This is a genomic window from Parabacteroides hominis (genome assembly GCF_014287585.1).
GTDB classification, from domain to species: domain Bacteria; phylum Bacteroidota; class Bacteroidia; order Bacteroidales; family Tannerellaceae; genus Parabacteroides; species Parabacteroides hominis.
In genome coordinates, this window is the sequence record NZ_JACOOJ010000039.1 from 1 (window position 1) to 49,278 (window position 49,278).

At 46.5% G+C, this 49,278-nt stretch carries 39 protein-coding genes and 1 tRNA gene; 25 read left to right on the plus strand and 15 right to left on the minus strand.

Translation table 11 applies throughout. From position 1 onward, the window contains the following. Positions 1–164: 164 nt before the first annotated feature. Positions 165–2,375 (plus strand): VapE domain-containing protein, encoded by a 2,211-nt coding sequence (locus tag H8S65_RS17150; RefSeq protein WP_186931085.1) that lies wholly within the window; start codon positions 165–167, stop codon positions 2,373–2,375. A gap of 211 nt (positions 2,376–2,586) precedes the next feature. Here the strand turns inward: H8S65_RS17150 and H8S65_RS17155 are convergent, their stop codons facing one another. The 3 genes from H8S65_RS17155 to H8S65_RS17165 form a co-directional block, all read right to left on the minus strand. Continuing rightward, positions 2,587–2,982, minus strand: a complete 396-nt coding sequence (locus H8S65_RS17155; protein WP_186931086.1) for a HEPN domain-containing protein — start codon at positions 2,980–2,982, stop codon at positions 2,587–2,589. Next, positions 2,979–3,296, minus strand: a complete 318-nt coding sequence (locus tag H8S65_RS17160; RefSeq protein WP_374046286.1) for a nucleotidyltransferase domain-containing protein — start codon at positions 3,294–3,296, stop codon at positions 2,979–2,981. The genes H8S65_RS17155 and H8S65_RS17160 overlap by 4 nt, the downstream gene beginning before the upstream one ends. A gap of 71 nt (positions 3,297–3,367) precedes the next feature. Next, complete coding sequence (locus H8S65_RS17165; protein ID WP_186931088.1) at positions 3,368–3,592, minus strand: DUF4248 domain-containing protein; 225 nt, start codon at positions 3,590–3,592, stop codon at positions 3,368–3,370. 253 nt (positions 3,593–3,845) lie between these two features. Here H8S65_RS17165 and H8S65_RS17170 point away from each other — a divergent pair, with 253 nt between their 5' ends. After that, positions 3,846–4,295, plus strand: a complete 450-nt coding sequence (locus H8S65_RS17170) for an HU family DNA-binding protein (RefSeq protein ID WP_186931089.1) — start codon at positions 3,846–3,848, stop codon at positions 4,293–4,295. A gap of 93 nt (positions 4,296–4,388) precedes the next feature. Further along, entirely contained in the window at positions 4,389–4,841 is a 453-nt protein-coding gene (locus H8S65_RS17175; protein WP_186931090.1) for a glucosaminidase domain-containing protein, read from the plus strand. A gap of 180 nt (positions 4,842–5,021) precedes the next feature. Here the strand turns inward: H8S65_RS17175 and H8S65_RS17180 are convergent, their stop codons facing one another. Next, positions 5,022–6,101 (minus strand): mannose-1-phosphate guanylyltransferase, encoded by a 1,080-nt coding sequence (locus H8S65_RS17180; protein WP_186931091.1) that lies wholly within the window; start codon positions 6,099–6,101, stop codon positions 5,022–5,024. Between the two features lie 163 nt (positions 6,102–6,264). On the opposite strand from H8S65_RS17180, the gene H8S65_RS17185 reads away from it, so the two are divergent. From H8S65_RS17185 to H8S65_RS17200, 4 genes are all read left to right on the plus strand, one after another. Beyond that, a tRNA-Leu gene (locus H8S65_RS17185) sits at positions 6,265–6,348 on the plus strand. A 224-nt stretch (positions 6,349–6,572) separates the two neighbouring features. Continuing rightward, positions 6,573–7,733: an acyltransferase gene (locus H8S65_RS17190; protein ID WP_186931092.1), complete on the plus strand. Its 1,161-nt coding sequence runs from the start codon at positions 6,573–6,575 to the stop codon at positions 7,731–7,733. 151 nt (positions 7,734–7,884) lie between these two features. Beyond that, positions 7,885–10,914, plus strand: coding sequence for a sensor histidine kinase (locus H8S65_RS17195; protein ID WP_186931093.1), 3,030 nt, complete (start codon positions 7,885–7,887; stop codon positions 10,912–10,914). A 27-nt stretch (positions 10,915–10,941) separates the two neighbouring features. Next, on the plus strand, positions 10,942–12,153 hold the full coding sequence (locus H8S65_RS17200) for a sugar MFS transporter (protein ID WP_186931094.1): 1,212 nt from the start codon (positions 10,942–10,944) through the stop codon (positions 12,151–12,153). Here the strand turns inward: H8S65_RS17200 and H8S65_RS17205 are convergent. Then, positions 12,137–13,015 (minus strand): PfkB family carbohydrate kinase, encoded by an 879-nt coding sequence (locus H8S65_RS17205; protein ID WP_186931095.1) that lies wholly within the window; start codon positions 13,013–13,015, stop codon positions 12,137–12,139. The two genes, H8S65_RS17200 and H8S65_RS17205, sit on opposite strands and share 17 nt — an antisense overlap. 182 nt (positions 13,016–13,197) lie before the next feature. Here H8S65_RS17205 and H8S65_RS17210 point away from each other — a divergent pair, with 182 nt between their 5' ends. Genes H8S65_RS17210 through dcm form a run of 3 tightly spaced genes read left to right on the plus strand, consistent with a single transcriptional unit; the run spans position 13,198 to position 18,097 of the window. After that, positions 13,198–16,119 carry an alpha-L-arabinofuranosidase family protein gene (locus H8S65_RS17210; protein WP_186931096.1) on the plus strand — a complete coding sequence of 974 codons (2,922 nt, stop codon included), beginning with the start codon at positions 13,198–13,200 and terminating at the stop codon, positions 16,117–16,119. An 18-nt stretch (positions 16,120–16,137) separates the two neighbouring features. Continuing rightward, a complete protein-coding gene (locus H8S65_RS17215; protein WP_186931097.1) occupies positions 16,138–16,863 on the plus strand; it encodes an Eco47II family restriction endonuclease in 726 nt (241 codons plus the stop codon). Between the two features lie 4 nt (positions 16,864–16,867). Then, entirely contained in the window at positions 16,868–18,097 is a 1,230-nt protein-coding gene (dcm, locus tag H8S65_RS17220) for a DNA (cytosine-5-)-methyltransferase (protein WP_186931098.1), read from the plus strand. Positions 18,098–18,103: 6 nt separating this feature from the next. On the opposite strand, the gene H8S65_RS17225 is transcribed toward dcm, so the two are convergent. Then, a complete protein-coding gene (locus H8S65_RS17225) occupies positions 18,104–18,625 on the minus strand; it encodes a very short patch repair endonuclease (protein ID WP_222616312.1) in 522 nt (173 codons plus the stop codon). 118 nt (positions 18,626–18,743) lie between these two features. Here H8S65_RS17225 and H8S65_RS17230 point away from each other — a divergent pair, with 118 nt between their 5' ends. The 8 genes from H8S65_RS17230 to H8S65_RS17265 all read left to right on the plus strand — a co-directional run bounded on the left by H8S65_RS17230 (position 18,744) and on the right by H8S65_RS17265 (position 31,831). Beyond that, complete coding sequence (locus H8S65_RS17230) at positions 18,744–21,032, plus strand: DUF2339 domain-containing protein (protein WP_186931099.1); 2,289 nt, start codon at positions 18,744–18,746, stop codon at positions 21,030–21,032. A 1,023-nt stretch (positions 21,033–22,055) separates the two neighbouring features. Continuing rightward, on the plus strand, positions 22,056–22,625 hold the full coding sequence (locus H8S65_RS17235; RefSeq protein ID WP_186931100.1) for an RNA polymerase sigma-70 factor: 570 nt from the start codon (positions 22,056–22,058) through the stop codon (positions 22,623–22,625). A 68-nt stretch (positions 22,626–22,693) separates the two neighbouring features. Next, positions 22,694–23,677, plus strand: a complete 984-nt coding sequence (locus H8S65_RS17240; protein ID WP_186931101.1) for a FecR domain-containing protein — start codon at positions 22,694–22,696, stop codon at positions 23,675–23,677. A gap of 220 nt (positions 23,678–23,897) precedes the next feature. Continuing rightward, positions 23,898–27,299 (plus strand): TonB-dependent receptor, encoded by a 3,402-nt coding sequence (locus tag H8S65_RS17245; RefSeq protein ID WP_255489301.1) that lies wholly within the window; start codon positions 23,898–23,900, stop codon positions 27,297–27,299. A 23-nt stretch (positions 27,300–27,322) separates the two neighbouring features. Then, positions 27,323–28,891 carry a RagB/SusD family nutrient uptake outer membrane protein gene (locus tag H8S65_RS17250; RefSeq protein ID WP_186931103.1) on the plus strand — a complete coding sequence of 523 codons (1,569 nt, stop codon included), beginning with the start codon at positions 27,323–27,325 and terminating at the stop codon, positions 28,889–28,891. 57 nt (positions 28,892–28,948) lie between these two features. Beyond that, positions 28,949–29,737 (plus strand): cupin domain-containing protein, encoded by a 789-nt coding sequence (locus H8S65_RS17255; RefSeq protein WP_186931104.1) that lies wholly within the window; start codon positions 28,949–28,951, stop codon positions 29,735–29,737. Positions 29,738–29,748: 11 nt separating this feature from the next. Beyond that, the gene (locus tag H8S65_RS17260; RefSeq protein WP_186931105.1) at positions 29,749–30,465 is read left to right on the plus strand and encodes a 3-keto-disaccharide hydrolase; all 717 of its coding nucleotides are present in this window, start codon (positions 29,749–29,751) and stop codon (positions 30,463–30,465) included. A 19-nt stretch (positions 30,466–30,484) separates the two neighbouring features. Further along, complete coding sequence (locus H8S65_RS17265; protein WP_186931106.1) at positions 30,485–31,831, plus strand: Gfo/Idh/MocA family protein; 1,347 nt, start codon at positions 30,485–30,487, stop codon at positions 31,829–31,831. A gap of 653 nt (positions 31,832–32,484) precedes the next feature. Here the strand turns inward: H8S65_RS17265 and H8S65_RS17270 are convergent. Then, positions 32,485–33,771 (minus strand): UDP-N-acetylmuramoyl-tripeptide--D-alanyl-D-alanine ligase, encoded by a 1,287-nt coding sequence (locus tag H8S65_RS17270; protein WP_186931107.1) that lies wholly within the window; start codon positions 33,769–33,771, stop codon positions 32,485–32,487. A gap of 96 nt (positions 33,772–33,867) precedes the next feature. Between H8S65_RS17270 and folP the strand changes: the two genes are divergently transcribed. From folP to H8S65_RS17295, 5 genes are all read left to right on the plus strand, one after another. Then, entirely contained in the window at positions 33,868–34,728 is an 861-nt protein-coding gene (gene folP / locus H8S65_RS17275) for a dihydropteroate synthase (RefSeq protein ID WP_186931108.1), read from the plus strand. Positions 34,729–34,732: 4 nt separating this feature from the next. After that, the gene (gene cdaA, locus H8S65_RS17280; RefSeq protein ID WP_005644656.1) at positions 34,733–35,518 is read left to right on the plus strand and encodes a diadenylate cyclase CdaA; all 786 of its coding nucleotides are present in this window, start codon (positions 34,733–34,735) and stop codon (positions 35,516–35,518) included. Between the two features lie 132 nt (positions 35,519–35,650). After that, positions 35,651–36,667, plus strand: coding sequence for a phosphate acetyltransferase (pta, locus tag H8S65_RS17285; protein ID WP_186931109.1), 1,017 nt, complete (start codon positions 35,651–35,653; stop codon positions 36,665–36,667). A 24-nt stretch (positions 36,668–36,691) separates the two neighbouring features. Then, a complete protein-coding gene (locus tag H8S65_RS17290) occupies positions 36,692–37,891 on the plus strand; it encodes an acetate/propionate family kinase (RefSeq protein ID WP_186931110.1) in 1,200 nt (399 codons plus the stop codon). Positions 37,892–38,064: 173 nt separating this feature from the next. Next, positions 38,065–40,083: a hypothetical protein gene (locus H8S65_RS17295; RefSeq protein ID WP_186931111.1), complete on the plus strand. Its 2,019-nt coding sequence runs from the start codon at positions 38,065–38,067 to the stop codon at positions 40,081–40,083. Positions 40,084–40,191: 108 nt separating this feature from the next. Here the strand turns inward: H8S65_RS17295 and H8S65_RS17300 are convergent, their stop codons facing one another. The 8 genes from H8S65_RS17300 to rsmA form a co-directional block, all read right to left on the minus strand. After that, on the minus strand, positions 40,192–40,968 hold the full coding sequence (locus H8S65_RS17300; protein ID WP_186931112.1) for a UDP-2,3-diacylglucosamine diphosphatase: 777 nt from the start codon (positions 40,966–40,968) through the stop codon (positions 40,192–40,194). Between the two features lie 4 nt (positions 40,969–40,972). After that, entirely contained in the window at positions 40,973–41,290 is a 318-nt protein-coding gene (locus tag H8S65_RS17305) for an SUF system Fe-S cluster assembly protein (RefSeq protein WP_008146258.1), read from the minus strand. 119 nt (positions 41,291–41,409) lie between these two features. Further along, the gene (gene radC / locus H8S65_RS17310; RefSeq protein ID WP_186931113.1) at positions 41,410–42,090 is read right to left on the minus strand and encodes a RadC family protein; all 681 of its coding nucleotides are present in this window, start codon (positions 42,088–42,090) and stop codon (positions 41,410–41,412) included. Between the two features lie 81 nt (positions 42,091–42,171). Further along, positions 42,172–42,735: an elongation factor P gene (gene efp, locus H8S65_RS17315; RefSeq protein WP_186931114.1), complete on the minus strand. Its 564-nt coding sequence runs from the start codon at positions 42,733–42,735 to the stop codon at positions 42,172–42,174. Positions 42,736–42,852: 117 nt separating this feature from the next. Beyond that, positions 42,853–43,551 (minus strand): LrgB family protein, encoded by a 699-nt coding sequence (locus H8S65_RS17320; RefSeq protein WP_186931115.1) that lies wholly within the window; start codon positions 43,549–43,551, stop codon positions 42,853–42,855. Further along, positions 43,544–43,894: a CidA/LrgA family protein gene (locus tag H8S65_RS17325; RefSeq protein WP_186931116.1), complete on the minus strand. Its 351-nt coding sequence runs from the start codon at positions 43,892–43,894 to the stop codon at positions 43,544–43,546. Before H8S65_RS17325 ends, H8S65_RS17320 begins: the two co-directional genes overlap by 8 nt. A 78-nt stretch (positions 43,895–43,972) precedes the next feature. Then, complete coding sequence (mgtE, locus tag H8S65_RS17330) at positions 43,973–45,322, minus strand: magnesium transporter (protein ID WP_186931117.1); 1,350 nt, start codon at positions 45,320–45,322, stop codon at positions 43,973–43,975. Positions 45,323–45,649: 327 nt separating this feature from the next. Further along, a complete protein-coding gene (gene rsmA, locus H8S65_RS17335) occupies positions 45,650–46,441 on the minus strand; it encodes a 16S rRNA (adenine(1518)-N(6)/adenine(1519)-N(6))-dimethyltransferase RsmA (protein ID WP_186931118.1) in 792 nt (263 codons plus the stop codon). Positions 46,442–46,537: 96 nt separating this feature from the next. Here rsmA and H8S65_RS17340 point away from each other — a divergent pair, with 96 nt between their 5' ends. Continuing rightward, positions 46,538–47,545, plus strand: a complete 1,008-nt coding sequence (locus H8S65_RS17340) for a lysylphosphatidylglycerol synthase transmembrane domain-containing protein (protein WP_186931119.1) — start codon at positions 46,538–46,540, stop codon at positions 47,543–47,545. A gap of 46 nt (positions 47,546–47,591) precedes the next feature. Beyond that, complete coding sequence (locus H8S65_RS17345) at positions 47,592–49,046, plus strand: aminoacyl-histidine dipeptidase (protein ID WP_186931120.1); 1,455 nt, start codon at positions 47,592–47,594, stop codon at positions 49,044–49,046. Positions 49,047–49,278 lie beyond the last annotated feature (232 nt).

Sequence of the window (49,278 nt, forward strand, 5' to 3'; positions counted from 1 at the left end):
AGCCTTCCTCAGGGTGATCGACAGCGTGGTGAAAATACAGCCGGAAAAAGGAAGCGAGCCGATCAAATTCGTCAGCCTCCTGGATGCCGCCAAACGATTCCTTTCGGAAGAGTGATCGGCATCCCTTTTTTGCTAATAATGAGTAAAAAGGGTGAGGTAAAAAAATGAAAGTCCGTACTTTTGGACAGATGCCGGACGAACCGGCATTACACATACAAATACAATTTGTCATCATGGTACAAACAAGCATTTTCGTTTCGTTCAAGAACTACCTGGGAGACTCTTCTCTGGTAAAAGTGTTAACCGACATCCGCGAAGGCCGCTACGAGCCGCCTGTCTTGGAGCTGCGCAAAAAACTGTCTGACGGCGACAAGGATGGCGCCGAACAGATCAAGAAAGGGCTACCCGCCTTCACCGTCTCGGCTACCTATAAAGGCAGGCGTACGAAAGCTCACCTGACCGGCTATAACCCGTTGCTGATCCTCGATCTGGACGGGCTTCAACCCGGCCGCATCGATGGGCTGAAGCTGTTGATCGAGGGAGAACCTTACACGGTCGCCTGTTTCCGCAGTCCGAGTGGCAACGGCCTGAAAGCGATTGCCTGGAATGCGACCGGATTGCCCCTCGACCCCGCGAACCACCGGAAAGGATATGATTGTATCAAGGCCCACTACGAGAGAGTGCTGGGAGTCGAAATCGACGCTTCGGGCAGCGATGCGGGGCGCCTGTGCTTTGTTTCGTACGACAGCGCCCTGTATATCTCGCCCCGTTTCGAAGCGTGGCTGAACGGCTCCGGACAATTGCCGGGCGACATCCCCGTCCTGCCTCCCGTACCGTCTGGCAAGTCTTTGACGTCCGTCAGCAGTTTGTTTGCGCGGGCCAAGCGGCGTACGATATGCAAATACAAGTATGCCGACGGAAGCCGCAACAACTATGTCCATCTCTTCGCTTGGCATTGCAACCGCCTCGGAGTCCCGAAGGAAGAGACGGACGGTTATTGCCAGGTGAACTTCGGCGACCTGCCTGCGGAGGAGTTGCGGCAGGCTGTGGCAAGCGCCTATTCGCACGCCGAGGAGCAGGGGAAGGACAACGGCGGAGGGCGCCCTGGGAAGAAGGTGGAACGAGTACGCGAATACCTCTCCGAACATTTCTACTTGCGCAAGAACGTCGTGCGCGGCTTGGTGGAATACCGCCAGAAGAAGAAAAAGGGCTACGGCTACCTGCCGGTGACGGACTACTGGGAGAACTCCGTCTGGAGCAAACTCCAACTGGACGGATGCCGCATCAAGCAAAGCGAGGTGCATGCGGTCGTGCATTCCGATTTCAGCCGGGAGTATAACCCCTTTACAGCCTATTTCGAGAACCTTCCGCCGTGGGATGGCGTGACGGACCATATCGCCCGTTTGGCAGCCACAGTGCGGACGTGCAAGCCGGAATTTTGGACAGCCTGCCTCCGTAAATGGCTGGTGGCGGCTGTCGCCTGTGCCATCGACGACGGGCAGGAGAATCATTCCGTCCTGCTGCTCAGTGGCGAGCAGGGGATCGGCAAGACGACCTGGTTCCGCCGGTTGGTTCCTCCCGCACTGTCCGCATACGTCTTTTCGGGTAATGTGGACCCCTCGTCCAAAGACGCCTTGTTTCTGCTCTCGGACTGTTTCCTGATCCTCCTCGACGAGCTTTCGGGGCAGAGCCGTATGGAGTTGAACCGTCTGAAGGCGATGATCACGAAGGATGCGGTGCGCGAACGCCGGGCGTATGCCCGCAATGCGGAGGTTTACGTGCGCCGCGCCTCGTTTGTCGCGACGGTCAACGACAGCCAGGTGCTTACCGACCGTACCGGATCGCGCCGTTTCCTCTGCTTCGAGGCGCAAGCCATAGACTATAGTACCCCTGTCGATCATGCCGGTGTTTATGCGCAGGCGTTGGCGTTGTATCGTGGCGGTTTCAAATTCTGGTTTTCCGATACCGACATCACCGATCTGAACGTAAACAACGAAGCCTTCCAGCAGAGCAGCCCGGAAGAGGAACTTTTCTATACTTATTTCCGCCGTCCGGAACGTTTTGACGTTCCACTTTTTCTGTCAAGTAGCGAAATAATGGCCAAAATTAGCCTCTACGCACGGTTAGCGGTGACCGGAACGAACGTGAATAACATCGGAAAACTACTGACCAGAGACGATTTTGAATACAAAATACGGAAGGGAAGACGCCTTTTTGCCGTAGTTGAGCTAACTTTTGAACAGGTGAAGGCACGCCAAATGGGGATATCGGGCGATGATGCCGGGGAAGGATGTGAAACGGATAAAGATGCTTATTTGCCAGATAAACAAGATGATACGGATGTCGATGACCCGGATTTGTTTCATCAGCATTGAGAGCTGGGGTGGACGTGGTGGAGGTAAAAATGCACTTTTGTAAACTTATATACACTATGGTTATGGTTATACCCCCTCTTTTTACCATACCATAGTGTATAAAGTCTTGAAAACGCAAAATAACGTCCACCACGTCCACCCCTTCCGGGACCCCTGTCCGAAATGAAGCGGTTCTTGTCCGAAAAAATAGGGGACGGGAACCGAGAAATAATTATCCTTTAATGATTTTTTCTATTGCGTCGATAAAAGCTACCGCTTGCGGATATAATTCTTCTATATCTTCAGATGTATAATCGAAAAAATCGTCATAGTCGCTACTTTGCCGTTTACTGTATAAATTTGTATAGAATTTGCTCATGTCGCGTGATAAGATTCCGGTTTGGACAAAATCTTTACCCAACATCTGACGAACTCCCGTATGTGTCCGCGCTTCTATGCCGGCATTGATTAATAAGGCAGAAGCGGCATGAAAACAAGCATAGTACATTCGTGATATGGCTGCATTGAAATATTGGTCTCTGGATAATGAAAGAACTTCTCCTAATGAATTTCGTGCACTAAACAGTCTGTAGTTTACAATGTTAAAGCGAAGCTCATCGTCTATCATAGTACAATCCCTTCCTTCATTACGTTATAATAAAACAGCGAACGGGATTTGAGATCTTCCCACTTCTTTCGGCTGATGACGATCGGGTTTATCATGACTCCTGTATCGATCTCGACATCGTAAAGCGGATAAGTTATTTCTTGTTCTTCTTTCAAGGTCAGCTTTTCTTTATCGACAAGGATAAGCAGATCGATGTCGCTATCTGAATGAGCCTCACCTCGTGCCTCGCTTCCATACAAGATAGCGGTTGCATCAGGGGCAATACGCTGCAAGATATCGCTTAATGCCTTTACTATTTTAGGTCGTCTCATAATGGGCTCCTTTCTTCTTTTAGTTTTAAACTTGACTTTGGCAAAGATAAAAAATCTTTCTTACATTTTTTCCTTTACGGTTCCCCCAAATGCTCCACAATGCAACCCACCATCTTCGGGGTGAAGCAGCGCAGCCCCGGACGGTAGCCGAGGACTGTCAGTTTTTCTTTGAGTGCTCCCTGGTAGTTGATCCAGCGCCAGAGCTGCATGATGGCGGCGCGGTGAGTGAGGTGCGGGTTGTATAGGCCGGCCAGTTCACCTACCCCGTAGGCGCGAATGCGAAAGGTTGTCGTTTCCATGTCTTTTTTTGTTTGTATGATATCCTAAATGTACGAAATAAATAGCAATATATCAAGTAAATAAGGCGGAAAATACTTGTTTCATGGAGGCTCTTTTGGATACGGTTTACGAGTGGGGAATATTGATAATGATAGAAAGAGGCTGTGTCGTCACGTCACGTCTTCCCTGTCTTCGGGCGGGGGTGGGCGGTGATGTATCTTTACATTGTAATCAGTTACAAAACAGTTTATTAATCATCTAAAACGTAAAGTTATGGGAGTAAAGTATCATTTGGTTCTCCGTAAGAACATGAGTAAAGATGTAGAGCAGGGAAAGGAGAAGCTCTATTATGCGCAGACACGTGCGACCGGGGTTTGCACTTTCGAAGAACTGTGCGATTCGATCGCGGAAAGTTCGACCGCTTCGAGCGGTGATGTCAAATTGGTGATAGACCGTATGACCAAGTTTATGGCCAAGGCTTTGGAACGCGGCGAAGTAGTGCAGTTCGGCGAGTTGGGCAACTTTCAATTCCTGTTGGGCAGTTCCGGCAGTGTGACTGTGGAGGATTTCTCGGCCTCGCAGCTTCGTAAGCCCCGCCTTTGTTTCCGGCCGGGCAGCTTGTTGCGCAATCTGACGCAGACGGTGAAAGGCGAACGCTTGACGCTCGAACCTGCTGCTTCAGGCGGGTCCGGTGGCGAAGAGGAGAGACCGGGAGAGCTGTAGGAAATTAAGAATTGAGAATTAAAAATTATAAAATAAGAGTGGTAATCGTAGGGGGCGGGGTTTGCCCGCCCTTTTTTAGGGGAGGTGAAGGAAATGGAAAAGCGTTTATTTGTAAAGATGTATGGGGAGGCGGCGCGGACGGCGGGGGAGTTGTTCGGGATGAATCCGGTGGTGATATTGGCTCAGGGGGCGATCGAGTCGGGATGGGGCGAGAGCGTGCTGGCGGTGAAGTATCATAATTTTTTCGGGATCGCGGGCTACGGGGTGGCGAATGCTTACTGGCATGGGGGAAAGACGGACTTGGGAAACGGGGGATTGCTGTTCCGCCGGTATGACACGCCCGAACATAGTTTTATGGATTTTGCCCGTCTGGTCTCTTCCGCCTATCCCCAGGTTGCGGCAGTCAGTTTCTATCCGGAAGCGTATGCGCAAGAGATCGCCTACAGCCGGTATATCAGTGAAGCGAACGGGGACAACAGGGCTGCGTATTGCCGGACGCTGAGGAGGATCGCCGTCGACATCGGGCTAATAGCATCATTTAAATAATTGTTTAATCTGAAAAAAAAGGAGAATGCGTATGAGTAAAGTAAGGTCGATTTTAGAGTTTGTGAAGTCGCTGATCGAGTTTCTGTTGGGAATCAGGAAATAGTTGGAAGGTGAAAGTTCAAAGGTGAAAGTTAAATACCGCTTGTCGTAACTTTCACCTTTCAACTTTCACCTTTCAACTCAATTAAACTCTTTTCCATATTTCATCTGAGCATCGGCAACGAATTGTTTGATGCGTTGTTCGTCCTCTTTCTTGCAGATCAGGAGGACATTGCCGGATTCGGCCACGATGCAATCATTGATGCCCTGTATGACGGCGAGACGTTTCGGATTGTCGAGAGCAACGATATTGCCGCTGCTTTCGTACATCATCGCTTCGCTTTTCAGGAGCGCGTTGTTTTGTTCGTCTTTCTTCGCCAGGTCAAACAGCGATCCCCATGTTCCGAGGTCGGCCCAACCGAAGTCTACGCACAGCATATACACATTGTCCGCTTTTTCCATGATCCCGTAGTCGATGGAGATATTCAGGCAGTAAGGGAAGTTTTCGGTGATGAAATCTCGTTCTTCCGCCGTGTTGAACTTTTCTTTGCCCAAATCGAAACGGAGGGAGATGTCCGGAAGGAATTTGGAGAATGCTTCCAGGATGGCGTTGACGTTCCAGACGAAAAGGCCGGAGTTCCAGAAAAACTCGCCGCTCTCCATGAACACTTTAGCCAGTTCCAAATCCGGCTTTTCAGTAAAAGTCTTCACTTTCGTAAATTCGCCCAGCATGATATCGCTGCTTTGGATGTATCCGTAGCCAGTTTCGGGACGGCTCGGTTTGATGCCTAACGTAACCAGCGCATTGTTGTCTTTTACGAAGTCGAGACTCTTCTGCACATCTTTCAGAAAGACGTCCTCTTTCAGGATCAGGTGGTCGGAAGGAGCTACGACAATATTTGCATTCGGATTGCAAGCCTTGATATGATATGCCGCATAAGCGATACAAGGAGCTGTGTTACGACGCGCCGGTTCCAATAAGATCTGCGATTCTCCCAACTCCGGCAGTTGCTCTTTTACAAGTGAAGCGTATTGTTCATTTGTTACGATATAGATGTTTTCGGTCGGAATAATCTTGGAGAAACGATCGAATGTCATCTGCAGCAGAGACCGGCCTGTACCGAAAAAGTCAAGAAACTGTTTAGGGTAACTTTCTCTGCTGAAAGGCCAGAAACGGCTTCCGATCCCGCCGCCCATGATAACGCAATAATTATCTTTCATGATGATCCAGGTTGTTTTTAGTTATACTCTTACAAAGTTAACGAAATATTCCGGGATTTCGTCTATCCGCAAATCCTAAGAAGATATAAAATGAAAAAAAACAGCAAAACGCTTGCAGGTTTAAAAATAATGCCTACCTTTGCAACGCATTTCAGAAATAAATGCCCAGATGGCGGAATTGGTAGACGCGCTGGTCTCAAACACCAGTGGATTCACTTCCATGCCGGTTCGATCCCGGCTCTGGGTACTAAGAAGCCCTGATAATCATTGATTGTCAGGGCTCTCTGTTTTTATAAAGTGTACAAATCCTTAATAGTTTGAAGAAGAAATGAAGTCTTTTACTAATGCATCAAAGTTCATAGTTATGAAGATAAGCCTTTTGCCGAAATATCCTATCTTTGCCCTCCTGATACCGTTTGCGTGGCGGGCGGTTCTTAACTCGGAATATAACTTATATAAGATGCTAATATCATGATGAAGAGTCAGAATTCGGCAATCGGCCAGTCGCACGTCGTTTGGCTGGATGTGGTACGTTTTGTCGCCATGTTTACCGTGGTTTGTTGCCATAGTGCGGATCCGTTTAACTTTTATCCGGGCGAGCCGCCTGCCAATATCGACCAGATTAAGTTCTGGGGGGCTGCCTACGGGTCGTTGCTCCGTCCCTGCGTCCCCCTGTTTGTGATGATTACGGGGGCCTTGTTGCTGCCGGTGAAGGGCGATACTTCCGTCTTTTATAAAAAAAGAATCAGCCGTGTCTTTTGGCCTTTCCTGATCTGGTCGGTGCTTTATAATCTGTTCCCTTGGATAACCGGGCTGCTTGGCTTGTCACCGGAGGTGATCTTGGACTTTTTCCCCTATTCGGGCGAGGAAGTGGCTCGCCAATCGCTGGTCGTTTCTTTGAAATATATTGCGGAGATCCCATTGAATTTCTCAATTGTGGGTGTGCATATGTGGTATATTTATCTATTGATCGGACTGTACTTGTACCTGCCTATTTTCTCTGCCTGGGTGGAGAAAGCCTCCGAAAAGGCCAAGTTATGGTTCCTGGTAGCCTGGGGCGTGTCGACGCTGTTGCCTTATTATTATCAGTTCGTTTCGCCTTATATCTGGGGTGGCTGTTCCTGGAACTCCTTCAATATGTTGTATTATTTTGCCGGGTTCAATGGCTATCTGCTTTTAGGCCACTACCTGCGCAATCACGATTGGGAATTGAGTAAGATATTGTTAGTCGGGATTCCGATGTTCGTGCTCGGATATGCCGTGACTTTTTGTGGTTTCCGCTACGTAACCGCTTTGCCGGAGTACAGCGAAGAATTGCTGGAGCTTTTCTTTACTTATTGTTCTCTTAATGTCGTGATGATGACGATCCCTGTTTTCCTGTTGGCAAAAAAGGTGAACGTACGATCCGAAAAGGTCAAGCGCCTGCTGGCGAACCTGACGACTTGCGGGTTCGGAATCTACATGGTGCATTATTTCTTTACCGGTCCGGGTGTCGTCCTGATGCGTGCCCTCGGTGTTCCGGTTGCTTTGCAGATACCTGTTGCCGCTGCCTTCGCCTTTTGCATTTCGTGGCTGATTGTGTATGCGGTCCACCGGCTGATGGGGAAGAATGCGCGCTATGTGGTCGGGTAAACGGTTGTGCCTTGTTTGGCTTCCACTGGTTACCGGAACTTTTGGCTCGTTAATAAAAAACGCCTGTGAAATGGCTCAATAACGATCTCATTGCGCTTCCGGTACGAAAAAATGCAGTACTTTTGCATCGAAGAGTTATAACAATAAGATAATGAGGTTAAGTGGTAAATCTAAAATTTACGGATTACTTATATATTTAATAGTTTTTGTTCTTTTCTCTTTCCGTATTCAGGCAAGTACGATGAAGATGGAGGACCCAAGGGTGCTGCTCATCAGTTCTTATTCCCCGATCAAGGAAGAAGGAAACCGTATGATCACTTCTTTTATCACTCATTTGAGAGGGAATGCGGATGTAGCGGTGTCGGTCGAGTATATGGACTCGGAAGCGTCACCGACCTTTGAGGATTGGGCGGGATGGATGCTGCAACTGTTCGAGGCATATAAGCAACAACCCGAAATGGTCGTTCTGCTGGGAAATGAAGCCTGGTCTGCTTATCGGGCTACCTGCCCGGAGAGCTGGCGCGACACGCCTGTCGTCTTAGGGTGCATGAAAGGTATATTTATTGACTTTGAGCATTTACCGACTCTGAAAATGTTCGGGATGGAGACGATGAAACCGACGAAGGAGTCTTTTGGTGATTTTAAAGTGACGGGCTATGCCTTTAGGGATTTCCTGCTCGATAACTTTAAGCTGATTAAAAAACTGAACCCCCGGATCCGGCATGTTGCCTTCTGTTATGACAACCGCTATAACATCTCTTTTTTCGAAGAATATCTGAATTCTCTCTGCGATCAGGTCGATTCGCTTGACTTGTGTTATCTGGACGGAGGCAAACTGTCTACCCAGCAGTTGCTCGATTCCATTTCCCAAATGGACGATAGCTACGCTTTGCTGTCAGGCGGATGGTACACCGATGCCGTCCAATATCCTCATGCCCATTCGATGCTTCATAACGAATTGCCCCATCAGACTTCAATGTCCATATTTCAGTCGCTGGACCAGGGAAAGACAAACATGAATTTTATCGGCGGTTATTATATATCAGGAGAAGAGATGGGGAAAGACCTGGCGTCTCTTGCACATAGCGTTTTGACGAAAGGGATAAGCGGAAGCCCGGAGTTTCAATATACGCCTTCACGCCCCCGTTATTACATCAATTATCCGACTTTTATGGAGGCGAGCCTCAAACTGTCCTCTTTGCCCGAAGGGACTATCTTTTACAATAAGACTCCCTCTTTGTGGGAACAACATTCCCTGGAAATCATACTTCTTGTTTGCCTGATCATCCTGATGATCGTTATTTTCTACGGAATCCTGATGTACCGGAAACGTAAGGAAGATGCCTATAAGACAGCCAATCTAAAGATGATGGAGCTTTTGAGCCGTATGCCGGATATGGCGACGATCTTCGATGCGGAACTGAATATCGTGGACATCGTGAATCCGCAAGAACATACGTTGCGCGGGAAGGATGTGAAAAAGATGATCGGCCGGAATCTGCGGGAGATCCGCGAAGAATATTCGAAGTATGAGGACATGATGGACAGTATCATCGGGAATGTCAGGACAACGATCGAAACCGGGGAGGTGAAAGTCTTTAATTATGAATATGGAAAGGGCGACAGCCTCACTTATACCAAAGCCCGTGTCGTGCCTTTTGGAAAGAAATACGTTATCTGCTTCACCCATGATGTCACTCCCCATGTTATTGCCGAGAGAGAAATATTGCGGTTGAAAACGTTCTTGCAGTCCATCATCGATAATTTGCCGGTCGGATTGTTTATCAAAGATGTCGGGAACGAGTTCCGCTACTTGTTCTATAATAACAAGGTTTCCGAATTTTACGGCGAACATTTCAGCGTCCTGTTAGGAAAGAACGATTTTGAGGAGAATGATCCGAAGGCGGCGCAATACCGGGAAGAAGACCTTGATGTCCTGAAAAAGGACGGGCCGATTTCCTATAACCGGGTGTTTTATGATGAAGAAAGCGGATTGCCCGTCCGTTGGGGGATCACGACCAAAACGCGCCTCGAAGACCAGGAGGGGAACTTGTATATCGTCTCGACCATTGTCGATACGACAGAGCTTCATGAGAATGAGCGGGAACTGAAAGAAAGCAAGATGAAGCTGGACTTTACCTTGAAGGCGGCTCAAATCATTTCCTGGGAATATAACGTCGATGCCAGGAGCTTCTATTCTCCTGACTCTACTATTTTTGAAGGGACGGTTATTTCATTGGAGGATTATCTGTCTTTTGTCCATCCCGACGATCGGATATTGTTGAGCCGGGGGTTGGAAGAGCTTGCCGGAGGAAAAATACCGGTTATGGACATCCAGATACGTACGATTGCGCCTGTCTTGGGAAACCGTTGGTTTGGAATGCATGCCGTGCCGTATGGACAGGACGGGGACGGAAGAATCAGTAAGCTGATCGGCCTGCGTAGCGATATCACAGACCTGAAAATGACGGACGAACTGATCCGCCTGCGCGACAAAGCGGAAGAGGCAAACCGGTTGAAGAGCGCGTTCCTGGCCAATATGAGCCATGAGATACGCACCCCGCTGAATGCCATTGTCGGTTTTTCCAACCTGATAGCGATGGCTGAAGAGAAAGAAGAGATAGAGGAGTATGTGAAAATCGTGGAAACGAATAACGAACTTCTTCTCCAACTGATAAACGATATCCTCGATCTCTCGAAGATCGAAGCCGGGCAGTTGGACTTTAATTATACGGATGTCGATCTGCCGGAGCTTTTCAGCAATCTGTATCAGGTGTATAAATCCAGGGTGAAAGAAGGTGTGGATTTGATCTGCCGGCTGCCCTCTCCGGAATATGTGATCCATTCGGAGAAAAACAGGTTGACGCAGGTTGTTTCCAATTTCCTTAGCAACGCTTGCAAATATACCTCGGAAGGTTCTATAACGATGGGCTACGAGAAACAGGGAGACACCCTCCGTTTCTTCGTTACGGATACAGGAAAGGGAATAGCCGGAGAAAACGTTCCGCATGTTTTCGAACGTTTTGCTAAATTTGACAGCTTTGTGCAGGGGACGGGATTAGGGCTTTCCATTTGCGAGTCTATCGTCCAGTCTTTGGGGGGCGAGATCGGCGCAGAGTCCGAATTAGGCAAAGGGTCGACCTTCTGGTTTACGATTCCCCAACAGCCGGAAAGCCTGTAAAATGAGTATAAAACAAATAACAATAAAATGGAAAAAGTAAAGAAATCGTTGGTAAAGAAAGAGTATCTGGTTCCTTTTGTATTAGTCACATCTCTGTTTTTCTTATGGGGGTTTGCACATGCTATTTTAGACGTGCTGAACAAACATTTCCAGGAGGCGCTTGTCATGACGAAAGCCCATTCCGCTCTGATCCAGGCAACGATGTACACGGGTTATTTTACAATGGCTATCCCGGCCGGACTTTTTATTAATAAATACGGATACCGCCAGGGGGTGGTGTTCGGTCTGATCCTCTATGGGATCGGATCGTTGCTTTTCATTCCGAGCGAACAGTTGATGTCGTTCAACTTCTTCCTCTTTTCCCTGTTCGTGATCGGTTGCGGGCTGACGTTCTTGGAGACGGCTGCCAATCCCTACGTGACGGAGTTGGGGGATCGCGAGACGGCTGCCAGCCGTTTGAACCTGGCTCAATCCTTCAACGGGTTAGGTTGTATCTGTGCGCCTGTGATCGGCGGGATGCTGCTGTTCTCCGGCAATGGGGAGGCTAACATCGCTTTGCCCTATACCGTGATGGGCGTTGTCGTCCTGTCTGTCGCCCTTGTTTTCTTCCGCATCCGCCTGCCGGAGATCAACCATGACGATTGCGAAGAGGCGGCTGCCGAGGCAAAAGCCGGATTGAAAGGATTGTGGAAACACCGTTGTTTCACCTGGGGGGTGATGGCTTTGTTCTGCTACGAAATAGCGGAAATATCGATTAATAGTTTCTTTATCAACTATGTGACCGATGATGGTTGGATGGATGCGCACGATGCCGCTATCGTCCTTTCCTTCGGAGGATTGGGCTTGTTTATGGTCGGGCGTATTATCGGTAGCTGGATTATGAGTTATATCCGGGCGGAGAAAGTCTTGTTTATCTGTGCGATCTTTACCGTCTTGGGCGCATTGTTCGTTACGCTCGATTTGGGAGTGTTGTCGAAGGGCGCCCTGTTTGCCTGCTACATTTTTGAAGCCATCATGTTCCCGACCATCTTCGCCATCTCGCTGAGGGGCTTGGGCGACTATACCAAGCGCGCCTCGTCCTTCCTGATGATGTCCCCGATAGGCGGAGCGGTCGGCCCGTTATTGATGGGCTACGTGGCCGATATCTCGACGATGTCCTTCTCGTTCGTCGTGCCGCTGTTCGGGTATGCTGTGGTGCTCATTTATTCCTATATGGTGATGGCTAAGAAGCTGCGATAATATCCCAAACATCCTTCTCCGTTCCCCCGAAAGGACCGGAAGCCTCCAACTTGATTGTACACATGGCGGCGGCAAAGCATCCGGCTTCTTTGTATGAAGCTCCTTTGTTTCGCATATACAGATAGCCGGCCATATAGGTATCGCCGCATCCCGTGGCGTCCACAATCTCTGTTGGAGGGTAGGCGGGTATCTCATGAAATTCGCCGTCGGCATAAATAACGGAGCCCATGCTTCCCAATGTCAGCAATACCTCCTTGACGCCCCAGTTAGCTAATTTCAGAGCTGCTTCGCGCGGGTCTTTGCATCCGGTGAGGACTTCCGTCTCGTGTTCGTTGGCTTTCAGGATATGGATGTATTTCAGTGCCTCCTCCTTCTCCGGCCAGTCCACTGCGAAAACTTTCTCACCGCGGACTTCGCGCAGGTATCCCTGAGCGTCGACCGACAGCATCCCTTTGGTCGATAAATATTTGATTACGTCTAAGGAAAAATCGTCCGCCAGCAAACTTCCCAAGTGGAAAATACGGGCATCGACATCCTGCAATCCTTCAATTGTGAACGGATCGGCTTTTGCCAATACCCGCTGCGTCCGGTTGTCCTGGTTCTCGCCATATGTATTCTCAAAATAGACGGAATGGGCACTGGGCAAAACTTTGACATCGATCCCTTTCCTGCGTATTTCTTCCACCGCATCCATCTCGCTGGCAGCAAGAGCTGTTACCAACAGGAAGTCAGAAGTGTCTAAATTGCTCATTCCATGCGCGAAATAGAAGGATGTCCCTCCCGGCATATGTAGTGTTCTTTTCGGCGTTACAATCTTATCCAACGTAATGTGGCCGATACAACAAAGATTATGTGTATTCATATTACTTATTTAATCAGGCTGCAAAAGTATATAAAAACAAGGAATAAACCGCTGCTATGGATATTTTTAGCTCTTTCTCCACCATTTTGAATAGTAAATAGTGTACACTCTTACACTTTTTCTTTATTTTTGCCGGAGTGATAAGTTATTGATTTATGTAATACCTGAAAAGCTGTCATCTTATGAGAAAACATCTTTCCTTCTTTATCTTGATCTTGTTCCTGTTGCCGGGAGTATTTTCGCAGGCAAAGACATCGTCTTCTTCCGATATACGCTATCTGTTTGCCTATTTTACCGATAAGAATGAGAATCGCAACGGTATGCACTTGGCCTGGAGTGCGGATGGATATACCTGGACGCCGATAGGACCGGAACATAGCTTCCTGAAATGCGATTACGGGACTTGGTATGCCGATAAACGCATGCGCGATCCTTTTGTCATGAAGGGGCCGGACGGGCTTTGGCATTGTATCTGGACGCTGAACTGGGACGGGAACGCAATCGGATATGCTCACTCCGAAGACCTCGTGCACTGGTCGCGCCAGTCCTATCCGAAAGTGATGGAAGGATATGAAGTCCGGAACTGCTGGGCTCCCGAAATGATTTACGACGACGAGAACCGGCAATATGTGATCTTTTGGGCCAGTACCATCAAAGAGAACGGCGTGTGGAAGACCGAGCCGGGCGAGAAATACGACCATCGTATGTATTATACGACGACAAAAGATTTCAAAACCTTTTCCCCTGCAAAAATATTCTTCGATCCGGGACATAACGTGATCGACGTGACCATACAGAAAAAGGATGGCAAATACTATATGCTCTATAAAGACGAGCGCATCTGGCCGAAAGCCAAAAAGGAACTGTCGGTTGCCGTAAGCGACCATGCAACAGGCCCGTATCTGCCGACCGGTGACAAACCTTTTGCAACCGACTGGGTGGAAGGTCCGGCTGTTTGCCCGCTGTCCGACGGGAGCTATGTCGTTTATATGGACGCCTATACCCGCCATCGTTATGAAGCGAAACGGACACGTGATTTCCGAACCTGGGAAGATGTGACGGATCGCATTTCGATACCGAAAGATGCCAAACACGGCTCTATCATCACTGTTACGAAAGAGTTTGTCGATAATATACTTTCGGAAGTGGCCGCCTGGCAGTACCGGGAGAACCTGCGCAACGAACGTCTTGCCCTGCCTGATTCCCTGAAAAACGCTGTGCCCGTTGAGGCGGATATTACGGTTCATGCCGGCCAGGCAAAAAAGATCAGTGATGAATTGTTCGGCGTCTTCTTTGAGGACCTGAATTATGCAGCCGACGGTGGCTTGTATGCCGAACTGGTCCAGAACCGCGATTTCGAATATTCTTCGGAAGATGGCTCGCGCGAGGGGTGGGATAGCGGCTACGCCTGGCACGCGAAAGACGGAAACGCCACGCTTACGATAGCTGTCACCGATCCTGTACACGAGAATAATCCTCATTATGCCGTGCTCGATGTGCAGGAGCCGGGAGCCGCTTTGTGCAATGACGGTTTCGACGGTATTTCCCTGAAACGGGGCGAGAAATATGACTTCTCCCTGTTTGCCCGTATTCCGGAAGGCAGTAAGGGCGGGAAGGTGGACGTCCGGTTGCTGAACCAGGAGGGCGAGGTGGTTGCCAAAACCTCCGTAACTACCACTTCCAAAGAGTGGCAGAAGCAAAAAGCCGTATTGACGGCAACGGCCGACGTGCGTTCTGCCGTGCTGGCGCTTGTTCCGCAAAAAGCCGGAAAGTATGAATTCGATCTGGTTTCGCTTTTCCCGCAAAAGACTTTCAAAGGGCGTCCGAACGGTTTGCGTGCCGATCTGGCACAGGCGATAGCCGACCTGCACCCGCGCTTCATGCGCTTTCCGGGAGGTTGCCTGGCGCATGGCGATGGCGTACATAATATCTACAACTGGAAAGAGACGGTCGGCCCGCTGGAAAGCCGCAAACCGCAACGCAACCTGTGGGGCTACCACCAGACAAAAGGGTTGGGTTATTATGAGTTTTTCCAGTTCAGCGAAGATATCGGTGCGGAGCCGGTTCCGGTTATTGCCGCCGGCGTATGCTGCCAGAACTCCCGCGGGGGCGGACAGCAAGGTGTTCCGATGTGCGAAATGGATGCCTTTATACAGGATATTGTAGATCTGGTGGAATATGCAAATGGAGACGCTTCCACGAAATGGGGAAGTGTGCGTGCCGAAGCAGGCCATCCCGAACCTTTCCATCTGAAATATATCGGGATCGGCAACGAAGACCAGATAACGGATGCTTTCGAAGAACGTTTTACAATGATCTATCGTGTGCTGAAAGAGAAACATCCGGAAATAACTGTGATCGGAACAGCCGGGCCGTTCAATGAAGGTACGGATTATGAAGAAGGTTGGGATATTGTCGATAAATTGGGCGTTCCGATGGTAGACGAACATTATTACCAGACGCCAGGTTGGTTCCTGAACAACCAGCATTTCTACGATTCGTATAACCGAAAGGGAGCGAAAGTCTATTTAGGCGAATATGCCGCCCATCTTCCGGGTCGTCCTAATAATCTGGAAGTGTCGCTGGCCGAAGCGGCGTATATGACCTCCCTGGAACGCAACGGCGATATTGTCAGCATGGCCTCCTACGCCCCGCTTCTGGCAAAAGAGGGACATATGCAATGGAATCCGGATCTGATTTATTTCGACAACCTGACTGTGAAACCGACCGTCAACTATTATGTTCAGCAAATGTATGGCCTCAATGCCGGCGACGAGTATCTGCCAGTCACGGTCAGACTATCCGAGCCGTCGGGCGATATTGCCAAACGTCTCCCCGTATCTGTCGTAAAAGATAGTAAAACGGGCGACCTGGTCGTGAAATTAGTCAATATCCTGCCGGCTGCAACCCGCACAAACATCAGGCTGGACGGAGTTGTAGTTGCCGATACACACGCAGTCAAGACTGTTTTATCCGGCGCGTTGGAAGATACGGATTTGAAACCGCAGACCTCTGATTGTACAGTCGGATGTGATTTTACCTGCGAATTGCCGGCATATTCGCTTTCCGTAATCCGGATAAAAAAAGTATCTTTGCGAAAGTGAAACAAAAAGTATAGCAGTATGAGAGATTATAATCTTGGTTTTATTTCCAATGAAAATATATATAATCATGTAAAGGAAACGGTTGAACTGTATCGTAATGAAATAGATTTACAGCAATTCAATAAAAACATCATTGATCCTATCAAACTGACATTTGATGCTAAGATATATGGCAAAGGTTTTGAAGAAATCATAGAATCAGAGTGTGTCAGGCAAATAGATAAAACAAATACGAACCATATTGGGTATTTCCATCAGAATCTTTTTAAATATGTAGGTAATGGATGGAAAGTGCCGGATAAGGGTTTTGATGTCATTAATGATGAACGGCATATTTATGTGGAGTTGAAAAATAAACATAACACAATGAATGGTGGAGCCGGGACAAACGTATATGCCAATATGCAAAATAAGATTTTACATGATGACCAAGCTGTTTGTATGTTGGTGGAAGTCATTGCTACGAAATCTCGAAATGAAAAATGGAATAAAGATGGTCTTTCCCATGAAAAAATACGGAGAGTCTCGATTGATAAGTTTTATGAAATCGTTTTCGGGGACAAGGACGCTTTTTTCAAGTTATGTAAGGCTTTGCCGGATATTTTGGATGATGTAATTGATGAATTGCAGCGGGGGTGTATTGTAAATAGTGTTTATGATGAATTACGTGAATTGTCGCCTGATACATTTAAAAGTTTGTATTTGTTGGCATTTAAAACGTATGCAGGTTTCCAAAACTTCTAAATTTATGGATGGTATAGTTTCAGCGGATAATTTTGCGAATATAATGGGCGTTTCCAAAGCTGTTTTGCAAAAATGGGAAAACAGTGGGACGTTCGTCCCGAAGAAGGATGGAAACGGAAGGAAGTTTTTTTATGTGAAAGATTTGCTTCATGTCCCTGAAATCAGGGAGATGGTCGATTCTTCATGGGAGCAGGAAATGGAAGTTTTGCCGTTACGTCCTTATACCTCGATTGAATTGTTTGCCGGTGCCGGTGGATTGGCTTTAGGTATGGAAAAGGCAGGCTTTTCGCATGTGCTGTTGAATGAAATAGACCATGATGCATGTGCCACCTTGCAATATAACAGGCCTGAATGGCGTGTGGCTGAACAGGATGTGCGCCAGATTTCGTTCAAGCAATTTGAAGGGAAGGTTGATTTCTTGTCCGGTGGTTTCCCATGTCAGGCTTTTTCGTATGCGGGTAAGCAAGGAGGCTTTAATGATACACGAGGAACATTGTTTTTTGAATTGGCTCGAGCTGTACAGGAAATCAAACCAAAGGTCTTCATGGGCGAAAATGTAAAGGGTTTGGCTGCGCATGATGGTGGGAGGACACTTGATACAATCAAAAATGCGGTAAAAGAGTTAGGATATACCTTGGTGGAACCAAGGGTTTTACGGGCAATCCAGTTCCGAGTCCCGCAAAAAAGGGAACGCCTCATTTTGATCGCAATCCGCAATGACCTTGCTGATAAGGTTCAATTTTATTGGCCTTCGCCTTTCCATAGGGTCATGACTTTGCGAGATGCTTTTTATAAGGGGGATTTATATGATTGTGATGTGCCGGCTTCCGATGGGCAAAAATATCCATTGAAGAAATTGAAGGTGATGGAAATGGTACCAATGGGTGGTTATTGGCGCGATCTGCCGATAGACGTGCAAAGGGAATACATGGGTGGAAGTTTTGAATTGGAAGGTGGTAAAACCGGAATGGCTCGTCGGCTTTCTTTAGATGAACCCAGTTTGACTTTGACTTGTGCTCCGGCTCAGAAGCAAACAGAACGTTGCCATCCGATAGAAACCCGTCCTTTGACGGTGCGTGAATATGCACGTATCCAAACTTTCCCAGATGAATGGATGTTCTCGGGGACATTATCTTCCCAATATAAGCAAATTGGTAATGCTGTCCCTGTAAATTTGGCCTATGCGGTCGGGCGTTCGTTGGTTCGTTTACTTAATGATATAGAACGGTTGTAAGATATCTTATTTAGAATGTTTGGTGCTTTGATATTCAACCAACTCTTCTGCTACTTTGCTGTTGGAGGGTTGGCTTTCTTCTATGTGGTATGTTTTTGACCTGTATTTGTCCAAGAATGATTTGTTTATCCAATATTCCATTTCTTTCAATGTATTTTCGCGTACTTCTTTTTTTAGTTGGCATTCCCAAATAGTCATGACTTTCCAGCCTAATTGTTTCAATGCCTCTTTGTCACGCATATCACGTTCTTGGTTCCGTTGTATTTTCTTTTGCCAATAATCGCTATTGGTATGTGGAATGTGTCCATCTATGCTGTGCCCATGCCAGAAGCAGCCATGTATGAAAATGGCGACACCGTATTTTTTCAATACTATGTCTGGCGTTCCAGGTAAGCCTTTCACATTTTTCCTATAACGGTATCCTCGCGCAAACAAGTAGCGGCGCACGATCCATTCAGGCTTCGTGTCTTTACCTTTGATACGTGACATTGTATAGCTCCGGCTTCCTTTTTTATACTTATTCACCATATTTGTTTGTCATTAATGAACTGGAATATACACCTACAAAAATAAGTAAAATAGAGTAATAAGGATAATATTTAAATAAATCCGTATATTAGTCGCTGTTAATAAAAACAGCAACATTATGGAAACTGCATTTTTCGTTTTGCTACTTCTTGTCGTGTGGATCAGCCTGCATAACTATATAGGTAAGGCAATTGCCAATATCGAGTCTCTCAAAAAAGAGATAGCCAGTCTAAGGAAGCAATTGGAAGGGCGGGAAATTGTAGCGGAGGAAGAGTGCCATATCCCGATTTTGTCTGTCGAAATAAGAGTGGATGAAGAGACTTCGAAGCCTGAGGTAAAACAGCCGGAACCGGAACCTCGGAAAGAACCTGTTGTTCCGGTGGCGCCCCCGCCTCTTAAAACGTGGACTCGTCCTAAGCCGGCGCCTCCCAAAAAGAAACGTAAACCGGTTAATTACGAAAAGTTTATCGGAGAAAATCTGTTCGGTAAGATCGGCATCCTGATATTGGTTATCGGCATGGGACTTTTTGTGAAGTATGCGATCGATAAGAATTGGATCAATGAGGTGTTCCGCACCGTGCTGGGCTTTGTGGTCGGCGGCGGTCTGCTGCTGATCTCGCAGAGGCTGAAGAAAACCTACCGGGCGTTCAGCTCCTTGCTGGCGGGCGGCGCTTTTGCTATCTTCTATGTCACGGTCGCGATGGCCTACCATTATTACGGGCTGTTCAGCCAGGCGACAGCCTTTGTCATTTTGGTGGTGCTTACGATCCTGATGTCCGTCCTTTCTGTTTTCTACAATCGGCGCGAATTGGCTATTATTGCGTTGGTAGGCGGTTTTATATCACCTTTCCTTGTCAGCAACGGCATGGGGAGTTACCTGGTGCTGTTCATTTATGTGACGGTTCTGAATACGGGTATGTTCGGTCTCTCCCTTTATAAGAGGTGGGGCGAGTTGCCGATTGTCGGTTTTGTTGCCAGCTACCTGATCCTGACGGGCTATTGGTGGACTGCCGATCTGGATGTGGCAGGGAATGCACAACTGATCCATCTGCTGCTTTTTGCTACTTTGTTTTTCCTGATTTTCCTCTTGCCGGTTGTATCTGTGTTCCGTTCGGACAGTCGGAAGATCAATCAGTTGCTCATGATGGTCGTGGTGCTGAATAATTTCCTTTACCTCTTTTTCTGTTTATGTTTCCTGCGGGAACTGCATCTCGAACAGGATATTAAGGGAGCGTTCACCTTGTTTATAGCAGTTGTGAACGGTGGGATTGCGTTTGCCCTGAACCGCAGGAGGGCGGAGAACGGTGTGTTGTATTCGGCGCTTATCGGTTTGGCGTTGACTTTTGTCTCTATCACGATCCCGATTCAGATGGACGGGACCTTCATCACGTTGTTGTGGGCTTGTGAGATGGTGATCGTCCTGTGGCTCTTTATCAAATGGCGGATACCGGTTTATGAATATTTTGTCGCGATCCTTTTCTTCCTGGCGAATGTCTCTTACTGGATGGATATCGAGCAAATATTGGGGGCCGGCATGCGTCCTTCCCTGTTCGCTAACGGAATGTTTGCTACCGGAGTGTCTGTCGGTGTGGCTTTTCTGCTGGTTGCCCGGCTTCTCTCCCGCGAGAAGGAGTTATTCACGACTGTTTCCGTGTTGAAATATTCCCCGTTCAGCGCATTGACCCTTTTGGACGGGAGCGTAGTCCTTTATGTGGCGTTTATGATCGAGTTCGCGCGGAATGTGGACGATTGGTATTTGTCGCAAGGGCTGATGCTGTCGTTTACCGCGGCAGCTTTGTTTGTGATGCTTTTAGGGATGAGGAGGCGTTTCCCGGTGGAACGTTATCATAGGTTGTATGCGTTCTCTTTGCTGATTCCGCTCGTATGGTATATGTATCTGCTGCTGACAAGCCGCTATTTTGTATGGACGGCTCTGGACTCTTTGGAATGGTTGGCCGTTATCATCCTGATTGCACATATCTGTTTGCTGGCAAAAGAATATTATGCTGTGTTCAATTACCGTACGAAAGTAGCCAGCCGGATGACCGTTTATATCAGCATCGTTTCCACAGCCTTGTTTGTGCTTGCCGTGCAGAGTCTGCTGAATCAGCTTTCCCTTTCCGACGAAGCGAGTGCCGGTTTCTCCATTTCCCTCACGGTTGCCGGATTTGCGGAAATGGCGATTGGCATGCGGCTGCACCTGAAGTCTTTGCGTATGATCAGCCTGACGACTTTCGGCATTGTCTTGTTTAAGTTGGTCGTGATCGATTTGTGGCTGCTGCCGACCATCGGAAAGATTATTATCTTTATCATTCTGGGTGTTATCCTACTTGTCCTTTCATTCCTTTACCAGAAGTTGAAAAAGGTTTTGTTTGAAGAAGACCGGGAAGAGTTGGCAAATAGTTAATACAATAACCCCAGATGGGTCCAGATTCTATTTCGGGTAAAATTCCGGATCGTTTTGATTTGACTTTTTGCCGGCTTTTTACCGGAATTGGTAACGATTGAAAAAACGTCGTAGGCGGGAAATGAAAAAACGATGTCTCTTTGTAATCAGATAGGAGGAAGAACGGATATTGTGGAAAACCTGAACTCCAGGAGAATCGCCTGTAATAAAAAAAGTCGAGACATTTCCCGTATATCCCAAACCGATTCCGGGGCTTTCCCGCCACGACGACTGTCTTCGTTTCCTTTACGACCGTCTTCGTCGCCGTCAAGACGGTCGTCATGCTATATACACTGCGCACTTCAGAGCAATTATGACCGTCTTCGTGGCAAAAAACTGCGCACCTCAGGCGACAAAGCCCTTTTTGCCCGCAAAAAAGCCGGATTACAGCCCTATTATTAAAGATTGTATATTGTTGTCAAGGAACCGGTATTTTACAATAAGACCTCTGTTTTTACGAAATCCATACTGTTCCTGTCTTATAGATACGTATCATTGCCGTTCTTGAAATTCATCAATGATAACACTAAAAGATCGTTCTTCCCTTAATTCAAAAAGATATTGCATCAAATTGGAGAAAGAAGCCATGCCTCCTTTTACTTATTTCAACCGCTGTTGAAAAAATAATGAATAAAACATTACAATGTAACTTTTTTCGAAGAATCGGTTCATTAGGGAATTTTCTGGAAATTTAAATTACTTGTTTAACCAATAACTATTACTATATTTGCATTGTGCAAATAGCACAATTGCGTTGTTTAACTGATTCTTTCAGAAAAAATCTGGAAAATTTATAGAAGAAGAATGAGTTAACGTATCCCGCATCGTATTTGTAAATATGGTGTGGGAGTATGTTGCTTATTTACTTCTACGGTTTTCCAGAGCCTTTCTGATAGATAAGTCACAGCTCTCACACTTCATATATAATTTAAAGATTAGAGTTTGGAGATCGAGAAGTTCGTGATTTAATTCACATTGAAAAAAATGCTGGTTGAAAAGAAAATACTATCCGACCATTTTGAAGAAATATATGTCTCTTGGTTTTCCCGGATGAAATATTTCGCTCTGGAATATGTCGTGTCAGAAGAAGACGCAGAAAATATAGTCCAGGACGTATTTACCGAACTGTGGGAAAAGAAAGAGATCTTGGCTTATGATGTGAATCTGGTCGCCCTGCTTTTTACCTCGATCAAGAACCGTTGTATCGACCTGTTACGCCACCGCATTGTAGTGAAGGAAGCTGTCAGCCTGATGCAGGAAGAATATCAGGCTACTTTGCGGATGAAACTTGCCTCCCTGGAATTATTCGATCAGTCCATACTCTCCGAGCAGGATATCGAACGGATCATTACCGAAGTGATAGACTCTCTGCCTGAAAAATGCCGGGAAATTTTTATCAAAAGCAAAATAGAGGGTAAAAAGCAGAAAGACATAGCAACCGAATTGAATATTTCCCTTAAAACCGTTGAAAACCAAATGGCTATCGCTTATAAGAAAATTAAAAGCGAATTGAAAGACTATCTCCCCTTATTAATATTTTTACTCGCTAATTAAAAAAATCCGTTTATCCTCTTGGGGGTTTTGGCTCCCTGATCCGTTTATTAAGAACAAAAGCGGAAAATATGAACGAACGGATACATAAATACTTTTATGAAGAACTTTCCACGGAAGAGCGACTATCCCTGCTGCGCGATGTCGAGGCGAACGAAGAACTCAAAAAAGAATTTGCAGAATATCAAAATCTATATGCCTTGTTGAACTTAGGACATCAGGTACAGGATAAAGCAATCGGCAAACAAAAATACGACCGCTTTATTTTGCAAAAGCAACACACCGTGATGTGGAAGCGTTGGACACGCCGGATCGGGTATGCGGCAGCTATTCTCATTTTAGTCGTTTCAACAAGTTTATTGACATATTGGTACGCGCAGCCTAAGCAAACGGACTTTTTATCGGAAAATGTGATGAATACTTTATACACTCCTGCCGGACAGCGGGCACAACTGGTTTTGCAGGACGGGACGGAAGTCTGGCTGAATGCGAAGTCGAAGTTGATCTATCCGGCCCGTTTCACCGGTGATAAAAGGAATGTTACGATCGAAGGGGAAGCCTTCTTCAAAGTAGCGAAAGATCCTTCCCGTCCTTTTATCGTTTCCACACATGATGTCGACATGAAAGTTTTAGGTACTCAGTTTAACGTGTGCAGCTACCCTGCGACCGGGTATGTACAAACCAGCTTGTTGGAAGGTTCCGTACGCGTTTTTTTCCGGGAAAGGGAGTCTGACGGGATCACTTTGAAACCGGACCAGCAGGTGACTGTCTCGAACGGGAAGATGAGGGTGGAACCGATTCGCCTGAAAGCTCATTTTTTATGGCGGGATGGCATCTATGCCTTTGAGAACGAACCTTTGATCAATATTCTGGAAAAGATGGAACTTTACTATGACGTAAAGATCATAGTAAAAGATACGTCCTTATTCAAAGATACTTATACGGGAAAATTCAGGCAGCGCGACAGCCTCGACGATGTTTTCCGCGTATTGCAGCAAATCCGCAAATTCAAAGTAGAGAAAGACACAGAGCGGAACATAGTGACCTTAAAATAACAACATGTCAAACATAAAAACGTATAGCCTATGATGAAAGAACAGTAGAAAAGAAAACGAAAGCGGCAGAAGCTACCAACAACTGCCGCCGGAGTTAAAGCAAACACAAGTCGTAATTATTTAGTATTCACTTTAAATTTAGAACAAAGATATGAAAAGAAAAACTTTGTTACAGTCCTTTATTGTGCATAATAACCGCATTAAAGATTTTTTTAGAATTATGAGAATATCACTTTTCCTTTTGTTTGTTTGTGTGTGCCAGTTAATGGCTGCTGATGCCGGGGCGCAAAATGCAGAAATCAAGATAAGCCAGAATAGTATGACTATCAGACAACTGGTAAAAGAGATCGAGGCACGGACCGAATACTTGGTTGTATTTCGAGATCAAGATGTCGATGTCAACCGGACCGTTTTTTTCAAAAAAAAGTCGGCAAGTGTTGCCAATTATCTGGAAGAGGTTTCCAAAAGTACGAATATTGGATACCGTTTTGAGAATAATTACATCACATTGGTACTAAAGACAAAAGCAATCGTTCAGGATAAAAAGACGATCACTGGTAAGATCGTAGATGCGAATGGTGAACCGATTATCGGAGCCAATATCGTTGAGAAGGGCACGACTAATGGTACGATAACCGATATAGATGGTAATTTCACATTGGAAGCTTCTGATAAAAGCATATTACTTGTTAGCTTTATTGGATATGCACCACGGGAAATCGTTGTGGGGAATCAACGGAATATTAATGTCAAATTGAATGAAGATACCGAAGTTCTGGATGAAGTGGTCGTTGTCGGTTATGGTACGCAGAAAAAGTCGGATGTAACAACTGCTGTTGCATCTGTTTCTTCTGAAAATCTGAAAAACCGTGCAGCTGTCAACTTTGGAGAAGCTATGGCCGGACAAGTACCAGGTGTATTGATCCAGCAGACAAACGGTGCTCCTGGTGGTGAGGGGCTGACGATAAAAGTTCGTGGTACCGGCTCTATTACACAGTCCAATGATCCTTTATATGTTGTGGATGGTTATCCGATGGAGGGCGGTGCTTTCCGCCTATTAAACTCTTCAGATATAGAAAGTATACAGGTTTTGAAAGATGCTTCCTCTACTGCAATCTACGGTTCAAGAGGTGCAAACGGTGTTGTCATTATTACGACGAAGAAGGGACAAATTGGGAAACCGACTGTACAATTGAATGCCTATGTCGGATTCCAGCAGCGTGAGAAGAAAATCGAGATGATGAACCGTGACCAGTATGTCCAATGGTTTGTTGACGGACGTAATCAAGCTTGGCTGGATGCAAAAGTTATTTCTTCGGATCCGAACCAGTCTCCGCATTCCATCAATGATCCAAATTCCCGCCGTGCTCTTTATTCCGGTGCGAGTAGCCAGTATATGATACCGGATGGAACGGGTAGTTATAAATATAATTTCCTTGATCCGGCTTCTGTAGCACAAATGCCGGATAATGACTGGCAGGATTTGTTGTATCGCAATGCCTTGACACAGCAGTATGAATTGTCGGTTAATGGAGGTTCTGAAAATACACGTTATACATTTTCCGGTAGTTATACGAACCAGGATGGTATCGTCCGTAATACAGATTATGAGCGTTTTAATTTCCGTACAAATGTGTCTTCTAAGATTGCTGATTGTTTGAATGTCGGGATGAGCCTGATGGCTTATTATGCAAATGGTACGGAACAGGCAAATGGTAAAGATTCTCCCGTCATGTATGCGTTGAACTTGCCGCCTATTTATCCATTATATAATGAAGATGGGACATACGGTTCGATGGTCCGTAACCCGGAAATTTTGGCAGGCGATGTGGCTAACCCGATCGGTATTGCAGATCAGGTTATGAATAAGCGCAAACGTCACGGTTGGTTGGGTACGATCTTTGCTGAATGGGAAATTATCAAGAATTTGAAATACCGTATCAGTATCAATGGTGGAATTCAGGATAATATCCAGAAGAAGTTCGAACCCTCTTATGTGGATTTCGACTCTTCGAAGGCTCCCCGTCCTGCAAAGGGCATCAACGAACGGTGGACAGATCGAGATTGGGTGATTGAGAATACATTGAACTATTCTTTTATTTTGGCGGACAAACACAGTTTCAATGCTTTGTTGGGATATACGACACAGTCTCATTCCTACGAACACATGAAAGGGGAAGCACGTGGGTATGCCAATGACAATATTACGACCTTGAATGCTGGAACCATGTATGCGTTGACGAGTGACGAATCAGAATATTCCATGATCTCTTATCTGGGACGTATCAATTATGTATATGACAATCGGTATATGTTGACGACTACTCTTCGTAGTGATGGTTCTTCTCGTTTCGGACGTAACAAGAAATGGGGTACTTTCCCTTCTGTCTCCTTAGGTTGGCGTATCTCACAGGAGAAATTCATGCAGGGGGTAAAACAGATTAGCGATTTGAAAATCCGTGCCAGCTTCGGTATCTCTGGTAATAACCGTATCGGTAACTACTCGGCTATCGGTTTGCTGTCTACCGGTTTCTATCCGACAGGTGATGCTGTACAAAACACGGTAAATCCGAACACGATGCCGAATGATGATTTAGGTTGGGAACGTACCCGCCAGTATAATGTTGGTTTTGAATTAGGTTTGTTCAACAATCGTATCCGTTTGGAAGGTGATTTCTATGATAGTCGCTCCATCGACCTTTTATTGAATGTGCCGATTCCAACAATTACAGGTTATTCTTCCCAGATGCAGAACATAGGTAAGGTCCAGAATAGAGGTATGGAGTTTACATTGAATACCAAGAACTTCACAGGACGTGATTTTACATGGTCCAGCAACTTTAATATTTCATTCAATAAGAATAAGGTGTTGGAAGTAGGTGTGGATGGAAGACCTATTTATGGAAGTGCTGCTAATGCGAATAACGCGTTCATTACGAAACCGGGATATCCGATCGCCAGTTTTTATGGCTATAAATATTTAGGCGTTTTTCAGAGTGAAGAAGAATTGGCCAAATATCCACATTTAAGTGGTGATAAAGTGGGTGATGGGCATTATGAAGATGTAAACAAGGATGGTAAACTGGATCAAAATGACAAAACAATTTTAGGTGATAATAACCCATTGTTTACGGCTGGATTTAGTAATTCTTTCAGATACAAAAACTTTACGTTGGATGTTCAGTTTACAGGTTCTTATGGAGCGGAAGTCTTTAGTTTCTACAAGCGTATGTGTGGTATTTATCATGGTGACCGTAATGGTTTGATTGAACAGCTGGGACGTTGGCAATCGAAAGACCAACCGGGTGATGGCATTCACTTCCGTCCGACACGTACGCCGTCGGGATGGCAACGTGACCCGTCTTCCGCTTGGGTACAGGATGCTTCTTATCTGCGATTGAGGAACTTGACTTTTGGGTATGATTTTGACCAGAAAATGATAGAAAAGATGAAAATGAAAGGGCTACGTTTGTATGTGACGGGACAGAATCTCTTCACGATTACAAACTATGTTGGTTATGATCCGGAGACCAGCAGTGAAAGCGGTCTTTCGCAGGGTGGTGACTACTTGGGATATCCGGCTGCCCGTTCTTTCATCATCGGTGCTAATATTACATTTTAATTATCTTTAAATACGATTCAATTATGAAAAAGAGATATTTATTATTTGCAATGCTTCTGTCATGTATGTCTTGTAGTGATGATTTTATTACCAAGAATCCTCCTTCAGATCTGAACTCGGATGGTTTTTACAGGACAGAAATGGATATGAACCAAGCTGTATTGTCGGCTTACGGGAATTTACGTTCCCTTTACAACCAACAGTATGTCCGCTTGGGTGAAATTCGCTCGGATAACACAACGTATTCTTGGTTGAGCGGAAATCCGGCAAACGAAAAAGGAATTGATGAATTCTCATCTCCTTTATTGCCGGAAAATAATTTCCTGGCCAGCTGTTGGGATGATAGTTATAAAACGATCCTGCGCTGCAATATCGTGATTGGAAGGATTGAAAATATCGAATTTAAAAGTGAAGCATTAAAAGCTCAATATACGGCGGAAGCACGATTCTTGCGTGCATTGATTTATTTCTATCTGAATCGGATATTCGGAGGATATGGAGTGAATGGAGAACTGCTGGGCGCTATTAAAGTGGATAGGGAGATTACACAGGCGGAAGCCTATGAAATGGGAAGAAATTCTCTTCAGGAAATGTATGACCTGATAATTGAAGATTTGAAATATGCAGAAAACAATTTGCCTGAATCATACGGCTCTACTGATATCGGACGTGTAACGAAAGGTGGTGCGACCGCGTTATTAGGAAAAGTCTATATGACGATGGCCGGCTATCCGTTGAATAAAGGAGACGAGTATTATAAATTGGCAATCGACCAGTTTAAATCTGTAATTGGCAATTCTCGTTATTCTTTGGTCTCAACCTATAAAGATTTGTTTGAAGTATCCAACAAGAACACGTCGGAGTCCCTTTTTGAGGTCCAATATAAGAAAGGAACGCAGGGTGGAGCTACCGGTAGTCCTTGGAATAATAACTTCGCACCTCGTTTTTCTGATAAGGAAGTTGTGTTGGTGGGAGATAAAGGAGGAGAAAATTCACCTACGCAAGATATGTCCAATGCTTATGAAGTTGGTGATCCGCGTAAATATGTTTCCATGCGTGACGGTTGGATGAATGCAAAGACGGGAGCTTGGGAAAATGAAAAGTATGTTTGCAAGTATTATGATGTCTCATCAAGCGGTTCGGACAACGATAACAACTGGATCGAATTACGGTTGGCCGATATTTATCTTTTATATGCCGAAGCTCTTGTCCGTACGAATGGTGATAAGCAAACTGCTATCGACTATGTAAATAAAATTAGAGAACGCGCACGTAATACTCCGGGAGATCCTGAGATTGCACCTGCTGCGGATTTATTACGGGATTATACGCTTTCAGATTTCTCAACCTCTAACGACTTGTTATTGGCTATAGAAAAAGAACGTCGTGTGGAACTGGCTTTCGAAAACCACCGTTGGTTTGACTTGGTGCGTACGGGACGGGCAAAAGATGTTATGACAGCTGAACAAAAATTTGATGGTTATTCAGACTTTACTTGGAGCGATGATGCTCTTGCTTATCCTATTCCGATGACTGTCATGCAGTCTAATCCTGGTAAGATTATTCAGAATAAGGGATATACGCAGTTGTAATTGATATAATGAGGGTGTATTGGCACCCTCATTATAAACTTGTAATTTGTTAATGCCATGAATAAAATAAGTTTTGCTGTAAGCTTCTTGTTATTAGTTGTCTGTACATCTTTTGCACAAAAAAATAAGAAAGAGTACACAATATCGGATTGCATTACTCCTTTTTCAGAAGAGTGTGTGATTAAGAATAGTACAGGCTGGGCTTTCTGGTTTATTCCTGCTGATGGAATTGCGGATACTCTTTCGGTAAAGATGTCGTGTGTAGATAAGGGAATAAAGACACATGAACCTCATTCTCATTTTGAAGACGAACTTTTTTATATGGTCGAAGGGACATCCATCATCCATTTGAATGGCGAAGAGCATGTTCTCAATCAGGGGGATGCTTTTTATGCTCCGGGAAATTCTTCTCATAATATTCGAAGGGTAGACGATAAACCGATCAGGTATCTGATGTTCAAACGTGAAATACGGGGAAAATTGTCAAAACCTTTTTTACCGGGGAAAGAAAATTATTCTATGAAAGACTGCTTGATTCCTTTTGATCATTCGCTTCATATCCAAAAAGACGGGAGGCAAAATATGTGGTATCTGACAAAAGAAATGTCGGCTGGAGGTTTGAACGCCCAGTTACATGTTTTTTCAGATTCATATCTATATAAGCAAGACGATTATTCGGGGCAGGAGGTCTTTTTTATACTGGAAGGGAAAGCCGAAGTATCTATTAATGGTGAAAAACGAATTATTGAAGCGCTTTCGTGCTGTTATTGCTCACCTAATTCAAAACATAGTATTCGAAAGGTCGGTGGAGATAATTTAAAATTTATTGTAGTAAGAACAAAATAATAGAAATGGATATGAAAAAAGTGTTTGTATTTTTAGTCGCGCTTCTGTTCACGTGGACAGGAAGTGTCGGGGCACAAGACAATCAGCTTACAGCCAAGGAAAAGAAAGAGGGCTGGGTGCTGCTTTTTAATGGAAAGAATCTGGATGGATGGACTTCTGTCGGGAAAGACATTCCGCCCGCATTCGGCTGGGAGATTGAAGACGGGGTGATGACGGTTCGTAAGCAGGATGGTAAAAGAGGAGGCGATATTATCACGCGTGAACAGTATTCGGATTTCGACCTGAAAGTGGATTTCCGTATCACGAAAGGAGCCAATAGCGGAATTAAATACTTCTTCACCAAGTACGAAAAAGGGGGTTGGTTAGGATTGGAGTATCAAATCATGGATGACGAAAACCACCCGGACGGAAAATTAGGGCGTGACGGAAATCGTTTGGGAGGTGGCCTTTATGATATGTTCCCGACATCAGCCAAAAAGGTAAATCCGATAGGTGAGTGGAATCAGGCCCGTATTGTCGCTAAAGGTTCGAAAGTCACGCATTATTTGAATGGAAAGAAAATCCTGACATTCGACCGTAGCAGCCAATTGTATAAGGAAGCCTGGCAATTAAGTAAGTATAAGAATTGCCAGCCTATGTTTGGAGATGTCGAAAAAGGACATATTCTTTTGCAGGATCACGGAGATGTCGTTTCATTCAAAAATGTAAAAATCAGAGTGTTGAAATAATTAAAAAACAAACAGAGACATGAAAAATACAACAACAAGAAGAGGCTTTATCAAGCAAGTCGCCGCAACAGGTGTAGGTCTGACCATCGGTGGTATGTCGTTCAAAGCGACCAGTGCCAAGAGTTATGCGAATATTATGGGTTCGAACGAACGGGTAAACATGGCCGTTATGGGAACTAATGGTCGTGGTGCCGGTATGGCTCGTAACTTCCAGAGTCGTAAAGATGTGGAAATGAGATACGTCTGTGATGTGGAAGAAAAAGCATTGGCGAAAGGTGTTGCAGCCGTAAAGAAAGTTGGAGGTAATCCAAAGATAGAAAAGGATCTTCGTAAGATATTGGAAGATAAAAATATCGACGCCATACTGGTGACGGCTCCTGACCATTGGCACGCGCCTGCAACTATAATGGCTTGTCAGGCGGGCAAACATGTATATTGTGAAAAACCTTGTAGTCATAATCCTCATGAAGGTGAGTTGAGTCTTGCCGCCGCCCGTAAATATAATCGTGTCGTACAGGTCGGTGCACAGCGTCGTTCTTGGCCTGGGCTGACGGAAGGAATAGAGGCTTTACATAATGGTGTCATCGGAAAGGTGCATTTTGCAAAGGCTTGGTATACGAATAACCGCAAATCGATTGGTTTTGGAAAAGAAATACCGGCTCCTTCAACGATTGATTTTGATTTGTGGCAGGGACCGGCTCCCCGTCGTTCTTACCGGGATAACCTGATTCATTATAACTGGCATTGGTTCTGGCATTGGGGAACAGGTGAGGCTTTGAACAACGGTACACATGAGATAGATGTCGTTCGTTGGGGATTGGGATTGGATTTCCCGACAGCGGTCAGTTCTGAAGGTGGCCGTTTCCGATATAAGGATGACTGGGAAACCCCCGATACGCAGACGATCGATATCCGTTTCGGCGACGATTGCCTTGTAACCTGGGAAGGACGTAGCTGCAACTCTCGTGATACTGAAGGGGGTGACCGTGGCGTGATCTTCTATGGCGAAGGTGGAGCGTTGGAAACAGGGCATAATGGGTATCGCATTTTCGATATGAAGAACAAGCTGGTCAAAGAACTTGCTTCAAAGGATGTCATTGACGGTCGTGACCCGAACAGTCCGAGTGCAAACTTGGATATGGGACATATTGCCGATTTCATCGATGCGATCAAGTCGAACCGCCGCCCGAATGGAGACATTGAAGAGTTACATAAAAGTACGCTGTTAGTCCAGTTGGGTAATATCGCCTGGCGTACGGGCCATCGCTTGATGATCGATCCTGCCAACGGTCATATCGTGAACGATCCGGAAGCTCAACGTTTGTGGAGTCGCACGTACGAACCTGGTTGGGAACCTATTGTTTAAATTTCTATTTCATGGTAAAAATAGAAGAAAAGCCGGATACTTGTTTGGAAGAGCAGGTTCCGGCTTGATTTTTTATAGAACCTCTATCGTTCTCTCCAATGCCATCCCATGCGCCCCCTTTATAGCACATGATACCCTTTCAGGGGATTCTTGTGAAGTTGTTCCTATCCATCAAAACACCTATGTTTTGAAATCGAATCATCGGTGTTTTGCAAATAGATGCCTGTCGCTTCCCGAAAAGGTCGGCATCGGTTGCCGGATAGATGCCTACCTTTTTGCTGCTACCCTATAGGCTTTTCCCGGACAGGCTAAAGGCTGTATTTTTTAGCCTATAACCTATATTTTATGGGACAGGAACCAATCCGATCCCTTATATGAGAAAACTGAAAACAGGGTTCACGGCGGTAAAAGGCTAATGGCCAGTGATTTGTTGTGAAGGCTGTGAAACCGGTTTACGATCAGCCAATCCTATCGATCAATCCCGCTTTTTTTATCTTGCATTCACAGGGTTCACAGCAACATGCTGATCTACAGAGTATCCAAAGCAGTGTGAACCCTAATTAAATAAAACAACCAGGGGGTATTTAGAGGATAATCTATGAATATTTGCAAAGATATGTATCTCCTTTACGTGAACCGGATTTGAAGATTGTCTATAAAAATTCTACTACTCTCTCCAGCGCCATCCCATGCGATCCCTTTATCAGTACATGATATCCTTTCAGGGGATTCTTGCGTAGGGCTTCGATCAGTTGTTCCGTTGTGGCATAGGTGGTGAAGTCTTTTCCGGCGGATTTTTGGAAGTGTTCGCCGCACAGGAATACTTTGTCGTATTTGCCTTCCTTGATCCGGGCTATGACTTCGGTATGAAGTTCGTCGCTCGTTGGACCTAATTCGCGCATGTCGCCTAAGATGAGAGCTTTGGGCGAGACAGGCATTGTGGCGAAATTATCTAAGGCGACTTTCATGCTGCTCGGATTTGCGTTGTAGGCGTCGATGATCAGTTCGTTGTTTTCAGTCTTTTTCAGTTGTGAACGGTTGTTGGTCGGTTCGTAAGCGGCAATGGCACGGCTGATGCGTTCTGCCGGAATCTTGAAGAAACGGCCTACGGCAACGGCTGCCAGGGCATTGTCCAGATTGTAACTGCCGATCAGATGGGTTTCCACTGTGTGGATTTTACCCTGCTGCTTCCATTCGAAAGTCAGGTAAGGATTACTGCTGACTACACATCCCCAGGCAAAAGCCGTCTCATCGGAACCGTATGTGACCTGCTCGATTCCTTTGGCGATATCTGTCAGATACTTATTGTCCTGGTTGATGAATATCTTGCCTTTCGTGCGGCGCATATAGTCGTATAATTCACCTTTTGTTTTGATCACGCCCTCAAAAGAGCCGAAACCTTCCAGATGGGCATGTCCGACATTGGTGATAATCCCGTAGTTCGGCTGTGCGATGTCTACCAACTCTTTGATATCGCCGGGATGGCTGGCTCCCATTTCGATCACGGCCATTTCGTGGTCGTGCGTCAGGCGGAGCAAGGTGAGAGGCACGCCGATATGGTTGTTCAGGTTGCCTTCGGTGTAAAGAAGGTTGTATTTGGTAGAGAGGACGGAGGCCAGCAGTTCCTTTGTCGTTGTCTTTCCGTTTGTTCCGGTGATACCGATAATCGGGCAGCCGATCACTTTGCGGTGGCGGTGAGCCAATTGCTGTAAGGTCGTCAGTACGTTGTCCACAAGGATCGTACGTTCTCCGATAAAATAGTCCGGATTGTCGATTACGGCATACACGCAACCGGAAGCCAGCGCCTTTTCTGCATATTGGTTACCGTCGAATTTATCCCCTTTCAAGGCAAAGAAAATCGAACCGCGAGGACAGTTACGGCTGTCGGTTGTCACTTTCGGATTGTGTATGAACAATTCATATAGTTCAGGAATAGTCATAGTCTTTTTTCCTTTATAATTTCTATGAGAGTTATTTCGCGCAAATGTAGTGATTTAATGTATTTACCTTTATCTTTGTCGGAAAGAAAAATAAGAATGTTACATAAAACGCTCAATATTAGAGGAACGCTTACCTCGCTCGATACTCCGCTGGTGATGGGTATTCTGAATGTCACTCCCGACTCTTTTTATGCCGATAGCCGGAAACAGACGGAAGCTGCTATTGAAGAACGCATACAGGCTATTCTATCCGAGGGAGGGCAGATCGTCGACCTCGGAGGCTATTCTTCCCGCCCTGACGCCGCAGAGGTCTCGCCGGAAGAGGAGATGCAACGTCTGGCTTTTGCCTTGAAGATTCTGAATGCGCATTATCCGGATGTAGCCCTGTCTGTCGATACTTTCCGGGCGGATGTGGCCCGTCGTTGCGTTGAAGAATACGGTGTGGCGATAATCAATGATATTTCGGGTGGGGAGTTGGATGCAGAGATGTTCGGGACGGTTGCCCGTTTGCATGTACCTTATATAATGATGCATATGCGTGGAACTCCTCAGACGATGCAGCAACATACCGATTATACGGACCTGATGGAGGAGATTATGCTTTATTTTGCCAGAAAAGTCCGCCAGCTTCGTCTATTGGGAGTGAACGATATTATACTGGACCCCGGTTTCGGTTTCAGCAAGACGGTGGACCAGAATTATACGTTAATGGGCCATCTGTGCGAGTTTAAAGAATTCGGTTTGCCTTTGCTCGTCGGTGTTTCCCGCAAGAGCATGATCTATAAATATCTGGGCGGAACGCCTGCCGACAGCCTGAACGGGACGACCGTCCTGAACACGGTCGCTTTGTTGAATGGGGCGGATATCCTTCGTGTCCACGACGTAAAGGCCGCAATTGAAGCAGTCAAACTCGTCTCAAAGACTTTCAACTTTCAACTTTCAACTTTCAACTGTTAATATTATGTGGATGAATTTCGGAATAAAAGACCTGATTGATGTCTTATTGGTAGCCTTCTTCCTGTACCAGACATATAAGTTGATGAAGAATTCCGGTACGCTGGCTATCTTTAGTGGAGTTGTGTCGTTTATTATTGTCTGGATTCTGGTTTCCCAGGTGTTGGAGATGCGCCTGATGGGAGCGATACTCGACAAGTTTATCAGTGTCGGCTTCCTCGTGCTGGTGATTTTGTTCCAGGATGAGATACGCCGCTTTCTGGTGGCGCTCGGTTCGCACAGGGGATGGAAGTTCCTGGGGAAAATATTTTCGAAGAAGAACCACGACAAGGAGAACGAAGGGAAGTTCATTGCCCCGGTTGTCCTGGCTTGCATGAATATGGCGAAGAAAAAGACGGGGGCATTGATCTGCATCCAGCAGGATGTCGATCTGACCGTTTATGAGCATACCGGTGAGATGTTCAACGCCGATGTCAATGCCCGCCTGATCGAGAATATCTTTTTCAAGAACAGTCCTTTGCATGATGGGGCCATGATCATTGCGGACAACCGTATCAAGGCTGCCGGCTGCATTCTTCCGGTTGCCCAAAACGCCAATCTGCCGAAAGATATGGGGCTGCGCCATCGTTCCGGCTTAGGTATGTCGCTCGAAACGGATGCGCTGGTAATCATTGTTTCGGAAGAACGCGGGAAGATATCGGTCGCCCATAATGGTAAAATAGAAGTGAACGTTACGGCAGAAGATTTGCAACAAATCCTGTCAGGGGAGAAGGAAGTGACAAATTATTGTTAAATGTTCTGAAACTGATAGGTCCGCATGTAAATCTTTTACTGATTTTGCAAACTCTATATTGCATTTTGCCTACTTTTGTACCCGATTATCGTGATATCTAACTAACAATATAATAAAAACAGATCTTCCGCTATGGACTTAATGCAAGAGATTATTGCACGCGCTAAAGCAAACAAACAGCGTATCGTTCTTCCTGAAGGAACAGAAGAAAGAACATTGAAAGCTGCCGACCGTTTAGTGGCCGACGAAGTTGCAGACATTATCCTGATTGGCAACCCTGCTGAAATCAACAGCCTGGCTGCCCAGTACGGGTTGAACCACATTGGACAAGCTACTATTATCGATCCGAAGAATCACGAAAAGAAAGCCGCTTACGCAGACCTGCTTTTCCAGTTGCGCCAGAAAAAGGGTATGACTCCCGAAAAGGCTGCCGTTTTAGTAGAAGATCCTTTGTTTCTTGCTTGCCTGATGATCAAATCCGGCGATGCCGACGGTGAAATCGCAGGTGCACAGAACACGACCGGTAACGTGTTGCGTCCCGCTTTACAGATTATCAAGACTGCTCCGGGCATGAGTTGCGTTTCAGGCGCGTTCCTGATGTTTACAAAGACTCCCCAGTATGGTAAAGAAGGTATCCTCGTATTTGCCGACTGCGCCGTAATGCCGAATCCGACAGCACCCGAACTGGCAAGTATCGCGATCGCTACGGCTGCTACAGCCCGCGATATTGTCGGCATGGAACCGCGTGTCGCCATGTTGAGCTTCTCTACGAAAGGCAGTGCCTCTCACGAGATGGTCGACAAGGTTGTCGAAGCTACCCGTCTGGCAAAAGAAATGGCTCCCGACCTGAAGGTCGACGGAGAATTGCAGGCCGATGCCGCTTTGGTTGAAAAAGTCGCTTCATTGAAAGCTCCGGGCAGCGATGTAGCCGGACAGGCTAACGTTTTGGTATTCCCGACTCTGGAAGTAGGCAATATCGCTTATAAGCTGGTTCAGCGTTTAGGTGGTGCAGAAGCTGTAGGCCCTATCTTGCAGGGTATGGCTGCTCCGGTTAACGACCTGTCCCGTGGTTGCTCTGTTGACGATGTCTATAAGATGGTTGCGATTGCATGTAACCAGTCGATCGGTCTGAAAGCTGCAAAGAAATAATAACGAATAACATACACTACAAACATGAAAATATTAGTATTAAACTGCGGTAGCAGTTCGATTAAATATAAATTGTTCGATATGACATCCGGCGAAGTGATGGCACAGGGTGGCATCGAAAAGATCGGTCTGCCGGGTGCATTCCTGAAGCTGACTGACAAGGACGGAAAGAAAGTTGTTTTAGAAAAAGACATTCCCGGCCACAAGGAAGGTATCGAATTTATCCTGAGCATTCTGACCGACAAGACATACGGTTGCATCAAGGAATATAACGAAATCGACGCTGTCGGCCACCGCGTGGTACATGGTGGTGAAAAGTTCGCTTCCAGCGTGAAGATCGACCAGGATGTGATCAACAAGGTAATCGAATGTTCCGATCTGGCTCCGCTGCATAACCCGGCTAACCTGAAGGGTATCGATGCTATGGAAGCGTTGATTCCGGGTATTCCCCAGGTGGCTGTGTTCGACACGGCTTTCCACCAGACAATGCCGGCTAAGGCTTATATGTACGGTTTGCCGTATGAAATGTACACGAAATACGGTGTGCGCCGCTACGGTTTCCACGGAACAAGCCACCGCTATGTTTCCCGTCGCGCTTGCGAAATCCTGGGTGTTCCTTATGAAGAACAGAAGATCATTACGGCCCATGTAGGCAACGGTGGTTCCATCGCTGCCGTAGACCACGGCAAATGCGTTGATACTTCTATGGGGCTGACCCCGGTTGAAGGTCTGCTGATGGGTACTCGTTGCGGTGACGTAGACGCCGGTGCTCTTTCCTTCATTATGGATAAGGAAGGCTTGGACGGCCACGGCTTGTCGGATTTGATCAACAAGAAGAGCGGTGTTGCCGGTTTGGTAGGCGGTTCTTCCGATATGCGTGATTTGGAAAATGCGGTAGCTGCGGGAGACGAGCGGGCTATTATGACATTGGACGTTTATAACTACCGTATCAAGAAATATATCGGTGCTTACGCTGCTGCCATGGGCGGTTGCGATATCCTGGTATGGACCGGTGGTGTCGGTGAAAACCAATGGGCGACACGTCGTGTCGTTTGTGAAAACATGGAATACATGGGCATGAAGATCGACGTTGAAAAGAACGAAGGCATGCGTGGTGAAGAAATGGTCATCAGCACACCGGACAGCAAGGTTACGATCATCGTGGTTCCGACAGACGAAGAATATATGATCGCTGCCGATACGATGGATATATTAGGTAAATAATAATTATTCTAATCCTCACAGCTTACAAAACATTAGGATTAGTGTTTAGACTGCCCCGACACCGGTTGGGGCGGTCTTTTTTTATGCCTGTCCGCAACGGGTTACGGGTTATTTGTTTATCTTTGGCAGACTTCTTAATCAATTGGTTAACCATTTTAATTCAGTATCGTACCATGAAATGTTGTAAGTTTTTAATTCTTTTATTCCTCTCGGCGCTGCTGCTGCCGGAGCGTGCAAGAGGACAACAGGCAATCTCTGCCGATGATTATCCGCTCTTGGGGGCGCAAGTCTTTATCGAACCCGGCCAGACGGAGGAAGAAACCGAAGGGTGGTTCCGGACGATGCGCGACAATGGCATGTCGGTTTGCCGCATCCGTATGTTCGAGTCGTATATGCGTAAGCCGGGAGGCTGGGATTTCTCTCTTTTCGACCGTGCTTTCCGCTTGGCGGAGAAGTATGATATCAAGATTATCGGGACTTTCTTCCCGCTGACGGAAAAGACGGATATCGGTGGATGGAAATTCCCCGAAAGCCGCGCACAACTGAATTCGTTTGCCGAATATATCAAGCAGATGACCACTCACTTCAAACAGTTCAAGTCCTTGTATGCCTGGGTGCTGATCAACGAACCGGGCGGCGGTCTGAAAGATAACGAATTCTCACGCCAGATGCGCAGGGAATGGAACAGGCAGCATCCGCAGCCGGAATATCTGGAAAATGGCTATCCGGTATTGGTCGATTTGCAGGACAAGCGTTTTATGAACTATATGACTACCTGGATGCTGGACTGGATCGCTTCCGAGGTGCGCAAGCATGATAAGGACATCCACCTGCATGTGAACAACCATGCTATTTTCTCTAATATCACCGAGTATAGTTTCCCGAAATGGCGCCGTTTCCTGAATAGCTTGGGCGGCTCGGCGCATGCAAGCTGGCATTTTACCCTTTTTCCGCGTGAAGAATACAGCCTGGCCATGTCTGCCGATTGCGAGCTGTTGTTGTCCGGTGCAGGAAACCTGCCTTGGCTCATGACGGAACTGCAGGGTGGTAATAACACCTACAGCGGAGCCCGTGCCATGTGTCCGACAAAAGAGGAGATCACGCAATGGCTCTGGATCGTTATGGGGACGGAAGGAAAAGGCGGCATCTTCTGGTCGCTTAATCCCCGTGCTTCGGGTATCGAGTCGGGCGAATGGGCGTTGCTCGATTTCCAACATCAGCCTACCGACCGTGTTGCTGCGGTTGCAGAGGTAGGCAATTGCCTGAAACGACATAAATCGCTTTTCTCGGAGGCGAAGAAACTCGATCCGGGAATCAGCATTGTCTATATCCGTGAATCTCTCTGGACGGAAGCGGTCGTGTCTCAAGGTACACCTGCCGCCCAGGATGGCCGTGCCATGTGTATGACAAATATGCTGGGATATTTCAAAGCCTTGTCGGAAAGTGGCATTACCCCGAACCTGAAAGCTTTTGAAGAATATGATTTCAGCCGTCCGGATTATACGGGACAGACGATTATCCTGGCGCATCAGATAGCAGTCCCTCTTTCCTGTGTCCCATTGCTGGAGTCCTTTGTCCGGAAAGGAGGCAAGCTGATTGTGGATGGAATGACGGGTTTCTATGACGGGGACGTGCACAACCAGATGTTGACGGGGTTCTCCCTGAAGAATCTTTTCGGGGGTTGCATATCCGAGTTTAAACGGATCGATACTCCCTGTCTGTATCGCTTGGAAGGCTATGAACAGCCTGTTCCGGGATACGGCTGGAAAGGCCTGATCCGTCCCGATAAAGGTGCTGAAACGCTCTGTAGGGAAGGAGAACTGCCGTTGGCTTCCCGCTTTGCCTTTGGAAAAGGAGAGGTGGTCTGGGTTCCGGGATTGTTGGGCAGCGGAGCCTGGCAAGGAGATGGCGCTCCGCTTGCCGGGTGGGTACGCCAGGAATGCAATGCCGATCGTTTGCCCTATTCTTTCCAAACCTATCACGAAGATGTCCTGATGAAGCTATCGGAAACGAAAGATGCCTATATGGCTGTCGTTGTAAACAAGTCGGGTACGCTGCAAACCATTGCATTGAAGACGGATGGGAAAAAGCGTCCTTCGGAAGTTCTCTTTGCCGATAAGGGAGGGGTTATAAATGGGGATATCCTGACCGTTCATCCGGAAGAAACATTGGTGGTCTGCTGGAAAAAATAATATGGGAATGTCTTTGCCGGTTTGGTTCCCGTCCCGCGAAATATAGTTCCCGTCCCGTAAAAAATAGCTCCTGTGCCGGATTGTGCGCGTCCGGAGCCGGCCGGGTAGTTATTCTGTTTCGAACTGCTCCATATACAGCGTTTCCCCGTCCCAGACGATATAGGAGAAGTATTGCATCCAGTCACCCGCGATCAGAAGCCGCGTGGTTCGCGAAAGCATCAGGTCGAGCATGATATGGCGATGCCCGAAGATAAAGAAGTTGATGTCCGGGTGTGTCTTGAGGTAATCTTTTGCGAAGAGGACCATATACTCGTGGTCTTCGCCCAGGTATTCGGCAGCCTCCCTTGTCTTATGTTTTTTCAGCCCGCTTTTTCGGCTGCTGAGCGACCAGCCGAGAGCGAAGCCGAACGTCCAGCGGGGATGGATGCCCGCATACAGCCATTGGCAGAATTTATTGCGGAAAAGGGCGCGTAGGAAGCGGAACGCCTTGCTGCGATAGTCCACCTCGTCGCCATGTCCGAGGAAGAACCGTTTGCCTAAAAGGTCTATGGTGAGCACATCCCGGTGGATGACCGCACCGATCTCCTTCGGCAGGTAGTCGAACATCCAGATGTCGTGATTGCCGATAAAGATATGGATTTCCACCCCGTTGTCGGATAGTTCCGCCAGCTTTCCGAGGAAACGGACGAAACCTTTCGGTATGACGTATTTATACTCATACCAATAGTCGAACATATCCCCTAAGAAATAAATCGCCATCGCCTCGTCCTTGATGCTGTCCAGCCAGCGTACCAGTCTCTTTTCAACGGCAAGCGGGTCTTTATGGAAACGGGCGCCCAGATGGGCATCCGATGCAAAAAATATTTTCTTTCGAAGGGAATCCATGTTTTTATAAAAAACCTAATTCGAGTTTGGCTTCTTCGGACATCATGTCCTTATCCCATTCCGGCTCGAACACGAGGTTTACTTCCACGTTGTTCACGCCGTCGACAGACTCTATCTTCATCCGGACATCTTCCAGGATGAAATCGGCGGCAGGGCAGTTGGGGGCGGTGAGGGTCATATCGATGCGAACGTTCTTCTCATCGTCCACCTCTATATTATAGATCAAGCCAAGATCGTAGACGTTAACCGGGATCTCCGGATCATATACGGTTTTAAGCATGGCGACAATCGCTTCTTCTGTTTGGAGGAATTCGTTGTTCATCTTTTTTTAATTTGAATGCAAACTTAATAAATAATTGATAGAAGAACAACCTCAGAACTACCTTTGTTTGCGCCTTTACCTCTTTCATTTTCCGATTCCCATTCTCCAATTTCAATTATTCAGAGTTTCCCGTCATCCGAATAACTGTAGTAATTGCCATCAGCCAGGACAATATGGTCTAACAGTTTTATTTCGATCAGGCGGGCGGCGTCCCGAAGGCGTTGTGTCAACTGGTCGTCCTGCCGGCTGGGACGGGTGTTGCCCGAAGGATGGTTATGGCAGACGATGATGCCTGCCGCAAGGGCATTGATCGCCGCTTTCAGGATGATGCGAAGGTCGGCGGATGTTTCGTTTGTCCCGCCCTGGCTGATCTTGACCTTTTCGATTACTTGGGAAGAACGGTTTGTAAGTGCGATCCATAATTCTTCGTGGGGAAGATCGCAGAGCAGAGGATGAAAAAGCAGGTAAGCGTCTTTGCTGGCCCGGATGGCCGGACGTTGAACCGGATCGCTGTTGCCGCGCCGTTTCCCCAGTTCGAGAGCTGCATTGATTATGATAGCTTTGACTTTACCGATGCCTTTAAATTTCGACATCAGTTCTTTGACGGATAATTTACCTAAAGCATTCAGGTTATTATTGACGGAGCCTAAAATACGTTGTGACAATTGGACTGCAGTTTCCTGGCTGTTGCCGGAACCGATCAGGATGGCAAGCAATTCGGCATCGCTGAGGGAAGCAATACCTTTCAATAACATTTTTTCGCGCGGGCGGTCTTCTTCTGCCCATTCTTTTATTTTCATAGTAAGGATTTTATTAATTGAAAATTGGCAATGGACAATTGGAGCTAACAATTAATTGCTAATTGCCCATTGCCTATTGTTTTATCGAACGCGTCCTACATAAGAACCGTCTGTTGTGCTGATTTCGATTGTTTCACCTTCGTTGATAAACAAAGGAACGCGAACTTCCGCACCTGTTTCGACAGTAGCCGGTTTCAATGTGTTGGTAGCTGTATCTCCTTTAATACCTGGTTCTGTGTAAGTAACAACCAACTGTACTTTAGCAGGCATGTCTGCGAAAAGAACCGTATCGGTCGAAGTATCGGAAACTACGTCTACAACTTGTCCTTCTTTCATATAAGCCACACCATTGATCAGGTCTTTGTCGATGATAACATCTTCAAATGTTTCCTGGTTCATGAAATGATAATGTTCACCATCCTGGTACGTATATTGATATGGACGGCGTTCCACACGAACATCTTCCAGTTTTTCACCGATGTTAAAACGGCGTTCCAGGACATATCCGTCTACCACGTCTTTCAATTTCGTACGCATAAAGGTGTTGCCTTTTCCCGGCTTTACATGAAGGAAATCTATGCAGAAATAGAGTTTTCCATCCATACGGATACAAGTTCCGATCTTGATGTCTTGAGCATTCATCATACTTTAATATGCTTTATTTTATTAGTATTGTGTTATCTTACAATGGAATTCGCGTACAAAGGTAACGTTTTCATCTTAAAGAACCAATAAACTTTCCCTTTTTAGGGATAAAACGTTTTAGAAGAGGGAAATAATAAAGCTGACAACAGGAACGAGGATAGCCGTCATGATTCCCATCAGGCCGATGGCCAGTCCGCTCAAAGCTCCTTCCACCGCACCGATCTGGATCGCAACGGAAGTGCCCACCCCATGCGAAGAAGCACCCAATGCCAGCCCTTTTGCTATGCGGCTTTCAATGCCTAACACTTTCATCACGAAGGGGCCGACAATACTGCCGAATATTCCGACCGCCACTACGACGACGGCCGTCAGGGAAGGAATGCCGCCGGACTTCTCGGCAATGCCCATCGCGATCGGTGTTGTGACTGACTTCGGTTCGAGTGTAGCAACCAAGGCAGCATCCGCTCCCATCAATTTGCCGATTGCAATAACACTGACAATCCCGACAATCGCCCCGACAAAGACGGAAGTCAGGATCGAAATCACATTCCCTTTCAGGTATTGGATCTGTTCATAAAGCACGTATCCGAGGGAGACAACCGATGGACCTAACAGGAAATGGATCAGGTGGCTGCCTTTCTGGAACGATTCGTATTCGATATCCATCGTTTTCAGGACAACGATAATGACAAATATGGAGGTAATAAGCGGATGCAGCAAACTGATACGCGTCTTTCTGTACAGAGCCAAAGACGCCAGATAAGTGCCGATCACCAAAGTCAGCGAAAATACTTCCGATTGTGCCAGGTCATTCATTTCCTTCCGTCTCCTTTTCTAACTTTTGCTGGATGAGTGCCACGCTGGCAATTACGAGTATGGTGCTGACAACGGAGGCCGTTACGATCACAACCCAGTACTGGGAGATGATGCCGAGCGAATTCATCAATCCCACACCCGCCGGCAGGAAAAACAACCCCATGTTTTCGGTCAGAAGCGTGGAGAGCTTCTTCACTTTGTTCGGCTTGACGAGTTTGAATGCCAACGCCAGGAATAACAACACCATTCCGATTACACTACCCGGAATAAACCCGTCGATAAAGTAACTGATAAACTCTCCCGTAAAATAAAAGAAGAGGATGTAAAATGCTTCTATTAGCATATTCTTACTGTCTTTTAGATAACCGCTGCAAAGATAACACCTTTGCAAGAAATATGTTCTACAGCATATAATATTTAACTATCCGGCCAGTGCAGACGTAATGAACATGTAGATCATCATACCGATAATGTCGTTTGTAATCGTGATAAACGGCCCGGTGGCCAAAGCCGGATCGATCTTCAGTTTATCGAGTGTCATGGGAACCAGCGTTCCGAAGATACTGGCGAACATCACGACCGCAAAGAGGCTTAAAGAAACCGAAGCGGTGATGCCTCTGTCGCCTAACATGAAGAAATTATAGATAAATACGACTAAACTGATGATGCTGGCGTTAATCAGCGAAACGACAGACTCCTTCAATATCTGGGGCAGAATGTCTCCTTCCTTCAAACTGTTGTTAGCCAGACCTTGCACCACGATGGCGGAAGACTGGATGCCTACATTTCCGCCTGTCCCTCCGATTAGCGGGATAAACAGCGCCATCTTGGGATTGACGGCAAAATTCCCTTCGAAATTTCCTAAGATCAGTGAGTTGCCGATTCCGCCTATCATCCCGATCAAGAGCCAGGGAAGGCGGGCGGCGGTTTGGGTGAAGACGTTATCCGAAGTTTCCACATCCTGCGAGATACCGGATGCCAACTGGTAGTCACGTTCGTGCTGTTCGCGGACTTCATCCATGACGTCGTCGATGGTGATACGTCCGACGAGACGCCCGATACTGTCGATTACCGGCAGGGCGACCAGGTCATACTTCTCGATCGTCTCGGTCACCTCTTCGATACTGTCGCTGTCGCGGACGGAGATCGGGTCTTTCTTCATCACGTGCTTGATCTTCGAGACGGAAGGATTGGTGATCAGCTTCTGTAGAGGGAGGACTCCGCGCAGGCGTTCATCGTCGTCGACTACGTAGACGTAATAGATTTCATCCATGTCTTCGGCTTGTTTGCGCATCTCGTCGATACATTTGGGCATACTCCAATTCTCGTTCACCACGATCATTTCGGTTCCCATCAAACCACCGGCGGTATCTTCGTCGTATTTCAACAGGTCGACGATATCGCCCGCCTGCTCTACGTCTTCGATGTGCGAAAGAATCTCTTCCTGAGTGTCTTCGTCCAACTCACGCATCAGGTCTACAGCGTCGTCGGTCTCCATATTGTCCACGAAGCGTTTGGCAATCAGTTCGTTCGGGAGTTCCTTCAGTAACTTGTGACGGTCTTCTTCGTCCAGTTCCATCAGGACATCCGCAGCCTTTTCGCCATCCATCAGCAGATAGAGGTAGATCGCCTCTTGCAGATCAAGCTCCTGGTACAGTTCGGCTATGTCCGCCGGATATAGTTCGTGCAGTATCTCCTTGATCTTTGCGTCATCCTTCTCCGTGATGATGTCTTTCAGATTGTCTATATATTCTTTCGTCAGTTCAATCATTTCTCTGCCTATTTTTAGAAGATGAACAACTTGCTTTGTTTTATGTTTGGTAAATGCTGATTTATCAGCGAGCTAACAAACGAGGGTTGTCTCGTGGCTGTAGGCTCTCTTTTGCCGTCTGCTTCAGCAGACGGTTTAAAAAATTTAGAGGCAAAGCCTCTTCCTCTGTGGACTTCAGTCCCTTTCATCTATTGTATCAAAAGGGGTTAAAACCCACAGAGGAATCGGCAAAGCCGGAACAATCATCTATCCGTCTGCTGAAGCAGACGGCAAAAGAGAACTTGCGGCACAAGGCGCAGTCTTGTCTGTTAGCTCATTGGTAAATCTTCATTTCTCTGTATTATTCAAATTTCGCTCCGTTATCAGCGTCAATTCCACGAACTGCTCTACGGATAACTGTTCCGGTCGTTTGTCGAAGATCGGGAGCGAATAATCGGGACAATCCTTACCTAATAGAGGTTTCATGGAGTTGCGTAATGTTTTGCGGCGTTGGTTGAACGAGGTTTTGACAACCGTCTTGAACAGTCTCTCGTCGCATCCCAACGATTTCCGGTCGTTACGCACCATCCGTATCACCGCGCTCTTGACCTTTGGGGGCGGATCGAATACTTTCTCGCTGACTGTAAACAGATATTCCACTTCGTACCAGGCTTGCAGCAGGACGCTCAAGATACCGTATGTCTTACTGCCCGGACCGGCGGCAAGGCGTTCGGCTACCTCTTTCTGTATCATGCCTGAACAGCAGGGAATAAGCTCCTTGTAATCGAGCACTTTGAAAAATATCTGGCTGGATATATTATAAGGATAGTTACCGATCACGCAAAACTGGTCCGGAAACAACTTGCCGAGATCCAGACGCAGAAAGTCTTCCGCCAGAATCTTGCCTTCCAGGGCGGGAAAGTTCTGTTCCAGGTAATCGACCGATTCCATATCCAGCTCCACTACTGTCAGATCGTGTCCTTTTTCCAGTAAGAATTGGGTGAGGACGCCCATCCCAGGGCCAATTTCCAGTACAGGCAACTGCTTGTAATCGGACAATGTATCTGCAATACGCTCAGCTATTTGCAGGTCTTTCAGGAAATGTTGTCCTAACGCTTTCTTTGGCTTAACTAATCTCATCCACTTCTTTGGTGTAATGTGTTCGTATTTAAATATAATGCTTATCTTTGCAGGCGTACAAAAATACAACAAATAATTTAAAGTCATCTACGCATAATGGATTTTAAAGCAATTCTACGCACGTTTCTCAAGATAATTCTCCCGCTTGCTTTCGGTTGTTTACTTCTCTGGTATCTGTATAGTAAGATGGATATTGGCGAGATTTGGAATGTCATTCGCAAAGGCGTTCGCTACGACATTATTCTTTTTTCCCTTTTGTTCGGTTTGGGGGCTAATATTATCCGCGGATTGCGCTGGGGCTTGCTGATCCGTTCGTTAGGTGACAAGGTGAAGACGAGTAATGTAATTTATGCCGTTTTGGGAAATTACGCCGTGAACCTTGTGCTGCCTCGTGTGGGCGAAGTCTGGCGTTGCGGGATGATAACCAAATATGACAAGATCCCGTTTACCCGGCTGTTGGGAACGCTGCTGATCGACCGTGTGAGCGATACTATTATGGTCGGGCTGATCACAATGTCTATTATTATCTTTAATTTTGATTTCTTCCGTAGCTTCTTTGCGAAGAACCCGGCATTGCTGGATGGCTTCCAGTCGATGTTCAATTCTATATGGATTTACGTAGCTGTTGTAATTTTTATCGCTGGAATTTGGTTTATATTCACATATATGAGTAACTTTACGCTGGTCAAGAAAGCGAAGTCGATGTTGCAGAACATTTGGGATGGAATGAAAAGCATTTGGCTGATGAAGCGTAAAGGTCTTTTTGTGATTGAAACCTTGTTGATCTGGACAGGTTATTTCCTGTATTTCTACATAACATTCTATGCTTTCGACTTTACCCGTGATCTGGGCGTGACGGTTGGTCTGATCGCTTTTACAATGAGCAGTATCGCCGTGGCAGTGCCCGTTCAGGGAGGTATCGGCCCGTGGCACTTTATGGTGATTGCCACTTTGATGTGTTTCGGGGTAAAGGAAACCGATGCTGCGGCTTTCGCGTTGGTAGTGCATACGGTGCAAACCGCGTGGCTCGGATTGACCGGTCTGTTTGGCGTGGTGGCTTTGCCGTTCACGAACAAGGAAGTGCCGGTCGCTGTTAATGAATAATACTATTGCATAAAAATAAAAGTAGCACAAATTAAATTTAACTTCTATGTCAGCAGAAATCAAAAATCTTTCTCCGCAGCCAGTCTGGGGTTATTTCTATGACCTTACGCAAATCCCTCGTCCGACCGGACACATGGAGGCTGTAACCCGTTTTATGGTAGCTTTTGGTAAAGGATTGGGATTGGAAACCTTGCAGGACGAAGTGGGAAACGTTTTGATTCGTAAACCGGCTTCTCCGGGAATGGAAGGACACAAAACCGTGACCATGCAGTCCCATCTCGATATGGTTCCGCAGAAGAACTCTTCAGTAAAACATGATTTTCTAACCGATCCGATCGATGCTTACATAGATGGAGATTGGGTGAAGGCACGCGAAACGACATTAGGCGCCGATAACGGCATGGGAGCCGCTTTTGCTATGGCTGTCTTGGCGGACAAGACGTTGAAGCATGGTCCGCTGGAAGCTCTTTTCACCATTAACGAAGAAGTAGGAATGGATGGGGCAGTCGGTTTGAAACCGGGTTTCCTGAAAGGGGAAATCCTGTTGAACTGTGATTCGGAGGAAGAAGGCGAGCTGTTTGTCGGCTGTGCCGGCGGCGCCGATCTGAATGTCTCCATGCAATTCAAGGAAGATACTTATATCCCGGAAGGCGATGTTGCCGTGAAAATCAGCCTGACCGGCTTGAAAGGCGGCCACTCCGGTGTGGATATCCATTTGGGACGTGCGAATGCGAATAAGCTGATGTTCCGTTTCCTGAAAGAAGCCGTGCGCGACTATGGAGTTCGCCTGTCGTCTATCGACGGCGGTTCGTTGCGCAATGCAATCCCGCGCGAAGCTTTTGCCATCATAACGATTCCGGGTGATAATGTGGAAGCGCTTTGGGAGCTTGTTTCCGATTATCAGGAAATGTACCGTTCCGAATATAAGGGCATTGAACACAATATTAATTTTACGGCCGAAATGACCGATATGCCGGCAACTCTGATCCCGGAAGAGATTCAGGATGATCTGATCAATGCGATAGAAGGTTGCCAGAACGGTGTGATCAGTATGCTGGTCGATTTTCCGGGCACGGTCGAATCGTCTACAAACCTGGCAATCGTCAAGTCCTCGAACGAAATGATCGAGATTCAGATTTTGGTTCGAAGTTCGTCCGAGAGCCATAAGGAAGCCGTTTGTTCGAGTTTGGAAAGTATTTTCTCTTTAGCAGGGGCAAAGGTGGAATATTCGGATGGTTACGGCGGATGGCAGCCCAATATCGATTCGCCGATCCTGAAAATCATGCAGCAGGCTTATCTGGATCTGTACGGAAAGAAACCGGAGGCAAAGGTTATGCACGCCGGTCTGGAATGCGGTATCATCCAGGAATCCTATCCCGATATGGACATGATCTCTATCGGTCCGGACTTGCAGCATCCGCATTCTCCTGACGAGCGTGTCAGCATCCCGTCTGTTGCCCGTACTTGGGACTTTATTGTGACGACGCTTGCGAGAATCTGATTCGTATATACATTAATATAATAACATAATAGGAAGAGGGTGTGTCAAAACCGTCGCATCCTCTTTTTTTATGCGCAAAGTCCGAACTTTCCCAAGCTCGGACTTTGTTATGTCAAAGTTACATTTTCGTCCTTACATTCCCAACCAAACAGTTCTTTTTCCGCAGCGAATTGATGAAAACATAGCGGAGAACGCTCCTGTGCGCATCGTCAACGCGATAGTTGATAACCTT

Coding starts and splice junctions, on each gene's coding strand:
- H8S65_RS17150 (WP_186931085.1), top strand. CDS start 165: ATGAAAGTCCGTACTTTTGGACAGATGCCGGACGAACCGGCATTACAC.
- H8S65_RS17155 (WP_186931086.1), bottom strand. CDS start 2,982: ATGATAGACGATGAGCTTCGCTTTAACATTGTAAACTACAGACTGTTT.
- H8S65_RS17165 (WP_186931088.1), bottom strand. CDS start 3,592: ATGGAAACGACAACCTTTCGCATTCGCGCCTACGGGGTAGGTGAACTG.
- H8S65_RS17170 (WP_186931089.1), top strand. CDS start 3,846: ATGGGAGTAAAGTATCATTTGGTTCTCCGTAAGAACATGAGTAAAGAT.
- H8S65_RS17175 (WP_186931090.1), top strand. CDS start 4,389: ATGGAAAAGCGTTTATTTGTAAAGATGTATGGGGAGGCGGCGCGGACG.
- H8S65_RS17180 (WP_186931091.1), bottom strand. CDS start 6,101: ATGAAAGATAATTATTGCGTTATCATGGGCGGCGGGATCGGAAGCCGT.
- H8S65_RS17190 (WP_186931092.1), top strand. CDS start 6,573: ATGATGAAGAGTCAGAATTCGGCAATCGGCCAGTCGCACGTCGTTTGG.
- H8S65_RS17195 (WP_186931093.1), top strand. CDS start 7,885: ATGAGGTTAAGTGGTAAATCTAAAATTTACGGATTACTTATATATTTA.
- H8S65_RS17200 (WP_186931094.1), top strand. CDS start 10,942: ATGGAAAAAGTAAAGAAATCGTTGGTAAAGAAAGAGTATCTGGTTCCT.
- H8S65_RS17205 (WP_186931095.1), bottom strand. CDS start 13,015: ATGAATACACATAATCTTTGTTGTATCGGCCACATTACGTTGGATAAG.
- H8S65_RS17210 (WP_186931096.1), top strand. CDS start 13,198: ATGAGAAAACATCTTTCCTTCTTTATCTTGATCTTGTTCCTGTTGCCG.
- H8S65_RS17215 (WP_186931097.1), top strand. CDS start 16,138: ATGAGAGATTATAATCTTGGTTTTATTTCCAATGAAAATATATATAAT.
- dcm (WP_186931098.1), top strand. CDS start 16,868: ATGGATGGTATAGTTTCAGCGGATAATTTTGCGAATATAATGGGCGTT.
- H8S65_RS17225 (WP_222616312.1), bottom strand. CDS start 18,625: ATGGTGAATAAGTATAAAAAAGGAAGCCGGAGCTATACAATGTCACGT.
- H8S65_RS17230 (WP_186931099.1), top strand. CDS start 18,744: ATGGAAACTGCATTTTTCGTTTTGCTACTTCTTGTCGTGTGGATCAGC.
- H8S65_RS17235 (WP_186931100.1), top strand. CDS start 22,056: ATGCTGGTTGAAAAGAAAATACTATCCGACCATTTTGAAGAAATATAT.
- H8S65_RS17240 (WP_186931101.1), top strand. CDS start 22,694: ATGAACGAACGGATACATAAATACTTTTATGAAGAACTTTCCACGGAA.
- H8S65_RS17245 (WP_255489301.1), top strand. CDS start 23,898: ATGAGAATATCACTTTTCCTTTTGTTTGTTTGTGTGTGCCAGTTAATG.
- H8S65_RS17250 (WP_186931103.1), top strand. CDS start 27,323: ATGAAAAAGAGATATTTATTATTTGCAATGCTTCTGTCATGTATGTCT.
- H8S65_RS17255 (WP_186931104.1), top strand. CDS start 28,949: ATGAATAAAATAAGTTTTGCTGTAAGCTTCTTGTTATTAGTTGTCTGT.
- H8S65_RS17260 (WP_186931105.1), top strand. CDS start 29,749: ATGAAAAAAGTGTTTGTATTTTTAGTCGCGCTTCTGTTCACGTGGACA.
- H8S65_RS17265 (WP_186931106.1), top strand. CDS start 30,485: ATGAAAAATACAACAACAAGAAGAGGCTTTATCAAGCAAGTCGCCGCA.
- H8S65_RS17270 (WP_186931107.1), bottom strand. CDS start 33,771: ATGACTATTCCTGAACTATATGAATTGTTCATACACAATCCGAAAGTG.
- folP (WP_186931108.1), top strand. CDS start 33,868: ATGTTACATAAAACGCTCAATATTAGAGGAACGCTTACCTCGCTCGAT.
- cdaA (WP_005644656.1), top strand. CDS start 34,733: ATGTGGATGAATTTCGGAATAAAAGACCTGATTGATGTCTTATTGGTA.
- pta (WP_186931109.1), top strand. CDS start 35,651: ATGGACTTAATGCAAGAGATTATTGCACGCGCTAAAGCAAACAAACAG.
- H8S65_RS17290 (WP_186931110.1), top strand. CDS start 36,692: ATGAAAATATTAGTATTAAACTGCGGTAGCAGTTCGATTAAATATAAA.
- H8S65_RS17295 (WP_186931111.1), top strand. CDS start 38,065: ATGAAATGTTGTAAGTTTTTAATTCTTTTATTCCTCTCGGCGCTGCTG.
- H8S65_RS17300 (WP_186931112.1), bottom strand. CDS start 40,968: ATGGATTCCCTTCGAAAGAAAATATTTTTTGCATCGGATGCCCATCTG.
- H8S65_RS17305 (WP_008146258.1), bottom strand. CDS start 41,290: ATGAACAACGAATTCCTCCAAACAGAAGAAGCGATTGTCGCCATGCTT.
- radC (WP_186931113.1), bottom strand. CDS start 42,090: ATGAAAATAAAAGAATGGGCAGAAGAAGACCGCCCGCGCGAAAAAATG.
- efp (WP_186931114.1), bottom strand. CDS start 42,735: ATGATGAATGCTCAAGACATCAAGATCGGAACTTGTATCCGTATGGAT.
- H8S65_RS17320 (WP_186931115.1), bottom strand. CDS start 43,551: ATGAATGACCTGGCACAATCGGAAGTATTTTCGCTGACTTTGGTGATC.
- H8S65_RS17325 (WP_186931116.1), bottom strand. CDS start 43,894: ATGCTAATAGAAGCATTTTACATCCTCTTCTTTTATTTTACGGGAGAG.
- mgtE (WP_186931117.1), bottom strand. CDS start 45,322: ATGATTGAACTGACGAAAGAATATATAGACAATCTGAAAGACATCATC.
- rsmA (WP_186931118.1), bottom strand. CDS start 46,441: ATGAGATTAGTTAAGCCAAAGAAAGCGTTAGGACAACATTTCCTGAAA.
- H8S65_RS17340 (WP_186931119.1), top strand. CDS start 46,538: ATGGATTTTAAAGCAATTCTACGCACGTTTCTCAAGATAATTCTCCCG.
- H8S65_RS17345 (WP_186931120.1), top strand. CDS start 47,592: ATGTCAGCAGAAATCAAAAATCTTTCTCCGCAGCCAGTCTGGGGTTAT.